This window comes from Kiritimatiellia bacterium, assembly GCA_025054615.1.
In the GTDB taxonomy this organism is placed as follows: domain Bacteria; phylum Verrucomicrobiota; class Kiritimatiellia; order CAIVKH01; family CAIVKH01; genus JANWZO01.
Genome location: JANWZO010000018.1, coordinates 1 through 44195, shown reverse-complemented (window position 1 = coordinate 44195; position 44195 = coordinate 1). Strand labels below are relative to the sequence as shown.

Genomic DNA, 44195 nt, shown 5'->3' with positions numbered 1-44195 from the left:
CCCAGCATCTTAATCGATGCGCAAAATGACTTAAACTTGTGCCAAATATAATGCTAACAGCACTTATGACACAACCACACCCATAAGTTGATAAGTACCCCTCGACCCAAATTTTGACAACAAAAAATTCACGAGTGTCCAAGACCCTCTCGAAGATGCCCCTTCCTTCCGAATCGCGAGACCGAGATGTCTCCTGCCAGCGGTAAACGCCGCCTAGCAATCGTTTGAGCTGCGGTTGCAAAAAAACTTCTACCGCGGACACACACCCGTAGAATTCAACGCCCTAACCGCATTACATACGTCGGCAGGTTCTTTCGAGAGTACGTTCCAAGCATGGCCGGTGAACTGCTCCAATCATCTGCCCGACAACAGATCGGCAATCTTAAGGCGGACCCGAGATTACAGAAAAAATTCCCGTTTGACCTCTTATATTACGAAAAGCTATGACAACACCGCTCTCCTCAAACGCCAAAGCCCGTTGTCGGTTGGACGAATACGACGGTCCGCTCCATCCCAATCTCCTCACCCGTCGGTCCGACCCCAAAATAGCGACAGTACTGATGGTCGTCTGACGGTGAAGAGATCGATCAAACATTACATATTCCCTTGAAACGTATGCTTACATGAAATAGGGTCGCGAGCTTTGGATTGTTAGCACGGACCATGAAACGCACATATCAACCCTCCAAGATCAAGCGGAAACGCACGCACGGATTCCGCAAACGGATGAAAACCCGGGACGGTCGCCAGGTTCTTCAGCGGCGCCGACGAAAGGGGCGGAAAGAGCTCACACGCGTCTGATCGTCATGAAACGAACGGACCAGGGATTGGCGCGGCATCAGCGCCTTACCCGGTCTGCGGATTTTCGCGCCGCATTCGATGCAAGGCAGAAGACGGTTGGACGTCTGATGGTGATGTATTTACTGCCGCGTCCGGATGGCTCGCTCAGACTCGGAGTTGTGAGCAGTCGCAAGCTTGGGAATGCTGTTGAGCGTTCCCGGGCACGACGGCTTCTCCGCGAGGTATTTCGGCGACATCGTTCCGAATTTTCAGGCACATATGATGTGGTCTTGATCGCCCGGCGCGAATTGCTGGACGCAAAGTGGCAGGACATTGAAAAGGACCTCTTTGACATCGCGCACCGCGCGGGCATTTATCGGGCTCCCGAAAAACGACAGAGCTCCGAGGCCGAAACGGAAGGAGCCGGCTGATGCGTCATCCCTCTGGCCATAGCCCCCATTCCACGTGGCGCCTACTTCGGACCCACCGCGGATTTTGCTCGCGGACAACCGTCCTCGCGGTCGGACTGATCCGTCTCTATCAATGGACGCTGAGTCCTCTGCTCGGCGGAGCTTGTCGATTCCATCCAAGCTGCTCGAATTACGCCATCGACGCCATCCATTTGCACGGAGTCTTGCGAGGCTCCTGGCTGACGATCAAACGTTTAGCCCGTTGCCATCCGTTTCATCCCGGCGGGATCGATCCTGTTCCTTCCCCACCCCAGCCCTAGTAGGAATTGCCATGTCGATGGATAAGCGTGACTTCGCCTGGTTTATAGTCCTTTTGGCGCTGCTATTCGCCTGGCCAGTTATCGACCGGATGATCGCGCGCACATTTTTTTCGGATCATCCCGCCAAGGAAAAGACCACGAAGCCCGCCGTCTCCGCAGACGAAGTGAAGCATGCGGAAGCAGCCGATGAAACGCCGGCATGGGAGTCTCGGCCGGACACGGAATCGCGAGGAAATCTCGAGGCGTCCGACGATACGGGAGCGGACCATGAACCGCCGCCCACAGTCACGCTCACAAACGCTAAAGCGGAATTTGTGTTATCGAGTCGAGGGGCCTCGCTGCTCAAGGTAACCCTTCACGAGTATCGCGCATCCATTGAGAAGGACAGCGGTCCGATGGTCCTCGATTTTTCAACGCGGCCCTCTCTCTCATATGACAAGCTTCCCTCCCTTGGAACAACTGCCCTTTTCACGGCAGCCGTCTCGAGTGATGGACGGTCAGTGACCTTCACCCGTGATACTAGCAACGGTCTCCGGCTGGAACGGACCATCGAAGTTACGGATCGATATGTACTGCGAGTGATTGACCGCTTCTTGAATGTTTCGAAAAGCCCGCTGAAGATTCCCAATTCCATCCTGCGGACCGGCCCGATGTCCCGTGAGGCTGGCCGCACGGACAGCCCTGGCGTGATCTCATTGGGGGTCGACACCCTTTCACCCGGCGGTGAGAGCGTCAAACACTGGGGCGGGGAGATCGGGGATTTATTCGAGGCGTCGATGGAACGCCGCGAGTTGTCGGGCCTACCCATGGTGATCGACGAGCCGCCGCGGGACCATCCAGTTGATTGGGTCGCCGCAAAGAACAAATATTTCGTTCAAATTCTGACTCCGCCGGAGGGTACGGGCGAGCGAGCTTGGCTCTATGCGCGGCGGGCGCCGGCGCAACGAGAAAAGGAGGATCCCTCGTTCCTTTCACGGAAAATGACCTCCATCCTCGAAGTTGGCGCCGGAGTCGAATTCGCTAGCGTGGAATTGCCCCCGGGTCAGGTCCACGAACGCGTCTCAACGCTGTATGTGGGCCCCATGAAATATAGCGAGCTCCACGCCATGCGCCTTCACCAGGTTGACGTCATGGAATTCGGCATGTGGGCACCCATTGGCAAGCTTTTGCTTCGAGTCCTCAATTTTTTGCATGACCACATCCCGCCCCACAATTATGGAGTCGCGATTATCCTGCTGACGCTGATTGTCCGGGTGGTCTTCTGGCCGATCACCCATAAGAGCACAGAGAGCATGAAGCGCATGGCGGCCGTCGCTCCGCTCGTGAATGAAATTCGGGAGAAGTACAAGGACAATCCCCAAAAAATGCAGCAGGAGATCATGGCGCTCTACAAGGAGCACAAGATCAACCCGCTTGGCGGTTGTCTGCCCATGCTCATCCAAATCCCGGTGTTCATCGCGCTATTTGTCGTTTTGCGCAGCGCGATTGAACTTCGTTTTGCGAGTTTCCTCTGGATTCGCGACCTCAGCGAGCCAGAGAACCTGCTCCCCGGCATTCTTCCCTTCGGCCTTCCGCTGAATATTCTGCCGCTGCTGATGGCCGCTACGATGTATCTACAGATGAAGCTCTCCCCTAGCGCCGGTGATCCGGTTCAGCAGAAAATCATGTCCATCATGATGCCGGCCATGATGCTCATATTCCTCTATAATTTTGCCTCGGGCCTGGCCCTTTACTGGACGACCCAGAATGTGCTCATGATTATCCAGCAGCTCATGATGAAAAGGAGCATCACCCCTCTGGCACCTGCCTCCAAAGGGAGAAAATGACGCTGCGAAACCTGGTCATGGCAATGTCGTGGGTCGGGGACCTGCCCTCAATCTCAACGTCCTCCGGTTCGCGAATGAATAATCCCAGCTAGGCAATTTCAGTCAGTTCCATGAAGTCGATCGAGGTCACGATGGATGACGGGCGGAAAATGGTGTGCCCGATCGATTCTCCCGTCTCCACATTGCTGACGAACCGCACCGATGAGCATGGCCGCCACTACCTGGGCGCCATTGTGAACAATCAGCTTGTAACCCTTGTGTTCAAACTGGAGGTGGACAGCCACGTACGTTTCGTCACGTTTGCGGATCCGCAGGGCTGGCGAATCTACCGAGCGACTGCCTCTTTTCTGCTGGCTAAAGCTGTCAGGGAACTTTTTCCTGAGGCTCGGTTCTCGATCGAACATTCCCTGGGCACGGGCTTCTATTGTTCGTTCGGACTCGACAGTCGGGAGGGAATCTCCGACGAAGACCTGCGTCTTCTCGACCGGCGCATGCGTCAGTTGGTCGCGCGGGATCTGCCGATTGAACGCAGGAAAGTCAATTATGCCGAGGCCGTACAAATTTTTGAGAAACAATCTCAACCGGACAAACTGAACCTACTCCGCTTTCGAAACCCGCCGAAAGTCGTGATCTACCAATGCGGCGACTTTGCCGACTTGTCCCATGGACCGCTGGCTGCAAGCACGGGAGCAATCACGCATTTTGAGCTGATCCGACACCAGCCCGGTTTTGTGATCCAGTTTCCCGACCGAAGCGTACCTCCGAGGGTTCCGCCACTCCGTCCCGAGCCCCAGCTTTTCCAGATCTTTCAGGAGCACAAGCGGTGGGGCCGCATCCTTAACGTCAGCAATGTGGGACGGCTCAACGAAATTATCGCAAACAAGGAAATCGCCGATTTCATTCGAATCGCCGAGGCGCTCCACGAGAAAAAAATTGCCCAGATTGCGGATCACGTGGCCCACCACCGCGACAGGATCCGTTGGCTGCTCATCGCAGGCCCGTCCTCATCCGGCAAGACAACTTTTGCCAAACGTCTAGCTGTGCAATTGCGGGTCAACGGGCTACAACCCGTGACCATTTCCGTCGACAATTATTTCGTCAATCGGGAGCGCACGCCGCGAGATGAAAAGGGTGAATACGATTACGAGCATATCGAGGCCATCGACCTCGCGCTTTTCAATGATCATCTTCGTCGGCTCGATCAGGGGGAGCGTGTGGAGTTGCCGACGTTTAATTTTGTGAAGGGCTGTCGGGAGTTCCGCGGCGACACCTTGCAGCTTGAGCCAAATCAGATGGTACTTCTCGAAGGGATTCACTGCCTGAATCCCCGGCTGACAGCCGAATTACCAGCACACCGGAAATTCAAGATCTACATCAGTGCCCTGACACAACTGAATCTGGACTGCAGCAATCGCATTTCAACTACGGACAACCGGCTCATTCGCCGGATGGTTCGCGATTACCAGTTTCGAGGCCACTCCGCAATGGTGACGATGAAAATGTGGCCCAGTGTAAGGCGGGGCGAAAAGACATGGATTTTCCCGTTCCAGGGCGAGGCGGACATTGCCTTCAACTCCGCTTTGGACTATGAGCTGGCCGTGCTCAAGCCGTTTGTTGAACCCCTGCTGGCGGAAATCAAACCCGATTGTCCCCACTATATTGAAGTGCGCCGGTTGCAGGAGTTTCTGTCCAGTTTCCTGCCCGTTCCTGCGGATGCGGTACCCCCCACCTCCATTTTGCGGGAATTCATCGGGAAAAGCGGTTTTGAATACTGACCGCCAAAATTCCTTGCACTCGAGTCTGATTGATGTATAAGTCTTTTGATATTCGTTTTTATTTGGACTGCGGGGTGGAGCAGCCAGGTAGCTCGTCAGGCTCATAACCTGAAGGTCTCGGGTTCAAATCCCGACCCCGCTACCAAATCCGACACGGGTTGCATCCGTCTCCTACGTCGCGATCGTCTGATGGATTCTCAATCCTGATTCGAACTACCCAGATAGCCTCTCTGAGGCTCTGTCGCTTTGTCTTCTTGACGCCTGATTCCACATCTGTTGGCTCACTTGGGAAACAAAACGGGAGGGGGTTTCATTCCACGCCCGATGGCAGCTAACCGAGTGGCAAAACAAAAAGGGATGACGTATTACATCATCCCTTTTTGGCGCTCGCGATTGGCGTGGCTTTACTTGCTGCCGAGAATCGCGTCCTTAGCCGCCTTCGCGACTCGGAATTTGACGACCTTCTTCGCAGGAATTTTGATCGCCTCACCGGTCGCCGGATTACGGCCCATGCGCGCCTTGCGATGGACCAGGACCAACTTGCCAATCCCCGGGATGACGAAGCTGTTTTTCGCCTCCTTGTAGGCCAAGTGCGCGAGCGCCTCGAAAAAGGCGAGGGCTTGCTTCTTGGTGATCCCGACGGTCTCGGCCAGTTTGGCCGCGGTCTGCGACTTGGTCAGTGCCATATGATTTGAGCCTCCTGATTCGGTCGGAATGCGGTTTTGCGTTCCGATCAGGGCATCATCTTGCGGTCGCGGAGCGGCAAAACAAGAGTTTTTTTGAAGATTTTCGAAGGTTTTGCCCGGAACATCGCGCCAAGATTGACTTTTTCGCCCCCGTATTGGATGAGTTCGTCACTCATGAAAACAGCGCGCCATAGTGGCGATCCGACCAATCGCCGCAAAGTCGAACATATTTCAATCATCAAAGAGGACGCGGCGACCGATCGCCAGAAACATTATTTCGATGAGATTCGACTTCGACACCGCGCTTTACCGGAAATCAATCTGGACGAGGTCGACACCTCCATCGTCTTTCTCGGAAAACGCCTTTCGCTTCCTTTGATCATTTCCTGCATGACGGGCGGCGACCATACCGTCCTCCGAAAGATCAACCGAAATCTTGCTGTTGCGGCCGAGCGGCGTGGAGTCGCGATGGGCGTCGGCTCTCAGCGTGTGATGTTTCTGCAGCCCGGCGCGCGGGCAAGTTTCGAACTCCGGCGCTACGCGCCAACTGCCCTCCTGTTTGCGAACCTGGGAGCGGTGCAGCTCAACAAGGGATTCACAATTCAACAGTGCCGCGAGGCCATGGAGGTTCTCGAGGCAGACGGCCTTTATCTGCACCTCAACCCTCTTCAGGAAGCGGTTCAGCCAGAGGGCGACACGCAATTTCGTGGTCTGGCTGAAAAAATCGGCGAGGTAGCGGAGGCCCTTCCTAAGCCGGTAATTGTTAAGGAAGTGGGCGCTGGCATTTCCCGAGAAGATGCGCATCTTCTCGTTGCCGAGGGGATTCGGTTCATCGATGTGGCGGGGGCCGGCGGAACATCCTGGAGCCGAATCGAACATCACCGCGTTCGCGACGCCGGGCACGCACACGGTCTCTTGTTTCAGGACTGGGGCCTACCGACGCCACGCGCCCTGTGGGACCTCCGAGACCTCCGCCCCGAGGTGACGCTAATCGCTTCCGGCGGCCTGCGGTCGGGCCTTGACATGGCCAAGGCGATGGTTCTGGGTGCATCTCTTTGCGGGTTGGCGGCACCGTTTTTGCAACCGGCTTTGAAATCGGCGGAAGCGGTCGAAGAAGAAATCGAACGGCTGCGAAGAGAGTTCCGGATAGCATTGTTTTTGCTCGGCGTCCGATCTCCGGCTGAATTAATCGGCCATCTGGAATATATATTTGAAGCGCCACCCTCGTGGGGGATCCCATGAACCATGGAGTCTTATTGATCATCATCGCCGTGACGGCCATTTGGGTCGTGTCCAAATCACTGACGCGCGCGTCATCCGACAAAATCCATGAATTCATGAGGCGCGGCGCTCTGGTCATTGACGTGCGTACCGCCGCCGAATATGAAGCCGGACACCTGAACAGCGCCATCAACATCCCGCTGGACCAGTTAAAGAGCAGGATTAGGGAAATAGAGCCCGATCCAAACCGGCCCATTTTGCTTCACTGCGAAAGCGGCGCGAGGAGCGAGGCCGCGGTGCAGATTCTGCGCAAAATGGGTTATCAGCACGTGCTCAACGTGGGTTCATTCGCCCGAGCCCGCTCCATGCTTGAACCCAGCCGATAAATCTCGCCATTCACCTCGCTTTTCGCGAAATTGGGCAAAGGCACATGAACGTTGGCATCGATTCCATTCGATTCTACACGTCGCACTACTTTGTCGATCTCCGCACGCTGGCCGCGGTCCGTGGCGTGGACCCAGACAAGTATCTAATGGGCATCGGGCAAGAAAAGATGGCGATCCCTCCCCCTGACGAGGACATTGTCACCATGGCTGCTTCGGCTGCCCTGCCCATTATCGAACGCGACGGCATGGAGAACATCGAGCTTCTCCTGTTTTCGACCGAATCGGGAATCGACCAATCCAAAGCGGCCGGCATTTTTGTCCACGGCTTGCTTGGGCTGCCCGCCCGTTGCCGCACCCTCGAATTGAAACAAGCCTGTTACAGCGGCACGGCTGCCCTGCAGCTCGCCTGTGCCTATATCTCGCGAAGGCCGGATGCCCGAGCCCTGATTCTCGCCGCCGATGTGGCAAGATATGAACTCGGAAGTCCCGGCGAGCCGACGCAGGGATGCGGCGCCGTCGCCATGACTGTTTCTGCCAATCCTCGACTGCTCGTCGTAGAGCCGGAATTCGGGGCCTACACGGAGAACGTCATGGACTTCTGGCGTCCCAACTATCGCGACCAGGCGATCGTCGATGGAAAATATTCGACCCGTGTTTACCTGCAGGCGCTTCAAATGTGCTGGGCGCAATATGCGGAGCAGTCCCGCCGCGCCTTTGGGGACATTCATCGGTTTTGCTACCACCTCCCGTTCACCCGGATGGCCGAAAAAGCTCATGAACGGTTGGCGAAGGACAATGGCGTCCCCATGACGGACGAGTTATTGCAAACCCAAATCGGTCCGTCGCTGATCTACAACCGGATCACGGGAAATAGTTATGCCGCATCCCTATATGTCGGACTCGCCAGCCTTTTTGACAACGAACCCTCCGACCTCGCCGGCAAACGCATCGGTTTGTTCAGTTATGGGTCCGGTTGTGTAGGAGAGTATTTCAGCGGAATCGTCCAGCCCGGGTATCGGGAAAGCCTTTTCACTGCCGATCACCGTGAGATGCTGGAAAACCGTACGGAATTGTCGTATCGTCAATACGAAGATATTTACAATCTGCCCTTCCCCACGGATGGCGGTGTCCACACGTTTTCGCGTTATCGCACCGGCCCGTTCCGATTGGCGGGGGTTCAGGAACACAAACGGATTTACGAGAAAGTGACATGATCGCCATTGCCCCTGGCAAATTGATCCTAAGCGGCGAACATGCCGTCGTTTACGGCCGCCCCGCTCTCGCGATGGCCATCGACCGCTGCGCCCAGTCCGTCATCGCCCCATTGGCCGGCGATCGGATCTCCTTCAATCTGCTGGATCTAAAGCAAAGCGATTCTTTTACCGTCCGCGCACTCAACGAGCTGAAAAATCGCGTTCTCCGAAACTATCAGCTTTTCCTCAATGGCGAACTGAGCATACGGGAAGTCCTTCACAAGCCGATCGAGCTGTTTGAATTCGCGTTCATCACGGTCCTCGACGGCCTTCACCTGAAATTTGGCGGCGGCTTGGAAATTCGAACGCGCTCCAATATCCCGATCGGCTGCGGCATGGGTTCCTCTGCCGCGACCATCTTGAGCATGCTGAGGGCCATCGGCCACTATTTCCGTGTGGAGTTTCGGCCCGACTGGTTTTTCAAATACAGCATGGAGGCCGAAAAACTTCAGCACGGCTATCCCAGCGGCGTCGATTCCTACATCTCGCTCCACGGGGGCTGCGCCCTCTTCCAGGACGGAAAAGCCGAGCCCGTGCCGCTGCCGCGCCTCCAAATTTACCTTGTCAATACCGGTACGCCGGCTTCCACAACCGGCGAATGCGTGGTGGCGGTGAGAAAACAGTTTGCGAAAGATCCTATCTGGAACGACTTCGAAGCCGTCACACGAGAGGTCGAAAAGGCCATTCGGGCCAACGACCGAGACGCCTTTCGCCAAATGATCGCCGAAAACCACCGCCTGTTGTGCCGAATCGGTGTCGTACCTGAAAAAGTGCGCCAATTCATCGCCGAAATTGAGGCACGCGATGGTGCCGCGAAGATTTGCGGAGCCGGCGCTGTGACAGGCAATAATGCGGGGATGGTTCTTGTCGTCAGCGAAACACCACCGGTGGACCTCTGTAAACGATACGGCTACGAACTGCTGACGGTCCGAGGTGATCCGCTGGGCGCCCGGATTGTTTAGCGGATCGCTCGTGATCGTTGCGGCCAGCGCACCCGGCAGCCTGATGCTCCTTGGTGAGCATGCCGTCCTGCATGGCCGAATTTCGGCCGTCATGGCCATCCAGCGAAGGATTCGCGTTCGCCTTGCGCTCCGACCCGACCGTGACGTCCGCATAGACTCCTCCCTCGGATTCCACCAAACCACGCTGGACGATGTGGCCCCCCACCCTTCTTTCCGATTTCTTCTGGCGGCGGTCTGCTGTTTCAAAGCCTGGCTGCCGCGAGGCGTGGACATAAAGGTGGAATCGGACTTCTCGCATACGGTCGGATTCGCCTCATCGGCGGCTACCACCGTTGCCGCTGTCGCCGCTTTGCGAAGCCTCTCAGGTTTGTCTGCAAAACCGAACGAGATTCTCGCCGATGCCGTCGAAATCATTCGTGCCGTGCAGGGCCGCGCGTCCGGGGCAGACGCAGCCGCCGCGGTGTTTGGCGGCGTGGTTGCCTATCGCGCCGAACCGTTAGAGGTTCGAAAGCTGCACGCGACATTGCGCGGCCTCGCGGTCTACTGCGGATACAAGACGCCGACGCCGCAGGTCATCCAGTTCGTGGAAAACCATTGGAAAGACAGACGGAGGGAGCTCGATCTCCTCTACGATCGGATCGGGGCTAACGCCGACGAGGGAATCGCGGCTCTGGAGCGCGGGGATCTGGCCGCCTTTGGCCGTGCGCTGGACCAAGGCCAGCTTTTGATGGATCAACTCGGCGTCAACACGCCAGAACTCCAGGCGATTGTCGAGAGGCTTCGGTCGGACCCCGGAATCCTTGGAGCCAAAATTTCAGGATCGGGCCTGGGCGATTGCGCCATCGGCATCGGTGCCCCGACGCTGCCGTGGCGAGATTACGCAGTTTTTCCCGTGGAAACGGATCGTTCCGGCGTTCGCATCGAATAACGCGTCCGACAGACTCGGTCGAACGGATCCCGCCGACCGAATATCGTTCGTACGCCTACGGATTTCGCAGGAGTTCTTCCGCAATCTGGATGGCGTTCTGGGCCGCGCCCTTCCAAATGTTGTCGCCCGAGCACCACATCACAAGCCCGTTGTCGCAGCTCTGGTCCCGCCGGATCCGGCCGACAAGAACCTCATACCGGCCGCTGGCATGGATCGGCATCGGGTACAACGCGTTCCCCGGATCATCCACAACCTTGACGCCGGGGGCTGTTTGGAGGATTTCCCGGGCCAGCTCCGGCGTCATCGGCTTTTCGAATTCGACGTTGATCGCCATGCTGTGTCCGTTGAACACCGGCACACGCACACAGGTGTTCCCCACGCGAATGGAGGGATCTTCGAGAATCTTGTGCGTTTCGCGCCGCATTTTGATCTCTTCCGTGCTCTCGCCGGTGTCGTCCTTGAAGGAGCCGACTGAGGGGATCACGTTGAAGGCAATCTGGTGCGGATACACCTCACGCGGAAGAGGATCCCCGGCAGCCCATGCTCGGACCTGAGCTTCAAGCTCTCGGATGGCAGGGGCGCCCGTGCCCGATACGGCCTGATAGGTGCTGGCTACGATCCGTTTGATCCTGGCCGCGCGGTGCAGCGGCGCCAGCGGCATCAGTGCGATGATGGTGCTGCAATTCGGGTTGGCGATGAAACCCTGGTGGGATTTCAGCGCATGCGGGTTGATTTCGGGCACCACGAGCGGCACGCGCGGATCCATCCGAAAATCATCGCCGTTGTCGATCACGATGCAACCGCGTTTCACCGCCTCCCAACCGAACGTTTGCGATGCGCCTTTCGCGCCCTCCGTCCCCGCAAAAAAGGCAAAATCCATCCCGGCAAATGCGTCAGGCGTGGCGGTGCGGACCTGAACTGACTCCCCATCGATGGTCTCGACGCGGTCGCTTCTCGCCAAAATGGTCAGAGATTTCATGGGGAAATTGCGCTTTTTCAGCAGCCGCACCATTTCGGTGCCGACCGCGCCAATGCCCACTACGCAGACATGATAGGATTTCATCGTTGATTCCTCACTGGTGGCCGACCGGGCCGCCCTCCGGACATACCGCCCCGGCTATCTCCTCACACCAGGCTTGCAACCAGGTCTCCAACCTCAGTCGTGCTCAAGCCCATTTTCCCGGCGGCCAGCCCCTTGATTTTGCCGCTCGTCAGCGCCTGTTCAATAGCGCGTTCCACCGCCGCAGCGGCCTCCCGTTCACCCAGTTGGTCCAGCATCATCGCCGCAGCCGCGATCGCGGCGAGCGGATTGATCACATTCTGGCCCGTGTACTTGGGCGCACTGCCGCCCATCGGCTCAAACATGGACACACCTTGCGGGTTGATGTTCCCGCCCGCCGCGATGCCGAGTCCGCCCTGAATGATCGCCGCTAAATCCGTGATAATGTCTCCAAACAAATTCTCCGTCACCACCACGTCATACCATTCGGGCTGCTTCACGAACCACATCGTGGCAGCGTCCACATGGTTGTAATCCTGCCGGATGTCCGGAAATTCGGAATCGCCCATTTCCTTGTGCACGCGCACCCACAGGTCACCCGCGTGGGTGAGGACATTGCATTTGTGGACGAGCGTCAGCATCTTCTTTTTGTTACGGCGCCGAGCGTATTCATAAGCAAACCGCATGCACCGCTCGACGACGGGCCGGCTATAAATCATCACTTGCGTCGCGATTTCGAACGGCGTGCCCTTCTGAACGGTGCCGCCTACTCCTGTGTAGATCCCGCCCGTGTTTTCCCGAACCACCACGAAATCGACGTCTTTAGGCCCCTTGTCTTTGATCGGGCAATCTTCCGCTCGGTAAAGCTTGACCGGTCGGAGGTTGATGTACTGGTCCAGGGCGAACCGGGTCTTCAGGAGGATGCCAACCTCGAGTATTCCCGGCTTCACATCCGGGTGGCCGATCGCGCCAAGAAATAGTGCGTGCTGTCTGCGGAATTCGTCCAGCGCGGAATCCGGCAGGGTCTCCCCGGTTCGTAGGTATCGCTCACCGCCGAAATCGTAATGTGTATAAGACAGCTTGAATCCGAACTTGCTCCGCGCAGCGTCTAGGACCTTCAACGCCTCACGGGTAACCTCTGGACCTGTCCCATCGCCGGGGATGACGCCGATGTTATAGTGCCTTGCCATTCGCGGCCTCCGAAAATTTCCATGCTATGTAAAAATTCTTTTTTCGGTTTCCATGCCATGTAAATTCCGCGCGATGGGCGCGTCCGTGCGGCATGCGACCCGGAGCGCGCCGGGCCAAAGGTGGCGTCCCCAACCGGATTCGAACCGGTGTTACCAGGATGAAAACCTGGTGTCCTAGGCCTCTAGACGATGGGGACCCGAAAGATTCCTATACTTACCACAACTCCGGGTGGGCGCAACCTCCTTCTGAATTCATTCGGGACCCGCTGCGGCACCGTTTGCGGTTTGTAGTCCGGTTGAACAGTTCAGAGCCGACCGCAAAAGGCCCGACACAACGGGATCCGGGGCTTCGAATGCCTGGAAGCAGGAGAGGCGGGTTTCAAAAATGTCTGAAAAATGCCGCGCCATCTGGTCGCGGACATCGGAAACTCTTGGACAGCGCGGCCCAAGAAGCTCCGCAAGCGAGGTCACTTTTTCACCGACCAGGCCGCAGCCCACAATGTAGGAAAATCCCGTCAGGTCCAGATTCACATTGAAGCTCATTCCGTGCATAACCACCCAGCGTTTCAGGTGAAAACCGATCGCTGCCAGTTTTCCCGCATCGGTCCATGCACCATTCTTCCCTTCTCTGCGGTAGGCCGAAATCCCGTATGATGCGGCCGTTCGAATGGCGAGCTCTTCCAGATTCCAAAGAAACGTATGGGACGCCCCGGTTCTCGGAGCGAGGCGGAGGATCGGGTAAATGACGAGCTGCCCCGGCGCGTGATAGGTCACGTCCCCCCCGCGGGAGGCGCATTCAACGTCGATCCCAATCGCTCGAAGGTGCTCGGCGGGGCGCAACAGAAACCGGGTGCGGCCCCGGCGGCCCAGTGTGACCACGGGGGTGTGCTCGAGGAAAAGGATCGTGTCGGGGATCTCGCCCCGATGCCGAGCGTCGACCAGCGCCTCTTGGAGCCGTGCGGCGGCCGTGAACCGCAGGGGGCGCTCGAAATAAAGTCCAATCGCCTCGCCGGCCATGACGGGACCTTCCGATCCGCGTGGGTCGGCTCAGGTTTCCTCGTCGGGATTCAAGGCCTCGTATTGGTCGGCGTCCAACAGGGTTTCCAGCTCAGAGACGTCATCCGGAATCATTTTGAAGATCCATCCCTCCCCATATGGATCCGTGTTGATGAGCTCAGGGCGGTCGAGGAGCGCTTTGTTGACGGCATGGATGGTTCCACTGATAGGGGCATACACGTCGGATGCGGCCTTTACGGATTCGAGGGTCGCAACCTGCTCGCCGGCGCTGAACGAATCGCCTTCCGTAGGCAGTTCGACGTAGGTCAAATCGGAGAGCTGGTCCTGGGCAAAGTCGGTGATGCCAACGGTTGCCACCTTGCCGTTCCAGCGGACCCATTCATGCGTTTTCGTGTAGCGAAGTTCGCGAGGTGTATCCATTGAAGCTGCCTCAATCTCCAACTGTCCGCGCGGACGTTGAAACGCGCGGTTGTCGTTCTTTTTTCGGATTCACAATGGAAGGTCAAGCCCAGATTCTGCGCGGCTCGCGGCGCGGCCTTCGGCGCTCAGCGAAACTGAGAGGCCGTCCGCGCAAACTCATACCGCGAGGTTCCGCCGTGCGTCGAGGCGTCCCAATTGACGGACCATGTCATCACGCCGGCGAGCGCAGGATGTCCACGGCGGCTTCGCATGGCATACGCGGAACGGTAGGTCCGTTCTCCGGTCATCAGGCGACGGAGAGCGCGGCGAACATCGGCCGGCGCAAGATAACCGTTTCCGGCGAGCGGCGTAGCCGGAAGCCCAATGACGACCTTCTCCGCGCCGAGCCCATGAAAATAGAGATTTGGGTCCCGGTTCACCGGGAAGCCCAGGATTAACATCTCCGCAAGAGCCACCACGAAATCAGGGGTTCCGGCCTTCACGATCACGTCGTGTTGTTCGCCGCGCCCGCTGAAGGCAAGCTTCGTGCCCGCGTTGTAAAACTGCATCTGCACCCAGTCGATTTGCTCTCGGAGCGCATGAAGGATGGGAAGGTAGCCTCCAGATTTTTCCCCGTATGTTTTGTACCCAGCGACGACATATTGGGCCTCAGGGGTCACCGTCACGATTTTTTCGCGCCCGATTTGGCGATCGAGATCGCGGATCGCTTCTATGAGCATGCGGACACGCCGAGTTGTCGGATGCCGAAAATCCGTATCCCCTGGATCGAGGTGGAGCGACTCGCCCTCGAGATTGATGTCAACCCCATCGAACCCATACTCTCGCACCAGGTTCGCGAGGCTCCGGGCGAATGCCTTGGCGTCTTCCGGAGTCGACAAGACCACGGGATGGTTGCCACCGCCAACTGACAGGATCACCTTAACGCCTCGCGACTGTTTGAGGCGAACATCCGCCTTGAACACCTCCACGGGCTGTTTGGTGGGCTTGAAGGCCATTTCGGGGGACCCCGGAGAGGACGGCACCGCGAAGGCGATAAAGATGTGGGTGTACAAAGGCGAAACATCTCGTAACGGGATGTATTCGGTCGACTTCCCGACCCAGTTGTGCCAATAACCGGCCACGATGAATTGGCCACGGGACGCGTGTTGAGGCGCCTTGGCGGTGCCCCGCGCATCGGGCGAAGCGGCCAAGATGAGAGCGGCCCAAGCGAGGAAAATCGAGCGCCATCCGCGCATGGCAACGCCTATCCTTTGGCCAAAGGCCGCATCTGCGGAAACAGGATGACATCGCGAATAGCCTCGGCGCCGCAAAGCAACATCACCAGGCGGTCGATGCCGATGCCCATCCCGCCCGCGGGCGGCATGCCATACTCTAGGGCCGTCAGGAAGTCTTCGTCGATCTTGGACGGGTCGCCGTTCGCCTGTTCCTCGAACCGGCGCCGCTGCTCGAGCGGGTCGTTCAACTCGGAATAGCCCGGCGCGATTTCCCGACCGCCAATGACCAATTCGAACACATCCACGCAGGACGGATCCTTGGGGCACAATTTCGCGAGGGGAACAAGAGGGGCGGGTAGCTCGATGACAAACGTGGGATTGACGAGGGTCTTTTCAATCACCTTTTCGAATATTTCATGCGTGATTTCGAAAGCCCCCCACGCGGGGTCGACATGGACCCCCGCGGTGATCGCGCGGGCCCGCATCTGGTCGACGGACAGCGAATACCAATCCGACCCCATCCGTTCGGTGATCAAATCCCGGTACGTCACCACCCGCCACGGCGGCGTGAGGTCAACGGGTTGATCCTTTGTTCCAACACTAAGGGTTCCCAGCACGCTCTGCGCAGCGTGGCAAATCAGGTCCTGTACAAGCTGCTGCATGGTCGTGCGGTCGCCATAGGCCTCGTAAATTTCGAGCATTGTGAACTCGGGATTGTGGAACCGGCTCAATCCCTCGTTTCGGAAGTTTCGGTTCAGCTCGAAGATCTTGTCGAATCCGCCGACCAACAAACGCTTGAGGTACAACTCGGGCGCGATGCGCAGATACATGTCGCAATCCAGCGCATCATAGTGGGTTTTGAATGGCGTCGCCGCGGCACCGCCCGCCATCGGCTGCATCATGGGGGTTTCCACCTCCTGGAAACCGCGGCCATGGAGAAAATCGCGTATGGCCCTGACGATTGCGATTCGTTTGTTGAACAGATCTCGGACCTCGGGGTTCGCGATCAGATCCAGGTAGCGTTTCCGGTACCGGATCTCCACGTCGTGCAGGCCGTGCCACTTCTCCGGAGGCGCTCGTAGCGCTTTCGCCAGCAGCGTCCACGATCTGACCTTGAGGCTCGGCTCCCCCGTGCGGGTCGTGAACAACTCGCCCTCCGCACCGATAAAATCGCCGAAATCCACCCAGCCGAAGGCATCGAACGCGGCATCGCCCAACTCGTCGCGCTTCAGGTAGATCTGGAGCCGGCCCGTACCGTCGCGGAGATCAGCGAAAACCGCCTTCCCCATTTCGCGCCGCGCCAGCATGCGCCCGGCGATCCGCACCCTTCGACCCTCTTGGAAGGACGCGCGGATGTCCGCGAGGTTGCCGTCCCGCGCGAATGCCCCTCCAAAGGGGGCATGTCCAGCCGCTGCTAGCCGCTTCAAATGTTCCAGACGTTGCGCCCGATATTCCGCCTCAGTATGGCCCAGTTCCATTCTTTTTCACCCTAGGAAAACGCCCGCTTGTACAACACCATAGCGGTCGCCGCAAATCTGAATCGAGCGATTGATGCTCGAACCTGCATTTGGTATCAAATCATCGTATCCACCAGATGAGCATCGATTTTCATCTCAATCGGCCCATTCATCTCGCGCGGCGCGATGTCCACTTCGAACGCGCGGCCGAATTGATTTATATGCCGATCCACGAATTGGATACCGCGGGCCGGATCCAGCATGTCGAAAATATCCACTCCCTTCTCAAATCCGCACAATATCATGCTTCGCTGGCGGCCAAATCGATCGCAACGACGAGGGCGGAACAGGACTTTCTGCGATTTTTGAACCTGATCGCCGGCAACGTGCAGTCGGCGCATTCGATGATGCAGCACCAACGGATGCTGGAGGGCGAGGAGGGCTTCCTGTGTCAGTTCTTGTCTGCATCGCCGGAGGAGTGCGCACTGCCCGCTCATCACTACCGGCGCCGCGCGGACGACATTCTTCAGGGCGTCTGGCATTTGATGCGGCTGGTGCATCGACCGTACCGTGAATTGCAAAAGGCCAACACCGCAGCGCTTTCGCCGGAGGAAATGGAACGATATCGGCGCGCGTATGAAAGTTTTCGCGCGGAGGTCAACGAACGATACCCCGCCACTCCCAGCGTGGAGACCGTAGCGGCCGCAGCCGGATCGTCCAAAAGAGCCTGAGGACAACCTGCGTTCTTGCGCCTCCCCCTCTCGCGTTGTTGAGACCATCAGGCCGCGGACGAACGGCCCAGCTCGATCTCCTCGCCCGCCCGAGCAAGGTCGGCACACGAATCGGCCGACGCCACGCGACCGGCCAGCTCGTCGAGCGCTGAGTCATCTTTCCGGGGATCATGATGGATGAGCTTCACGGCACGGGCCCCGGACATCCGGGCAACGGCCAGCGCATCCAGCCATGACGAATGGCCCCAACCCCGGTACCGGTCGATCTCCTCCGGTTCATATTGGGCATCCATCATCAGGAGCTCCACGGGCTCCGGCTTGCTGCACAATCCGACCAGGAGCGACTGCTCTTCCTCCGTCGCAGCAGCCCATTCGATATCCGTTGCAATAACCACCGAAGCGCCGCATGGCGGCTCGTCAATTCGGTACGCCGTGCATCCGCCGGGATGCGAGACCGGGCACCATCGGATCTCAAACGTTCCCCACTGGAGCGGCTCGCTCGAGGCGCGGCCTTCGAGCGTGTGGAATCGCACGCGCGAGCGCACATCCGAAATTTGGAGTGGCCAAAAGGGCTTGTCCATGATCCGCGACATCGTCTCCTCGACCTGATAAGCGTCGAGCGCGGGCGCCGCGATTTCGATTGTCCACGTGGAATCATACAAAAGTCCGAGCGACGGCAGACCCATGATGTGGTCGAGATGATAATGCGTCATCAACAGCAACACGCGCCGCGGCCCGCCGGCTGAAGCCAAACGCCGCCCCAGAACCCGAATGCCGGTGCCCGCATCGATAAAAATGTGATCTCCGCGAACGCCCTCGATCAGGATTGACGTCGTCTCCCCGCCATATTTCATGAACGCGGGCTGAGCAACGGGATATGACCCACGCACTCCGCCAACAATCAGGCGCATACGAAACCTAGCGAGTTTGATTTCAACCCGAAAAATTTACATCACATGGAAATTTTTTTCGAAAAATTTCCATCGCATGGAAATTCACAAGTGCGGTCGGATGTCGCGCGGGCTTGACGTGGAAAAACAGATTCATGGGCAGCGGATCGAAATTCATTTCTCGGTCAGATTCCATATGCCGTCCCAGTCGGCTCCGCGCAGCTCGCGCAGCTTCATTGAGTAGGCGCGCGCGACGGGGTCTTGAGGGATGGCCTCCATGAGGGTCAGCGCGTCCTGCCAGCGTTTCTCGACGACCGCCCGCAGTCCCGCCTCATAATCGGGAAGCCATGGCGGCAATCCGTTGCGGTCAAGCGCCATGGGCTCAAACACGCGCACCGGCCTCGCCCGGCCGACCACTCGAATGAGGCCCACCTCACGGCCAAACACCGAGTTATTTGCGGCGGTCCATGTGGATTCGGCCGCCAAGATGAACGTGCCGAAGGCCTTGTTTGCCCCTTCAAGGCGCGACGCGAGGTTCGCAGCGTCGCCCAGCATCGTGTAGTTGAATCGGTCTTGGGATCCCATGTTGCCGACCACCACTTCGCCAGTGTTCAGCCCGATGCGCATGCGAACGGGCATTCCCGCTGCCATCGCGGAAAAGAGGGCCTGTTTTTCGCGAAGCAGGGCCTGGCAACGGATCGCGGCGCGCAGGGCGCGCGCAGCGTGATCGGGCTGCGACAGCGGCGCATTCCAGAAGGCGACGATGGCGTCGCCGATGTATTTGTCGATGTATCCCCCCTCTTCCATGAGCACCCGTCCCATGTCGGTCAGGTAGGCATTCAGGAGATCGATGAGCTGCGGCGGCTCGAGTTTTTCGGAAAAGCTAGAAAATTTCTCCAGGTCCGAGAAAAACATCGTCAATTCGCGGCGTTCCCCGCCGAGCCGCAGCTTCGAGGGGTCAGCAATAATCTGGTCGATCACAGCTTCGCCAAGGTACTGCTTGAATGCAGATTTAATGAACCGTTTCTGGCGCCCCTCGGTGGCGTAGTTGAGAATCACGCCACCGACGAGGGCCGTCGCCGCCGCGGCTGTCGGAACCGCGACCGGCAGCCACCACCCCTCGGCATACGCGAGCGCGCCCAACACGGAGGGAATCGGCAAAAAGGCCGCAAAAATCACGGCGCTCTTCAGCCAGCCGCTCGCGGCAGCGATGGAGGCACCGGCGGCCGAGGCGAGAAACATCGAAAAGAAGACCACGGCGATAACCGGCACATCGCGCATCAGGTCGGCCTCAAGCAGGTTGTCCAGAAGCGTCGCGTGAATTTCCACTCCCGGATAGTCACCGCCCACCGGCGTCGGCTTGAGGTCTTTGAGCCCTGGCGCGCTCGCGCCGACGAACACGTAGGAATCGCGAAAAACCTCCGGATCAATCGTCGGCGACTCCCCCGCTTGCAAGCGCAGTTCGGACTGGATCACGGCCGCTGCGGAGTATGCCCGGTGGGTTCCGCTTGGCCCTCGGTATCGCAGGATGACCCGTCCCTTCCGATCGATCGGCATCCTTGTTTTTCCGGCATAAAGCGCCCGATCTTCGATTGCGAGCGGCTGAACATCGGCGCCGGCACGGCCAATCAGATAGGCGGCTAACCCCAGTGTCGGAACTATCCGCCCATCGAACAGTCGAAACGGAGCGATTCGACGAAACACGCCGTCCGAATCTGGATCAAGACGGACGGCCCCGAGAGCGGCAGCGTTGGTCCGGACGGGGCCGACAGGAAATGCCGCGCCCGGGTCTTGCAGCGCCGATCGGCGATCGGGCGTCAGCCAGGCGTCCAGACCCGCGATTTTCCACGGGGGTTCAGGCGTGTCTTCCGGCCAAACGCGCGTTTGCACGGCCTGCTCGCCCGAAAAGACGGCGACAATCGAACCGGGCACCGTTGCAAGGGTCTGACCGAACAGCTCATCGTCTTCCACGCCGTACATGGAAGGTTCGGTGTACAACATATCGAGGACCACGACGCGCGCGCCGGCGCGGCGGCAGAATTCTAGGATCGGAATGTACGCCTGGCGCATCCACGGCCACGAAAGCTGGTTTTCGGACGAAGCCCAGTCGAGGCTGGCCTGATCGATGAGGATCAGCTTAATTTGTTCGCTCGCCGGCGAGGGACGTGCCAATGCGCGGACGCGAATTCCCCACGATGAATGTTCCCAGTCATCAAGGAGACCTTGCCTGCCGGCAATCGAGAATGCGAGGCCCGCGAGCAAACCGATTGCAGCGCCAATCGAGATGCGAGCTTGCTTAGAGGCAGGCTGAAAATTCACGACTGGGGAGGGCCTTGGCGAACAAAAGGAACGAAGCGCGGCGGGCCCGGCGACTCTAGATCCCGCGCATGGCCTCTTCGAAGCGCTTCGTACGGGCGGCTTCCGCTGGCAGTCGGCGCGGAACGATCCGCTTTGAAACCTCCTGCGCGCGCTCAGAGGCTGGAGGATGCGTGCTGCCAAAGCCCGGGCCTCCGCGGACCACCTGCTGATCCATCCTCTGCAGCACTCGCGTCAACGCCGAGGGATCGTATCCGAGCCGATCGAGTATCGTCGCGGCAACGCGATCTGCCTCGTATTCCTGTTCGCGCGAATAGCCCTTGAGAACCAGTGTGTTGACCACGTCGGCGACACTCCCGCCGAAGATTTCGGTAAGCTTGTTGAGCTGATCCAGAGTTTGTACCGCCTCGTCGCTGCCGAATCGTCGAATCCCGACTTCGGCAAGCAAACTCAACGCTTCCAATTTTCGGGCGCCGCTGATGGCATTAACGCCATGCCGCAACTGGACATGGGCGACCTCATGCGCCAACACGGCCGCTAGCTCGTCTTCACTGCGGCACAAACGAAGCATGCCTCGCGTGACGAAAATGAAGCCTCCCGGCGCGGCAAACGCATTGATTTCATCAGAATCGAGGATGAGGAACGAATAGCCGCGGAAGGTCGTGGGCATATCCGAGGCAGCCGCACAAGCCTGTCCAACCAACCGCACATAACGCGAGGCGGCCTCGTTTTCATATGCTGGGTAGCGCTGCAGGATTGTGGCGCCAACCGCCCGTCCCAGATAGTACTCATTCTCCGGCGTGAAATCCTGAAACGTCCTCGACAGTGTTTCCCCCTGTTCGGGCGTGATGACGCCGGTGGCTACTCCCACTTCCGCGACGGTCGCGCAACCTGAGGAAAGGACGAGCCCGAGCATCAGGAGGGCCGGAATCATAAACCGAAGCGAACGGATTTGATTCACAGCAAACCTCCCTTCTTCAGAAAGGCCTCCACTTCGGAATCCGGCAAACGCGATGCCTCCATCCGATCAATGATTTCGTAGGCGGCTGAGAGATCCGGATTCTGGTTGCGATACTGCGACTCAACCTGTGGCGAGAACCCCTTTGCAGCAGCCGCCTGTTCGCGGGCTGTGGCTCCGGTTCGCGCGTCGGTCGTTCCGGCGGTAAGCGTGACGCGTTCGCGTTGGAATAGGGACTGATTCGCCCACCCCGAAATGCCTCCGGCGGAACGGACCTGCAGCCATCCGGGCTGACGCGCCAACACGATCACGGCTTCTCCATATGACAGCTTGCCGACGATGGGAGCAAAGGGGGCCGGATTCGCGCGCAGCGGCGCGGATTGCACGCCGATGTACAGGGTCTCCTGGGCCAGGGCGGTCGCGGCCCCAAGCGCAGATAAAAGAGCCATGACGATCGTTTTTTTCATCTGGCCTGTCCTCCTGATTGCAATAAATATTTGCCGATTAGACGACGTGCTGTCCAATCCTATTCAGTCGATGAAGGTTCGGCCGCCGGGTTGGCGCGAATTTCATTGAAGAGCGCAGCCAACGCTTTCGACCATCCCGCCTCGGGCGCTCGATCGGCCGCGGCCAGCGCACGCTCGATCGCCTCCAGGGCACGGGCGGTATCGCCCTGCCCATAGAAACTCCGAGCCGCGCGATAAAATCGATCGCCAGCCCGTTCGAACAATTTTGCTTCCGCATACGCAGAACCCGCCCGCAGTAAGGAATCCGCCATGTCCCTGTAGCGCCCGGCTTCTTGAAAAGCGGCCGCTTCCGTATCGAATTTTTCAGCGGCCAAGCCGGGGTTGCCTCCGAGGACGGCTAGACGCGCCTCCAGGCCAGCGATGCCCGCACGAAGCACAGGATCATCGGATGCGACGGAACGTGCGCGCCGCAGTGCCTTCTCCGCCTCGTCGCCCTGACCCGCATCCAACATGATATGTCCGAAGAGGAGCCAACCTTGCGCCTGGACATCACGAGGCGTATCGAGCTCGACGACGCGCTGTAGGACCGAAAGAGCTTCGTTCGTCCCACCGGCGGAGCGGAGCGCCCTGGCCTTTAGAAGCAGAATGGGGCCCGTGTCCTCGCGGATGGCGGCGAAGGCGGTTTCCGCTTCCTCCAAATAAGGCAGCGCCTCCGCCGGTTTGCCGGACATAAAGAGCGCCGCGGCCAAATTATACGCCTGTTTTCCGATTTCGGTGGCGTCGTCCAGCGCACGCGCGCGCTGAAGAGCGAGCCGATAGAATCGGGCGGCGCGGTCGAAGCTGTTCAGTGCATAGGCGGACCCGCCCGAGGTCGCCAATTGAACCAACAAGGGATCCGCAGGCGCAGGTCGCTTCGGTGGCGAGCCGCATCCCGCCGCAGCGAAAGCCAGCAAGGCCATCAGAGCGCAAATGAATCCGGACCGCATCAGGGCCCTCCCGCCCGATCTGGAGGGATCATGTCCGGAACGACCGTTGGAGGCACATACTTGCGGATCAACCAGTGCCGCTGAATGCCCTCAATGAGTCTTTCAGACTCCCGTAGAGTCTCCTGCGCCTGAACCACCGTGCCGGGGAGCGCGTCAACCTCCTGTTTTACGGTCGCCGCCATTGGCGGCAGGCGCGCAGTGGTTTCCTTGATGTCTTCGAGGATGGATCGAATGTCGGCGAGCATTGCCTCGATTTCCTGAGCGGTTTTTGGATCGCGCAATAGCTGGCCGGCCGTTCCCTCGCCCTCGGCCAGGCCGCGGGTGATGCGTTCAATGTTGGCCAGCGCTTGCATCAGCGGCTTCTCCGCGTCGCGCAGGTCCGCGGCGAGGCGTCTGTATTCCTCCAGCAGAGGCAGCACGGCATTCTGGACTTCCTTGAGAATCTCACGGGCAAGCTCCGTGATCTCCGTGTCGCGAATCGCCTGAAGAACCGCCTCTTCCCCCAAGGGAGCCCCGCGTCCCTGCGTGATTTCGACAAAAGCATCGCCGGCGATGCCGAATTTCTTCTTCACAATCGCTTTGGAGTCGGTGCGGATAAACCGGATGAATTCGCTTTTGATCTCTAACGTCGTGTACATTGATCCGTCATCCTGCACGCGGATTTTCCCGACCCGGCCGGCGGAGGCGCCTAAAATTTGCACATCCGCCCCTTGTTGAAGGCCCAACGAACCCTCCTCTGGGAACTCCAAACGAATTTCATAAATAGGCTCAAACCAGTCTTGGGCGCGGCCGGCAAGGATGATGCCCACCACCAGCGCGAGCGCGATGGCGATGACAAACCCGCCAACGATTTCGTTTACATATCGAAATTTGAACGGCTTACTCATCAAACGGGCGCTATGACTAATTTCTCCTGTTGAATCGCATATTTTCGGTCAGCCCGCAACGCGCAAGCATCCAGACGTTCATGTGAATCCGTGATCCACAGCACGGCAAGGCCGTGCTGTTCGCAGCGCCGCCGCACGGCGTCCACAAAGGGCGCCGCCTCCTCTGCGGGAAGATCTCGCACGGGCCGCTCCAACAGAAGTAGCCTCGGACTTCCCAAAAGGGCACGTATCCACTGCGCTTTGAGGAGAGTTTCGCGGTTCATCCGCGCCGGCCTTCCCTGCGGGATCATACCGACCTTCAATTCGGCGGCCAGCGCCTCGGCTTTCTCCATCAGGGCGCTGAACGTCTCGCGAGAATGGTAGCGGCCTGCCAGTGTGATGTTCTCGTCAAGGTCGAGGTTGCTGAGCCAGCCCGCCCTCTCGAACACACGCCCAATGCGACCGCGCGCCGTGGCGGCCAGGTCCGGAGATCGCTCGCGCCAGTCCTTCTCCTCGAAGAGGACCCGCCCTTCTGCCGGCTCGATCAGCCCTTCTGCCGCGTCCGCGAGCGGTGTGAGCGCGACGCCCACGGGCAGTTCCACGAGAGCGATCTCTCCCTCCCGAATTTCGATCGACACCCCGCTGAGCCCGCAATCGTAAGGTGGCTCTTTCGGAAAGGTCACCTCTTGGATCTCGAGAATCGCGCTCATAGGTAGGTCGCGAGCGATACGACCGCCGACGTGAGGAACAAGGTCGCTGTGGAACGGACCACCGCGCGCGTGGCCGCTTGCGGAACCTCCGTAAATGCCTGCCCAACGCTTAATCCCTCCGAGCAGCAGATTGCGCCGGTCAAGAGGCCAGGAACCACTGATTTTAGAATCAGGTTCACCACATCCGCAGGAGTGATGGCGCTGAATACACTCCGAATGAACAGGTTGGGATAGCCGGTGTTCGCGCCGAGTAGAAGTCCCGCGAGAAACCCGCTGGCGAACGAGACCGCGATGAAAATGATAGTCAGACAAAAAATGGAAATGGCCGCCCCCAGCACGCGCGGCATGACAAGGTAGATGAACGGGTCCAGCCCCTGTGCGTCCAGCAGTTGCACCTCGCCATTCACCTTCATATTCGCCAACTCGGTCGTCATAGCGGTTCCACTTCGCCCGATGACCACAAAATTGGTGAGGAGCGGTCCCGCCTCCCGGATAAGGACCATCACCAAGATGGGACCGAGCAGGCCCGACTGCCCGAGTTTTGACAGCGCAAGCTGCGCTTGCAGAACCACGGCCAACCCGACCAAAATCGCGATCATCGACACAAAGCGTATCGCTTCAAACCCTGTAAAAAGAATCTGCCTCGCCAGCACATCGCGGACCGGCTGTGGCCAATATCGGGGCCTTAAAGCCGCGGCGATCGCGGCGACCGCAATAGAGACCACGTGGGCCCACCGGTTGAAGCGGCCTACGATGGACTCGCCGAATGTACGAAGCCACATGGCCTGCACTATGGTGCGGGTCAGGCTGTCGCGCAACGATTATCCGGCGCGGCGTCGGGCGAAATGAGTCAGGACCGTAACAGCCAGAACGAAGGGTCCAGGACTCGGCCCTTCCGAACTGGAACTATGGCGAATCCGTCCGGACCCTCGCAGCCGAGGCTTGGAAAAGCGGACTAGAAGGTGTACTGCGCGGCGAGCACTAGTTGGCGCCCCGGTTCGTTCAAGCCTGATCCATGGATGCGGTAGTCCTCGTCCGAAACGTTTTCGAGCGCGAGCGTCACGGACAATCCACTTGCGAACGAATAGCCGCCTCGCAAGTGGCCGACCACGTAGCCGGGCGTCCCATCCGGCGGAATGCGCTGCGTGTCGCGTTTATCGCCCGATGACAATCGATCGGCTTTCTCCGCCGCTTCAACTTCCGCTTCCGCCCAGAATGACTGACCGACCGGCTGCCAACGAAGGGCGAGGCGCCCTGTCAGAGGCATGACGCGGCTCAGCGGTTCGCGCACAATCACAGGTTCTGATGTCGGATACCCATCCGCCTCCCCTTCCATCCATGTCGCCATGCCGCGAATTCGCCAGTCTTCGCCCAGGAGCGTCTCGCCGAGCAGTTCGATGCCGTGGACGTACCCCTCGCTCGAATTTTTCTTTGTAACCTCCATCAAGCCGTCCACGATCTCGCCGGTCGGCGTGCGCACAATCAGGTCTTCGATCCATGTGTGGAAATAAGCGATTCCTGCTTTCCACCGGTCAGTCGCCCGCCTCCACCCTGCGTCAGCGGTGATAAAGCGCTCCGGCTTCAAGTCGTCCACGGGTGTTTCGATTTCCTTGCTTCGAGCGGAATCGAGCCGCGTCAGGTCGGAGAGATTGGGTGCGCGGAATCCCTGGGAGATGCCGGCATAAACATTGTGGGAGCGATCCTCACTGAATGGGATCAGCGCCCGCAAGGAGCCGACGACCGCATCCCAGTTGCCGGAAATTCCATCGGGCCGCTTGTCTACCTTCTCCGCATCGAGATGCGCATGGGTGTAGCGCACCCCGGGAGTGATTTCGATTCCTGCGGTACCGTTCAGCGTGTTTTGGACGAAAGCTCCCAGCAGGTCATAGGTCGCGTTATCCGCAACAGGGCCCTGTTTCCCCCTCACCGGCGCGGCGCCCGGATCGATGCGGATCGAATAGGAATTCACAAGATCGCGATAAACATCGGCTCCATACACCCAACGGCCGATGGCGCTTTCGCTCTCAAGCGTCAGGGCTGCACCCCAGGTTTCCACGTCGAAGCCCTGAAATTCTCTCCGCCCATTCCCTCTCAGACGATCGAGGTCTTCACCCTGTTTGTGGCGCGAAAGGGTCAATGTGTAGGCGTCAACCGCGCCGTCTCTTTCCGAGTGAGCCAGGCGCAAATAGGTCAGCGTGCGATCCTGATCAAAGACATGCCGGAGATCATCGCCTTTGACCGTGCCCTCCCACTCGATTCCATAGATGGTGCGATGGGTTCGCCAGGCATCGTCCTGAGTCAGATGTTGATGGCCGAGCGTCAGCGAGGCGCCGTTTTGCCAGAAGTAGCTGGCTCGAGCATCCCATGCCATTTCGTTGTACCCGGTTTCCGGCTGTTTGCCGACTTCTCGCCCCCCGCGGAGATCATCAAACGTTTTCCATGAGTATCCAGCACGAAGACCGAACGACTCTGTAAGGCGCGCGCCTGTCTGGAAACGGGCCTGGTGGGACTGATCTGCTGTGGCGCCGCGATATTTTACGGTGTGTTCCCAATCGGCCCTCCCATCCCAATCCGGAACATCCGGGGGAATTGCGTTCATGGCTCCGCCGATCGCATCACTTCCGTACAGCACGGAGGCGGGGCCCAGAACGACCTCATAGCGATCCACGGAAAAAGGGTCGATGGTCGCCCAATATTGGTTGGGCCCTTCACGAAATACGCTGTTGTTGAGGCGAATGCCGTCGATTAATCCGAGGGTCCGGAAGCCGGTGAAGCCCCTCAGATACGGCGAACCTTGGCCGTATGCCGTCTTTTGGACCATGACCGATGGGACGCGACGGAGCGCCTCCGGCGTTGTACGAGGCGCAAGGTCGGACAGATCGTCGGAGGTTATTGTGTATACGCTAGCGGGAGCCTCCGCGGCCGGAACCGGAGTTCGGAGTGGCGTCACAACAATCTCCGGAAGCTCCACAGTTTCGGCGCTCGCGCCGAGCGGCAGGGAAACGATCGCAGCCAGAATCATTCTACGTTGGATCAGTTGTTTCATTTGCTACTCCGATCTGCTTTCTCTAGTGGTTTATTCAACTCTCACATCGATTCGAATTTTGGTGCCCGCCGCCTGAACGGGCGGTGAAGCGGCCGCAAGTACGACCCGTTCGACAGCCTCGCGCACCCAACGGACACGCGGATCTTCAGATTCGGTAGGCGGCGCCAAGGGGATAAGTTTGTCCTCCAGCGCTAGGATTCGGACCGTGATGCTCGTGGATCCATCGATTGGGCGCAACCTCAGCAGCTCGCGCTCCAGTCTCGCCCGAATCTTCATCCAAAACGTCTGCGCGACGGAATCGATATGCCTCTCCGTTTCCGAGGGCAAGGAATCAACTAGCGGCTGCGAATCCGCAAAGGGATCCGACTGCAGAGGATTCAGATCGTACGCCAGCTCGGATGGAGCCGGCTCCATGATGAACTCTTCAAAAGGTTCCATCGCCATGTCAGGAGGTTCCCAGGGCTGCATCTGAAATTCTGCGATCTCCTGCAGTTCCAAGGCTTCAACGTCTCGCAAGAAAACTTCGACTTCTCGTTGTGGGTAATCCGCCGTCGGCGCGGTCCTTGGCGCATGCAATACAAGGACCAGGATCAATGAGTGAAGGCCGGTGGAGATGGCCACCGATCGCACAGTTGGCAGAATGGACTGGTCCAGGCGAGTCATCTACAGCCTTAAACGGCGCATCGCAATGCGGAGTTCATCCTCAAGCAATTTTTCCGATTGATGACGAGAACACATCGCAGGTATCCCTTGGACCATGTCTGATGAGCGCGCGAGCCCGGATTCCCAGGAGGATTGGGCGCTACTCTTTGAATCGGCTCGCGGAAATGACGACGCCTTCGCTCGGCTCGTGGAGCGTCACCAGCAAAAGTTGCTGAACTTTTTCCTCCGCTCCGGCGCTAAACATCATGCGGAGGATCTCGTGCAAGAGACGTTTTTGAGACTGTACCGCCATCGCAAACGGGCAAAGCCTCTCGCCCGTTTCACTACCTATCTTCACACGCTCGGCCACCACGTCTGGTTGGATCACGTTCGCCGGCAGTCTCGCTTCGCGCGCCTATTGATGCGCGCCGCACCTGAATTCAATGAAATCGACTGTGCCTCGGCGAATCGGCCTCCGGTTTCCATGGATGCCGATTCGCTTCTTGGACTGCTTTCACCCGACCATCGGGAAGCCGTCGTGCTCGTCGTTTATCAGGGCATGGCGTATCACGAGGCGGCTGAAATCCTGGGTGTGCCAGTGGGGACCGTTAAGTCGCGCGTATCCATCGCTCTAAGCCGAATCCGAGCGGCACTGCGCGCGACACATCGGGGGGAGAAGCTCCATGGCTCGTGACGCCTCATCGAAGTCTGAAGCCCGAAACGCTTCGGATACAGTCTCCGAACTGGAGTGCGAGTTCGGCGATGTTCTGGCGTCGCTTCGCCGCCACCCTGCCGCGCCCACGCCCGATCTCGCGCCGCGAATTCTTGCCCGAATTCGCGCCCGACGGATATTCCAGCGGTCAATCGCCGTTTGCCTTCCTCTGGCCGTGCTTTCCGCACTGCTGGTGATTTGGGATATTCGGTACTCTCAAACCGTTGAGATCGCGTCGGCTTCCGACGCCTTCGCGCCGGTCAAGAGTCAGCGTGATTCCGACCGTTCGCCGACGACGTCCAACACGGCCGTACCACTAGATGCTCAGTTGGACAGGGCCCGATCCTGGCTGCTGCGACATCAGGACCCGAACGGGGGCTGGTCATTGGGTCGCACCGGCGCGTCGGCCAACTATGCCGTGGGAACCAGCGCACTGGCGCTAATGGCCCTGATGACAGGGCACCAGACCGACGAAATCCGGGGCGCAATCTTGAAAGGTCTAGCTTTTCTCGCTTCCTCTCAGTCGCCAGATGGGTTGTTCGGGCCTCAGATTACCGGATCGATCTATAATCACGCCCTTGCCTGTCTTGCCCTGCTTAGGGCCCGAGGCGAACTCGCAGTTGGCAGCGACGTCGATCGAGCATTGCGCCGCGGCGTGGATCTGCTTGTGCGTAACCAGCACGCCGACGGTGGCTGGTCTTATTTACGTTCGGGAGCGTCGCCGAACAGCAGCGTAACCGTTTGGGCTCTTCAGGTTCTCATGGAAGCGGAAGCCGCCCATCTCGGCGACTTTCGCAGATCTATCGAACAAGGGTTTGCGTGGCTTGAATCCACCATCGGTCCTGACGGCCGTGTGGGATACCGCCGCGATGGGGATCATCCGAATGGGCCTGAAACGCTGACCGCAGCCGCAGCCCTTTGCTTCTTCGAGCGGGATCCCCATGTTGATGAACGTCTCGCCCGCATGCTGGACCACGTCCGTCGCGACGCCCTTGATTCGGCGAAGCCGATGGACCTGTATCGGGCCTTCTTCCAGACCGCCCTCCTCCGCGCGGAATCACCGAATGACTCTGAACTCCTCAACCTAACTTCGCGGATCCGGGCCGCTCAGGTGGCGGAAGGTCAAGAGGCCGGAAGCTGGCCCCCGTTGGACCGCTGGTCTGTGGCCGGCGGTCGAGTCTACAGCACCGCCATGGCCATTTTGGCCTTGTACGGTCGTTAGCTGTACGCCTGCGCGATCATCGATACGCTGCCGGATCGTACCCCAGAATGGGCGCCAGCCATCGCTCGACATCTGCAATCGTCCGCCCGCTGCGGCGGGCATAATCTTCTACCTGGTCGCGGCCGATTCGCCCAATCCCGAAATAGGTCGATGACGGATGAGAAAAGTAATATCCGCTGACCGATGCACCGGGAACCATGGCATACGACTCGGTCAGCCGGATCCCCGCCTTCTGCGGCGCCTGCAGCAGGTCGAACAAAGGTCCCTTTTCCGTGTGGTCTGGGCAGGCCGGGTAACCGGGTGCGGGCCGAATCCCGCGGTATTTCTCGCGGATCAGATCCTCGTTGGAAAGGTTCTCCTCGGGCGCATAGCCCCAGAATTCTCGGCGAACTCGTTCATGCAGATGCTCAGCAAACGCCTCCGCAAGCCGGTCGGCGAGCGCCTTCAACAGAATCGCCGAATAATCATCATGAGCGCTTTCAAAACGCCTCAGAGGCTCCTCGATTCCATGACCCGCAGTGACCGCGAAAAGACCGAGATAATCCGCAATCCCTGTTTCTTTCGGCGCGATGAAATCCGCGAGGCAGAGATTCGGACGGTCGGTGGATTTTTTCATCTGCTGGCGGAGGAAGCGAAATGTGTGGATGACCTGGGAGCGCGTTTCATCCGCGTAAATCTCCACATCATCACCCACACGCGCCGCAGGCCAGAATCCACAAACCGCGTCCGCCCGCAGCCATCGTTCATCGATGATCCGCTCCAGCATTTTCTGCGCGTCGGAAAAGAGCTTTTGGGCTTCCGGCCCGATTTTGGGGTCATCCAGGATGTCCGGATACAGCCCGTTGAGCTGCCAGGTCGCAAAAAAGGGGGTCCAGTCGATCCGGTCCACAAGACGTTCCAGCGGATAATCGGGGAGCTCGCGGACGCCTAGAAACGACGGACGCGGCGGGAGGTATTCCGTCCAGTCGATTCGAAATGCGTTTTCTCGGGCCGCTGAGAGGGACAGAAGCGTGTCCGATCCCGACCGCAATAGTTGTTGTTCCCGGATCTGCTCATATTCGCGCCTCACTTCGGACACGTAGCTTGACCGCCGTTCTCGGCTCAGCAGCGCACTCACGACATTGACGACCCGCGATGCATCCGGCACGTAGACAACGGGATGGTCATAGCGCGGCGCGATTTTGACGGCCGTATGAACCTTCGAGGTAGTCGCGCCGCCGATCAACAGCGGCACATCAAAAGCCTCCCTCTGCATTTCTTCGGCCACATGCACCATTTCGTCCAGCGAAGGGGTGATCAGCCCGCTCAACCCGATAATGTCGCACCGCTGTTCCCGCGCGACCGATAGAATGCGCTCGCAGGGCTGCATCACGCCCAGATCGATGACCTCGTAGTTGTTGCACTGCAAAACGACGCCCACGATGTTTTTTCCGATGTCATGTACGTCTCCTTTGACGGTCGCGAGAAGTATTCGGCCCTTGGGGGCGCCGCTGCCGGCCCGTTTCATTTCCTCGAAATACGGTTCAAGATAGGCGACAGCCTTCTTCATCACACGCGCGCTTTTGACCACCTGGGGCAGAAACATTCGGCCCGTGCCAAACAGATCCCCCACCACAGTCATTCCGGCCATCAAGGGCCCCTCAATGACCGCAAGCGGCGATTTATATTTTTGTCGGGCCTCCTCGGTATCCTGTTCGATAAAATCCGTGATGCCCTTGACCAGCGCATATTCAAGCCGCTTCTCGACCGGCCATGACCTCCACTCCTGACGAGCTGCCTCGGTCTCCCTCCCCCCACCCGAAACGCTCATGCGTCCCGCATAGTCGAGCAGCCGCTCCGTCGCGTCCGGCCGCCGATTCAGAATCAGGTCCTCGACCAGTTCGCGCAGCTCAGGATCCAATTCGTCATAAACGGCAAGTTGCCCCGCATTGACAATGCCCATGTCGAGCCCAGCGCGTATCGCGTGGTAGAGAAAGACCGAGTGCATCGCCTCACGGATCTTGTCCTTGCCGCGGAACGAAAACGAAAGGTTGCTGATGCCACCACTGCAGCGGGCGTATGGACATTGCGCCTTGATTTGCCGAACCGCCTCTATGAAGTCGACCGCGTAGGTGGCATGCTCCGGAAGGCCGGTGCCGACGGGAAACACGTTCGGATCAAAAATAATGTCTTCCGGCGGGAATCCGGCCTTTTCGGTCAACAATCTGTACGCGCGGACACAGATCTCAACCCGCCGCGGAAGAGTGTCCGCCTGGCCCTTCTCGTCGAAGGCCATGACGATGACGGCCGCACCGTATTTCCGGATTTTTCGGGCCTGCTCGAGAAAAACCGCTTCGCCCTCCTTGAGCGAAATGGAATTCACCACGCATTTGCCCTGTACGCATTTCAAACCGGCCTCGATCACCGCGAATTTCGAGGAATCGATCATGACAGGCACACGCGCTATGGCCGGCTCTGCCATCGCCAGGTTTAGAAAGCGCTGCATGGCGGAAACGGCGTCGAGCATGCCCTCATCCATGTTGACGTCGATAAGCTGGGCGCCGTTCTCGACCTGCTGCAGCGCGATCGCGAGGGCCTCGTCGTATTTCTCCTCCTTGATCAGTCGGAGAAACTGGCGCGACCCGGTCACATTGGTCCGTTCGCCGACGTTGATGAACGGAATTTCTGGGCGTGCGACAAACGGCTCCAGACCGCTCAGGCGCAACGTCCGCTCGACGATCGGCGGCTTGCGAGGGGGAAGGCCGCGCACGGCTTCTGCAAAGGCGCGAATGTGGTCCGGCGTGGTCCCGCAACAGCCGCCGACGATGTTGACCAGTCCGTTTTCGGCGAAATCGCGAATGTGCTTGGCCATCATCTCCGGCGTCTCGTCATAACCGCCAAACGCATTCGGCAGCCCGGCATTCGGATACGCGCTCACATAGCATGGGGCGATCCTCGCCAGTTCCGCGAGATATGGCCGCATCTCCTTCGCGCCGAGAGCGCAATTCAATCCGATGCTCAACGGCTCCGCGTGCATGACCGAATACCAGAACGCCTCCGCTGTCTGGCCCGTGAGCGTCCGGCCGCTCGCATCGGTGATCGTGCCGGATATCATGATCGGAAGCCGGATTCCCGTCTCTTCGAAATGCCGCAAAATCGCGTATATCGCCGCCTTGGCATTGAGCGTGTCAAAAATGGTTTCCACCAGAAGAATATCCGCGCCGCCGTCCACCAACCCTCGGACGGATTCCGAATAAGCAGCCACCAACTGGTCAAAGGTGATGTTCCGGTATCCGGGATTGTTGACGTCCGGGGAAATGGATGCGGTTCGGTTTGTAGGACCAATGGCGCCGGCGACATAACGCGCGTGGCCGGAATCACTCAGCTCGAACTCGTCTGCGATCCGACGCGCCAGCCGGGCCGCTTCAAAATTAAGCTCATACGCGAGGTGCTCCAGTTTGTAGTCGGCCTGCGAAATTGCCTGCGCGTTGAAGGTATTGGTCTCGATGATGTCGGCTCCCGCTTCGAGATAGCGACGATGGATTTCGCCGATCACGGAAGGCTGGGTTAGGACCAGGAGGTCGTTATTCCCCTTGAGGTCATGAGGGTGATCTTTGAATCGATCGCCTCGATACTCTTCCTCCCGAAGCTTGAACTGCTGAATCATGGTGCCCATCGCGCCGTCGATGAGCAAAATCCGCTCGTTCAACAGCTTCGGAAGTTCCGCAATCCGCTGAGATCGGCGATCCATATTTATTACTTTATCCGGATAAATGAATAGATCAAGCAATCCTTGCAGGAGGTCGATGGGCCCTTCTTTCGGATTCGCCGTTGCATCCGCCCACACGCCTGCCATAAATCGCGGTATGGATCGACCTATCATCGGGATTCTCGGCGGCGGGCAACTGGCAAAAATGATGGCCCAGGCTGCCTATCGGCTGGGTTGCATCGTCCGCGTGCTGGAGCGCAAACCGACACATCCCCCTCTTCTTGGCTGGGAGTCCGAATCCGGAGACTGGAATGACCCGGACACGTTGATCCGCTTTGCCGCACGCGTCGACGTGATCACCGTGGAAAATGAATTTATAAATGCCGATGCACTCGCAGAACTGGAAGCCGAGGGTCATCGCCTCTATCCTCCGTCGGACTGCCTCGCGCGCGTCCAGGACAAACTGACTCAAAAACAGACTCTTCAACAAGTGGGACTCCCGATTCCGACCTTCTTACCGGTCCAATCGCCCGAGGACGTGCTGGACGCAGCCTCCCACCTTGGCTGGCCAATAGTCCTGAAGCGGCGCACTCTCGGTTACGATGGCAAGGGGAATGCCACCCTGAACACCCCGGCGGATCTCCCCATGGCATGGGCCCGATTGGGCGGCGACTCCAGCCCCCTCTTTGTGGAACAATTTTGCCAATTCCAAAAAGAAATCGCCGTGATGGTCACGCGCTCCCCCGATGGAACGCTCGCGACCTATCCAGTCGTTGATACCGTACAGCGGGACCATATCTGCCACACGGTGACCGCCCCGGCGGACCTATCTCCGTCGAAGGCGGCAGAGGCGGCGCGGCTCGCTACTGCCGCCGTGGAAGCTATTGGCGGTATCGGAAGCGTCGGAGTCGAAATGTTTTACATGCCCGATGGCCGTATTCTCATCAATGAACTCGCGCCGCGGGTTCACAACTCGGGCCACTATACGATCGAGGCCTGCTACTGTTCGCAGTTCGAGAATCATATCCGCGCCATTTTGGGCTGGCCGCTCGGCTCCACAAGCATGAGTGTGCCCGCTGCGGCGATGGTTAATTTGCTCGGCGCAGGCGATGGTCCCGGCTGGCCTTCTGGCCTGGTGGAGGCCTTAGCCGTGCCGGGAGTCTATGTCCACATCTATGGCAAAGACCGCAGCGCAAAAGGCCGGAAAATGGGACATGTGACTGCGCTCGGCGCTGATCCTCACGCGGCGCTGGCCACGGCCCTTCGTGCGGCCTCTCAGATTCGGTTCGGATGACGGGTGCGGAGCAGCGTCGCGGAGGAACTCGAATGGATCACATTAAACCGGTTGTCGGAATCATCATGGGTAGCGATTCGGACCTGCCCACCATGCAAAAGGCTGCAGAGGTCCTAGACGAATTCGGCGTTCCCTACGAAATGAAGATCGTCTCAGCGCACCGAACTCCGGATGACATGTCGAGATATGCCAAATCGGCGGCTCGACGCGGCCTGAAGGTCATCATCGCCGGAGCCGGCGGGGCGGCGCATCTGCCCGGGATGACAGCCAGCCACACCACCCTTCCGGTGATCGGCGTGCCGATTGAATCGAAAGCCCTCAAGGGACTCGATTCGCTACTATCAATCGCGCAGATGCCCGCCGGTGTGCCCGTCGCAACAGTGGCCATCGGGAACGGTCGGAATGCGGGTCTCCTAGCGGTGTCGATCCTCGCCGCGTTTGATGAGCCCCTTTCGAAGAAGCTTGCGGCTTTCAAGCGCAGGATGGCAGCCGAGTCTCGCGCGAAGAACCTGCGGCTCAGCGCTTCATCAGCCAGTTCCGAACGTAGTCCCTGACACCCTCTTCGAGGGATGTTATGGGCGCGGAATAACCGGCGCGGCGCAATTTCGAAATGTCCGCCTCAGTCCGATATTGATATTTACCGCGCAGCGATTCCGGCATGTCAATAAATTCAATCGCCGGTTCCCGGTCCATCGCGGCAAAGACGGCCCTCGCGAGGTCGAGCCACGTGCGCGCCACGCCGGTGCCGACGTTGAAAAGGCCGTTGACCCCGGGGTTTTCTGCAAACCACAGGCTGACAGCCACGGCATCGCGCACATAAATAAAATCGCGAACCTGCTCCCCATCCCTGTAGGCCGGATGGTAGGACCTAAAGAGGCGAACAACGCCGTCGTGCATGATCTGGCTGTAGGCTTTGCTGACGACGGATCTCATATCCCCTTTGTGCTCCTCGCGCGGACCATAGACGTTGAAAAACTTCAGCCCTACGATCCGGCGGAGCGCGCCACTCCGCAAGGCCCACAGATCAAACAGATGCTTGGAGTAGCCATACATGTTCAATGGACGAAGCGTTGGCGTCACCGCGTCGTCATCGGAGTAGCCGAGGGATCCGTCTCCGTAGGTTGCGCCGCTGGAGGCATAGATGAAACGGGCGCCGGTCTTCAGGCACCAGTCGCACAGTTCGCGGGTGAACCGGTAGTTGTTGTCGATGAGGTATGAGGCGTCCTTTTCCGTGGTCGAGCTGCAGGCGCCCATGTGAAAGACCGTCCGCACCGGCGGCAGGGCGCCGGCCAGAAGCGCGCGGCGGAACTCGGGCGCCTCGAGATAATCCTCGAAGAAAAGGCCGACGAGATTCTTCCATTTCTCATCGCGCCCCAGAAGATCAACCACAAGGATCTTGTCCTCCCCGCGCGCGTTCAGCGCGGCCACTATATTGCTGCCGATGAAGCCGGCGCCGCCGGTGACAATAACGCTTGCGCTCATATCCGATAGGCCCCGAGTATGCGTTTGATGACGTTGGACGTCGAGCGGCCCTTCAGCATGCGAGCGAGCACGACCCGGCCGCCCGCCTGCTCGACGATCTCGCGCCCGCTGACGTAGTGCGCCCAGTCCGCGCCCTTCACCAGTACGTCGGGAACCAGCTCGCCGATCAGGCGCTTCGGCTCATCTTCGCCAAAAATCACCACATAGTCGACACACTGTAGAGCGGCCAGCACGCGGGCGCGATCGCGCTGAGGGTTGATTGGCCGGAGCTCGCCCTTGTATCGCCTGACCGAGGCATCCGAATTCAATCCCACACACAGTGCATCGCCCTGGGACCGCGCGAATTCGAGGTAGGTGACGTGGCCGGCATGAAGGATGTCAAAGGTGCCGTTCGTGAAGACGAGGGTTTTGCCCTCCGCGCGGAGCCGGGCGCGCTCCCGCCTCATTTGGGCGCGCGTGAGGATTTTGCGACGGGTATCGATTGATTCGGCCACGCGTTCTCCCTGTTACATATGCGAGATGACAGCGTCACCGAACTCCGAGCACTTGATTTCCACGGCCCCCTCCATCAGCCGCGCAAAATCATATGTGACGCGCCGAGCGCCGATCGCCCCGTCCATCCCCTTGAGGATCCGGTCGGCGGCCTCCTTCCACCCCATGTAGCGCAACATCATCTCGCCGGAAAGGATCACGGAGCCCGGATTGACCCGGTCCTGGTTGGCATACTTTGGCGCCGTGCCATGCGTGGCCTCGAAGATCGCATGACCGCTTTCGTAATTGATGTTCCCGCCTGGCGCGATGCCGATGCCGCCCACCTGCGCGGCAAGCGCGTCGGAAAGGTAGTCGCCGTTGAGGTTCATGGTCGCAATCACATCGAAATCCGTCGCTCGCGTGAGCGTCTGCTGGAAACAGATGTCCGCGATAACATCCTTGACTACGATGCCGTTGGGCAACTTGCACCAAGGCCCGCCGTCAATCTCGACCGCGCCGAATTCGCGTTTCGCGAGCTCATATCCCCATTTCATGAACGCACCCTCGGTGTGCTTCATGATGTTACCCTTGTGCACGAGAGTCACGCTCTTGCGGCCATTCTCGATCGCGTAGCGTATTGCGGCGCGGATCAGTCGTTCCGAGCCTTCCCGCGAAACGGGCTTGATGCTGAATCCGGAAGACTCAGGGAAACGAATTTTCTCATACTCCTTCGGAAAGGACTGCCTCAAAAGCTCCCTGAATTTCCGGTTTTCCTCCGATCCCGCCTCGAACTCGATGCCCGTGTAGATGTCCTCAGTGTTTTCCCGAAAGATCACCATGTCGACATCCTGCGGCCGCTTGACCGGCGAAGGGACCCCGTTGAACCAGCGCACCGGCCGCAAGCAGACGTAGAGGTCCAAGAGTTTTCGCAAGGCGACATTGAGCGAACGGATCCCCCCGCCCACAGGCGTCGTCAACGGTCCTTTGATGCCGACAAGAAATTCCTTGAACGCGTCGACGGTCTCGTCGAGCAGCCACGTGTTGAAGCGCTGGAAGCACTTTTCACCGGCGAAAACCTCCATCCAGACGATTTTCCGAGATCCCCCATACGCCTTTTCGACAGCGGCATCGAGGACCCGGACCGCCGCGCGCCAGATATCGGGGCCGGTGCCATCTCCCTCGATGTAGGGAATGATCGGGCGGTCGGGAACGATCAACTTTCCATTCGGACCCATCGTGATTTTGCTGCCACCCGCCGGAATTTGAATGTGCGTGTATGCCATCAGGACCTCCAAAGATGACGAACGCCCCCCTTTTTTGCGAAATTTCCATCGTCTGTAAAAACTTTTCCGAAAAGTTCCATGCTCTGGAAAAATTCTTTTTTAGTTTTCCATGCTCTGTAAAAACACCAGCATGGATCTCTGGATTCCGCCAGAGCACGAGCGGCTCATCCTCCCTTTGCTGCGGCAGAATCTTGCGCGTCTGACTCTTCAAGAGCTTTCCAAAATTTTCCCGTTTGACCCGGCAACGGCGGCCCTCCGAGCAGCGCGGCATGGAGCCGCACTCGACGCCGCACGGCGATTCTCGAAAGCCCTCTCTAGCTGCGGGATTCGGCATTTTTTCCTGAAGGGACCGATTCTTCAGGAGCTCCTGTACAAAGATCGCGCCACTCGGCCGTATTCAGACCTCGATGTTTGGGTCGAGCGGACTCGTTTGCCGGATGCTCTGAATGTTGCCCGGGAATGCGGATGGGAGCCGCCCCCGCGAATGCCAATCCATCACTTTCATGCCGTATGTCGGCCAGTCGGTGCGCCTCTGCCCCTCGAACTGCACGTGCGGTGGGTGGATCAGGCGAATTTTTACCGGCTTCCGGACGATGCAGGAATTGAGCGACTTGTGGATGGTGAAGCAGGGCTTCCCCGCTTGTCGGCAACCGACCTGCTGCTTTATCTCTGCGTGCACGCGCAGAAGCATGGATTTCTGAATGAAACCGCCCTCGAAATGCGGTTGCCGGACGAATGGTTCCTATCGCCGGAAAGCGGGAACCGGCTCGTCTGGTGGCTGGATATTGCCCTGCTGCTAGAACAGGACGAAGAGGCGATTGATTGGATTCGTTGTCGGGAGCAGATCGCTGCTTGGAATCTTGCAAGGCCCGTCATAGTCGCCCTGCGACTGGTCGAACGTTTCTTGCCGGAGAGCCGGGCTGGCGCTGCATCAGATGCCCTCCGGCTGGAACTTGTCCCGTCCGGCGGGTCTAACCGTTGGCTTCGAAAAATGGCGATCCGAACACCTCGTTGGCTGCAACCCACATCCTCGGTATGGCGTCCGGCACGTTTGGTGGATTTGCCCGCTCTTTTCTTTCCATCAAAGGACGAGCTGGCGCGTTTCCTTGGAAAGGACGAGGTCTCCATGGCGGACCGGCTTGCACATCCCTGGAGGATGGCACGGCGCATTACGGGGCTTTGAGCGAAAGCAAGCGCGGTCGCCGCGACGCCCACGATCCTCGCGCGTTAATAGACCAATTCGACGCGAACGACCGCCGATGTTTCCGCCGGGCCTGCCGGATGCACGGCCGAATTGGAAGCCGCCACGATTTCAGGCGCCACCGCCAACCAGCTTGACGGCGGCGAGGTGGCGCGAGTGATTCGATACAAGCCCTCCGGCTGAGTGGTCCAGCTAATATGGAGCCAGTTGGTAACCACCTGAATCTGCGTGATGCGCAATTGAGAGGTCGAATCGCCGGGATGCGTGCCAGCGAGCCACTCGGCCGAATCCGGCATACCATCCCCATCCGCATCGCCGGACGCGGATGCATTCGTAAGGGATGCGAAATGGGCAAGCTCCCAGCCGTCGGGAAGGCCGTCGGCATCCGCATCAGTAAAAGAACGCGAGTACGCGATGGAGTAGCTTCCGGTGGTGAACTCCGCAAGGCTGCCGATGCGGAGATAGCATCGACGCGCCACGGTTGTGCTGATGACGGTGACTGTAACCGGAAGCCCGGCGGCGGTGTTGGTATAACTGAGAATGGCGACCCCTGACGGCGCCAGGAGGTCGACCTCGACATCCCAGATGCTGCCTGTCGACACGGTGATTGAATTTGTCGTGTACGGGAGGGCGGTCCAGCGAAACACATCTCGGTCGTGGCGCGGATTAATCGCCCGGACCACCGTGCCGGTATGGAGCGCTTCCGCCGCACCGGCCGTGTCTCCAACATCATCCGCAATTGCCAATCGCGCCAAGGCCGAAAAGACAGCAAACGCACCGCAGAGTACCCGCCGGCCAGAGCCGTTCTGTCCCCGAGCGCTGATCACGGTTTCACCACCTGGGCGGGATCGCCCAAGATATGGTAAAAAAGGTGTTCTTCCGAATCCGGCGAGAAAAGGGTGAGTTCAAGCATCCCGCGGTCGACCATGTCGCCCAGCCTCTTGCGGGGCGCTGCGTTTGTAAGATGTTTGAAGAAGCCATCAGCAAGCCGCTTGGCGGCCTCCTGGACGCTGAGAGCAGAGGGGCCGAAAAAGGCGGAGGCGCCGCGTTGTGGACGTCGCAAAAAGATCTCAGCCATGGAATCCAGGCGCGGGTTGGCGAAGTCGCCGTTGTCGCAGGTGAACACGCTAACGACTGGCCACACCGAGTTGTTGAGTTGCTGAACGTGCGTGGTGCTGAACGCGCCGGCGTTCCAGAGCGTCGGAGAGCCGTGGCCGAAATAGCTGACCGAGAAAACGGGACCTGTCCCGGGAACCGCGTTGATAGTGTTGGTGATCATCGCTCGTGTGACCGCCGAGTTGCTTCCCTCATACGCGCGCCAAACGGTTGGAACGCCCGCATGGAGGAGATTGGTGACGACGAAAGTGTCGCTTGCGGTTTGGAAATCTTCCGGAAAGGGCTTGTTGAGGTCAGCAACGGCGAGCGCCTGGAATCGCCAGGAACTACCTGTCGGAGAATTCTCGAAACCGATGATACGGGCCACGGCGGCAGTTACGTTCGCATGATTGGTCGCCGGAAGGCGCCCGATTTGAATATCGCGTAGCAGGTCCGCTCCATTCACGCAGGCGAACGCACCGTCCTGGGCGCAGCGGTCAAACGGGGCGGGCAACATCCAGACCGGCACCAGATCGATGGGGTTCGGAAGGCCAAGGTAATTCTTAGGGTCAAAAGACCCATCGCCAACCAGGAGCGCGTATTTCGGGGGAGCGGCCCAATGATGAAAGGCATACCCCAGAAATTGTTTGATCGCACGGGCGTCTTTGATGCCGTAGCTGAACTCGTTGTACACGCCATCTATCGGCACAAGCAAGGTCCGCAGCCCGTCGCGGGACCGATGCCTCGCAAGGGCGTAAGCTCCGGTGGCGAGCGAGGGGTGCGCGATGATCAGGTAGTTGGCGGTTCGATGGGTGTCGCCAAGATTTTGAAAATACACCGGTTGGGAGATGGCCACATCCTCTATAGCATGAGGAGCGGCCACCCAGTAGCGGTTGCTGCCGGACGCGGCGTCCGACCACACAACAGACCCCGTAACGCCCACTCCCGTCAGCAGGTAATTGGTAAGGATGACGGGTTCCGCGGGATTAGAGACATCCAGCAGCCAAGGCATATGATTGGTGTTCCAACCGATGATTCGATACGTATTGGAACCGGCGACACCAAAAAGGCCCAGAGCGCCGTCGAAGGGTCGATTGCTCGCCTCATATGTGAACGAAAACCAGTCAAGCCAGGCTTGGTGTGGGCCGGCATAAATCTGCTCGAAACGAAGCGTATTGACGCCGTCATTCAGTACATGTGCGGGAACGTATAGATTGGTGAGATATAGATTGGCCCCCGAATGCCGGGCTGTATGGACCCAAACGTCATTGATCGAAATCCGGGTGTCATTAGAGGTGGCCGTGCGGCCCCAGAACGCAAAAGTAACGAGCGCGGTTGACGCGAGGATCCGGGCGGGTGTTGACGCAGTGACGGTCGTGTAGGGCGTATTGGTAAGCAGATAGGCCATCCAATGGTCGAAGGAGGGATCTTGGGGACGATAGGACGGGACAAACAACCGGTTCTCGTCTGTAATCACGGTGCGCCAATGCGAGGTTCGTTCGGGCCAGCCATGTTGGGGGGCGACATTTCGGCTCAACATCCGCAGACCCGAACCGCCGACCGCCAGCCAATAAACATTGGTCGAAGTCCATTCGTTGATGTGGGGGCGCCCGAAAAAGACAGCATGATCATTCGTGGTCCATGGACCCGAACTTGATACAGCCAGAGCAATTTCCTGGGTGCGGCAGAACAGGCGCAGCTGTGAACCAATCGGGTTCGTGATTCCGGCGGCAGCGAGCGCGGAGTAGGAAATACGAAACAAACCTTCCCGCGAAACTTCAATTCGCCGGTCTGCCGACCAATCGGCTCCCGCCCGCCGGACCGCGAATTCCTGGGGCGATCCATTTGTCATGGGAGGCAAAAGGTTATCGCCCCGCGCGACCGACATCATTCCAAGGAACAGGAGCGTGGCGAATCCTGCAAGGAGACGACGAGCCCATGGGTCATGGCAAAGGTTCGAGAACCCACTCAACTGTATTCTTCGTGCAACAGCCATTCTCAATTCGGCGATTCCCACAACACTTCGTATTCGAGAAGACGATTCACGATTATGATACCCCTGACGGGATTGTACTGATGGGGATAAAATTCAATTCGAGCCCACCACTGGGTCCCTTGGGCCAGCAGACGAATAGACAGCGGCGAGACGGGCCAGAAGGAATCTGTACGATAAACGGATCCGACGAGCGAAATTTCGTTTTCAGCTAGCGCCGATGGTTCTTCTTCCGCGCTGCGAGGAATCCGAGGCGGGACGGGTTGCACTGGAGGAGCATTGGTTTCGCTAATTAGTCCTCTAATCAATTGCAATTTGGGTCGGCACAAGCCCGGAAGAGGAATCAGCCGGGCAAAAAACGGTAATCGGGGCCGACCAGGTTCGGCCGGATAGAATATCTGATCGGAGAGCCCATCAGGACTGTCCGCGGAGAGGCCCGATCGGTGCGTGGGCGCTTGAGCGATAATTTTCGTTATGTCGCCACATTTCGCGGGCCCCTCCGCAATGAGAATTTGACAAAACCCCAAAGCTGCCGACGAAACCCAGAATCCGATACACGCGAGAAATGCGCTACGGCGCACGGATCTCTGAAATTTCGCGTATTGCATCAACTTGAATCGCCAGGCAATCGGCTGAATGCTCCACGAAGTACGACAGGTAAATGCCCAATTGCCCGGGGATTTCAAGAGATGCGTAGTCGAACAGGACCAGTGGCGCCCAAGGATCTGAAATATCCAGCACAATGGTCCCGGACTTGTTGAAGCCCATCAGCAAATATCGCTGCCAATCGGCGGTCACCTCAAAAGGAAGAGTGCCGTCAGTTCTAACCACACCAGTCCAAAGGGCGCCGTCCGGTTGAGGCGCCGCGTAGGCCCATCCCATCCGTTTCGGATTTTCTTTCAACACGATTTCAGCGGTCGTTCGCTCCTCCGATGTTTCAGGAAGGAAGAACAGGATGGAATCCCCGGGTTGCAGTGTTTCTTCTGATGGGATAAGCAGTAGCGCGGCTTCATTCGTTCCCACTTTAATGGCAAGGCGGTTTGCATCAATTTGTCCAAGCCCGGACTTCGCCAGCGAATTCGCACTAATCCTGTAAAGGCCGGCTGACACGGCATCGACTTCGAATCGAGCGAGTACAGTCTCCGAATCTTCCTCTTCTTTCACCTCTTCCACAGCAAACGGACCGTGGTATTCGCTTCGGAAGCTCCAACTGACATCCTCAAGCCAGTAGAACAACTCCCCATCGCCTGCGCTGGAATCAAGCCATTCGTAGGAGGCTCCATCTCCGGTACCTTGT

The 44195-nt window shown here is 58.8% G+C and carries 40 protein-coding genes, 2 tRNA genes and 1 pseudogene; 17 read left to right on the top strand and 26 right to left on the bottom strand.

The features are described 5' to 3' along the window. Positions 1–663: 663 nt before the first annotated feature. The 6 genes from rpmH to NZ740_08735 all read left to right on the top strand — a co-directional run bounded on the left by rpmH (position 664) and on the right by NZ740_08735 (position 5256). Positions 664–801 (top strand): 50S ribosomal protein L34, encoded by a 138-nt coding sequence (gene rpmH / locus NZ740_08760; protein ID MCS6772097.1) that lies wholly within the window; start codon positions 664–666, stop codon positions 799–801. Positions 802–806: 5 nt separating this feature from the next. Then, a complete protein-coding gene (rnpA, locus tag NZ740_08755; protein ID MCS6772096.1) occupies positions 807–1211 on the top strand; it encodes a ribonuclease P protein component in 405 nt (134 codons plus the stop codon). A 95-nt stretch (positions 1212–1306) separates the two neighbouring features. Then, positions 1307–1510, top strand: coding sequence for a membrane protein insertion efficiency factor YidD (gene yidD / locus NZ740_08750; protein ID MCS6772095.1), 204 nt, complete (start codon positions 1307–1309; stop codon positions 1508–1510). Positions 1511–1521: 11 nt separating this feature from the next. Beyond that, positions 1522–3336: a membrane protein insertase YidC gene (gene yidC / locus NZ740_08745; GenBank protein ID MCS6772094.1), complete on the top strand. Its 1815-nt coding sequence runs from the start codon at positions 1522–1524 to the stop codon at positions 3334–3336. A 110-nt stretch (positions 3337–3446) separates the two neighbouring features. Further along, complete coding sequence (locus NZ740_08740) at positions 3447–5111, top strand: nucleoside kinase (GenBank protein MCS6772093.1); 1665 nt, start codon at positions 3447–3449, stop codon at positions 5109–5111. A 68-nt stretch (positions 5112–5179) separates the two neighbouring features. Further along, a tRNA-Met gene (locus tag NZ740_08735) sits at positions 5180–5256 on the top strand. 259 nt (positions 5257–5515) lie between these two features. Here NZ740_08735 and NZ740_08730 read toward each other — a convergent pair. Next, entirely contained in the window at positions 5516–5797 is a 282-nt protein-coding gene (locus NZ740_08730) for an HU family DNA-binding protein (protein ID MCS6772092.1), read from the bottom strand. Positions 5798–5844: 47 nt separating this feature from the next. After that, a complete protein-coding gene (locus NZ740_08725) occupies positions 5845–5973 on the bottom strand; it encodes a hypothetical protein (GenBank protein ID MCS6772091.1) in 129 nt (42 codons plus the stop codon). Between NZ740_08725 and fni the strand changes: the two genes are divergently transcribed. The 5 genes from fni to NZ740_08700 are packed head-to-tail and all read left to right on the top strand — an operon-like array spanning position 5972 to position 10547. Then, on the top strand, positions 5972–7039 hold the full coding sequence (gene fni, locus NZ740_08720; protein ID MCS6772090.1) for a type 2 isopentenyl-diphosphate Delta-isomerase: 1068 nt from the start codon (positions 5972–5974) through the stop codon (positions 7037–7039). The genes NZ740_08725 and fni overlap by 2 nt on opposite strands. Beyond that, positions 7036–7404 carry a rhodanese-like domain-containing protein gene (locus NZ740_08715; protein MCS6772089.1) on the top strand — a complete coding sequence of 123 codons (369 nt, stop codon included), beginning with the start codon at positions 7036–7038 and terminating at the stop codon, positions 7402–7404. The genes fni and NZ740_08715 overlap by 4 nt, the downstream gene beginning before the upstream one ends. 44 nt (positions 7405–7448) lie before the next feature. Beyond that, a complete protein-coding gene (locus NZ740_08710) occupies positions 7449–8618 on the top strand; it encodes a hydroxymethylglutaryl-CoA synthase (protein ID MCS6772088.1) in 1170 nt (389 codons plus the stop codon). Further along, positions 8615–9619 (top strand): mevalonate kinase, encoded by a 1005-nt coding sequence (locus NZ740_08705; GenBank protein ID MCS6772087.1) that lies wholly within the window; start codon positions 8615–8617, stop codon positions 9617–9619. The genes NZ740_08710 and NZ740_08705 overlap by 4 nt, the downstream gene beginning before the upstream one ends. Further along, positions 9591–10547, top strand: coding sequence for a GHMP kinase (locus NZ740_08700; GenBank protein ID MCS6772086.1), 957 nt, complete (start codon positions 9591–9593; stop codon positions 10545–10547). Before NZ740_08705 ends, NZ740_08700 begins: the two co-directional genes overlap by 29 nt. A 55-nt stretch (positions 10548–10602) precedes the next feature. Here NZ740_08700 and NZ740_08695 read toward each other — a convergent pair whose 3' ends face one another. The 7 genes from NZ740_08695 to lysS form a co-directional block, all read right to left on the bottom strand. Next, entirely contained in the window at positions 10603–11610 is a 1008-nt protein-coding gene (locus tag NZ740_08695) for an aspartate-semialdehyde dehydrogenase (GenBank protein ID MCS6772085.1), read from the bottom strand. Between the two features lie 62 nt (positions 11611–11672). Next, complete coding sequence (locus tag NZ740_08690; GenBank protein MCS6772084.1) at positions 11673–12737, bottom strand: 3-isopropylmalate dehydrogenase; 1065 nt, start codon at positions 12735–12737, stop codon at positions 11673–11675. Positions 12738–12858: 121 nt separating this feature from the next. After that, positions 12859–12934, bottom strand: a tRNA-Glu gene (locus NZ740_08685). A gap of 55 nt (positions 12935–12989) precedes the next feature. After that, positions 12990–13754 carry a lipoyl(octanoyl) transferase LipB gene (lipB, locus tag NZ740_08680; GenBank protein MCS6772083.1) on the bottom strand — a complete coding sequence of 255 codons (765 nt, stop codon included), beginning with the start codon at positions 13752–13754 and terminating at the stop codon, positions 12990–12992. Between the two features lie 30 nt (positions 13755–13784). Continuing rightward, on the bottom strand, positions 13785–14174 hold the full coding sequence (gene gcvH / locus NZ740_08675; protein ID MCS6772082.1) for a glycine cleavage system protein GcvH: 390 nt from the start codon (positions 14172–14174) through the stop codon (positions 13785–13787). Between the two features lie 125 nt (positions 14175–14299). After that, entirely contained in the window at positions 14300–15409 is a 1110-nt protein-coding gene (locus tag NZ740_08670; GenBank protein ID MCS6772081.1) for a chitinase, read from the bottom strand. A gap of 8 nt (positions 15410–15417) precedes the next feature. Then, positions 15418–16866, bottom strand: a complete 1449-nt coding sequence (gene lysS, locus NZ740_08665) for a lysine--tRNA ligase (GenBank protein MCS6772080.1) — start codon at positions 16864–16866, stop codon at positions 15418–15420. Between the two features lie 116 nt (positions 16867–16982). Between lysS and NZ740_08660 the strand changes: the two genes are divergently transcribed. Beyond that, positions 16983–17576, top strand: a complete 594-nt coding sequence (locus tag NZ740_08660; protein ID MCS6772079.1) for a hypothetical protein — start codon at positions 16983–16985, stop codon at positions 17574–17576. A gap of 47 nt (positions 17577–17623) precedes the next feature. Here NZ740_08660 and NZ740_08655 read toward each other — a convergent pair whose 3' ends face one another. From NZ740_08655 to NZ740_08610, 10 genes are all read right to left on the bottom strand, one after another. After that, a complete protein-coding gene (locus NZ740_08655; protein ID MCS6772078.1) occupies positions 17624–18487 on the bottom strand; it encodes an MBL fold metallo-hydrolase in 864 nt (287 codons plus the stop codon). Positions 18488–18640: 153 nt separating this feature from the next. Further along, positions 18641–20785 (bottom strand): adenylate/guanylate cyclase domain-containing protein, encoded by a 2145-nt coding sequence (locus tag NZ740_08650; protein ID MCS6772077.1) that lies wholly within the window; start codon positions 20783–20785, stop codon positions 18641–18643. A gap of 55 nt (positions 20786–20840) precedes the next feature. Further along, a complete protein-coding gene (locus NZ740_08645) occupies positions 20841–21743 on the bottom strand; it encodes a M48 family metalloprotease (GenBank protein ID MCS6772076.1) in 903 nt (300 codons plus the stop codon). Further along, entirely contained in the window at positions 21740–22207 is a 468-nt protein-coding gene (locus NZ740_08640; GenBank protein ID MCS6772075.1) for an SH3 domain-containing protein, read from the bottom strand. Before NZ740_08640 ends, NZ740_08645 begins: the two co-directional genes overlap by 4 nt. Before the next feature lie 59 nt (positions 22208–22266). Then, a complete protein-coding gene (locus NZ740_08635) occupies positions 22267–23193 on the bottom strand; it encodes a tetratricopeptide repeat protein (protein MCS6772074.1) in 927 nt (308 codons plus the stop codon). Then, on the bottom strand, positions 23193–24080 hold the full coding sequence (locus tag NZ740_08630; GenBank protein ID MCS6772073.1) for an MlaD family protein: 888 nt from the start codon (positions 24078–24080) through the stop codon (positions 23193–23195). The genes NZ740_08635 and NZ740_08630 overlap by 1 nt, the downstream gene beginning before the upstream one ends. Then, positions 24080–24769: a hypothetical protein gene (locus tag NZ740_08625; GenBank protein MCS6772072.1), complete on the bottom strand. Its 690-nt coding sequence runs from the start codon at positions 24767–24769 to the stop codon at positions 24080–24082. Before NZ740_08625 ends, NZ740_08630 begins: the two co-directional genes overlap by 1 nt. Next, complete coding sequence (locus NZ740_08620) at positions 24766–25551, bottom strand: ABC transporter permease (GenBank protein ID MCS6772071.1); 786 nt, start codon at positions 25549–25551, stop codon at positions 24766–24768. Before NZ740_08620 ends, NZ740_08625 begins: the two co-directional genes overlap by 4 nt. 173 nt (positions 25552–25724) lie before the next feature. After that, entirely contained in the window at positions 25725–27815 is a 2091-nt protein-coding gene (locus NZ740_08615) for a TonB-dependent receptor (GenBank protein MCS6772070.1), read from the bottom strand. A 30-nt stretch (positions 27816–27845) separates the two neighbouring features. Continuing rightward, positions 27846–28478, bottom strand: a complete 633-nt coding sequence (locus NZ740_08610; GenBank protein MCS6772069.1) for a hypothetical protein — start codon at positions 28476–28478, stop codon at positions 27846–27848. Positions 28479–28572: 94 nt separating this feature from the next. Between NZ740_08610 and NZ740_08605 the strand changes: the two genes are divergently transcribed. Together NZ740_08605 and NZ740_08600 are read left to right on the top strand one after the other, a co-directional pair. Next, positions 28573–29151, top strand: coding sequence for an RNA polymerase sigma factor (locus NZ740_08605; GenBank protein MCS6772068.1), 579 nt, complete (start codon positions 28573–28575; stop codon positions 29149–29151). Continuing rightward, a complete protein-coding gene (locus NZ740_08600; GenBank protein ID MCS6772067.1) occupies positions 29141–30391 on the top strand; it encodes a hypothetical protein in 1251 nt (416 codons plus the stop codon). Before NZ740_08605 ends, NZ740_08600 begins: the two co-directional genes overlap by 11 nt. Before the next feature lie 16 nt (positions 30392–30407). Here the strand turns inward: NZ740_08600 and metH are convergent, their stop codons facing one another. Beyond that, on the bottom strand, positions 30408–34121 hold the full coding sequence (gene metH / locus NZ740_08595) for a methionine synthase (protein MCS6772066.1): 3714 nt from the start codon (positions 34119–34121) through the stop codon (positions 30408–30410). A gap of 115 nt (positions 34122–34236) precedes the next feature. Here metH and NZ740_08590 point away from each other — a divergent pair, with 115 nt between their 5' ends. Together NZ740_08590 and purE are read left to right on the top strand one after the other, a co-directional pair. After that, the gene (locus NZ740_08590; GenBank protein MCS6772065.1) at positions 34237–35373 is read left to right on the top strand and encodes a 5-(carboxyamino)imidazole ribonucleotide synthase; all 1137 of its coding nucleotides are present in this window, start codon (positions 34237–34239) and stop codon (positions 35371–35373) included. 32 nt (positions 35374–35405) lie between these two features. Further along, the gene (gene purE / locus NZ740_08585; GenBank protein ID MCS6772064.1) at positions 35406–35927 is read left to right on the top strand and encodes a 5-(carboxyamino)imidazole ribonucleotide mutase; all 522 of its coding nucleotides are present in this window, start codon (positions 35406–35408) and stop codon (positions 35925–35927) included. Here the strand turns inward: purE and rfaD are convergent. From rfaD to icd, 3 genes and pseudogenes are all read right to left on the bottom strand, one after another. Next, positions 35890–36855 carry an ADP-glyceromanno-heptose 6-epimerase gene (gene rfaD, locus NZ740_08580; GenBank protein MCS6772063.1) on the bottom strand — a complete coding sequence of 322 codons (966 nt, stop codon included), beginning with the start codon at positions 36853–36855 and terminating at the stop codon, positions 35890–35892. The two genes, purE and rfaD, sit on opposite strands and share 38 nt — an antisense overlap. Continuing rightward, a pseudogene (gene rfaE2 / locus NZ740_08575) lies at positions 36852–37292 on the bottom strand (D-glycero-beta-D-manno-heptose 1-phosphate adenylyltransferase). Before rfaE2 ends, rfaD begins: the two are co-directional and overlap by 4 nt. Positions 37293–37361: 69 nt before the next feature. Further along, complete coding sequence (gene icd / locus NZ740_08570; GenBank protein ID MCS6772062.1) at positions 37362–38609, bottom strand: NADP-dependent isocitrate dehydrogenase; 1248 nt, start codon at positions 38607–38609, stop codon at positions 37362–37364. Positions 38610–38739: 130 nt separating this feature from the next. Between icd and NZ740_08565 the strand changes: the two genes are divergently transcribed. Beyond that, a complete protein-coding gene (locus NZ740_08565) occupies positions 38740–39792 on the top strand; it encodes a nucleotidyltransferase family protein (GenBank protein ID MCS6772061.1) in 1053 nt (350 codons plus the stop codon). A gap of 44 nt (positions 39793–39836) precedes the next feature. Here the strand turns inward: NZ740_08565 and NZ740_08560 are convergent, their stop codons facing one another. The 3 genes from NZ740_08560 to NZ740_08550 form a co-directional block, all read right to left on the bottom strand. Further along, positions 39837–40637, bottom strand: a complete 801-nt coding sequence (locus tag NZ740_08560; GenBank protein MCS6772060.1) for a hypothetical protein — start codon at positions 40635–40637, stop codon at positions 39837–39839. Further along, positions 40634–42757, bottom strand: coding sequence for a C25 family cysteine peptidase (locus tag NZ740_08555; protein MCS6772059.1), 2124 nt, complete (start codon positions 42755–42757; stop codon positions 40634–40636). Before NZ740_08555 ends, NZ740_08560 begins: the two co-directional genes overlap by 4 nt. Before the next feature lie 711 nt (positions 42758–43468). Then, the coding region (locus tag NZ740_08550; protein MCS6772058.1) for a hypothetical protein at positions 43469–44195 on the bottom strand (727 nt) is incomplete at its 5' end.

Coding starts and splice junctions, on each gene's coding strand:
- rpmH (MCS6772097.1), top strand. CDS start 664: ATGAAACGCACATATCAACCCTCCAAGATCAAGCGGAAACGCACGCAC.
- rnpA (MCS6772096.1), top strand. CDS start 807: ATGAAACGAACGGACCAGGGATTGGCGCGGCATCAGCGCCTTACCCGG.
- yidC (MCS6772094.1), top strand. CDS start 1,522: ATGTCGATGGATAAGCGTGACTTCGCCTGGTTTATAGTCCTTTTGGCG.
- NZ740_08740 (MCS6772093.1), top strand. CDS start 3,447: ATGAAGTCGATCGAGGTCACGATGGATGACGGGCGGAAAATGGTGTGC.
- NZ740_08730 (MCS6772092.1), bottom strand. CDS start 5,797: ATGGCACTGACCAAGTCGCAGACCGCGGCCAAACTGGCCGAGACCGTC.
- fni (MCS6772090.1), top strand. CDS start 5,972: ATGAAAACAGCGCGCCATAGTGGCGATCCGACCAATCGCCGCAAAGTC.
- NZ740_08725 (MCS6772091.1), bottom strand. CDS start 5,973: ATGAGTGACGAACTCATCCAATACGGGGGCGAAAAAGTCAATCTTGGC.
- NZ740_08715 (MCS6772089.1), top strand. CDS start 7,036: ATGAACCATGGAGTCTTATTGATCATCATCGCCGTGACGGCCATTTGG.
- NZ740_08710 (MCS6772088.1), top strand. CDS start 7,449: ATGAACGTTGGCATCGATTCCATTCGATTCTACACGTCGCACTACTTT.
- NZ740_08705 (MCS6772087.1), top strand. CDS start 8,615: ATGATCGCCATTGCCCCTGGCAAATTGATCCTAAGCGGCGAACATGCC.
- NZ740_08695 (MCS6772085.1), bottom strand. CDS start 11,610: ATGAAATCCTATCATGTCTGCGTAGTGGGCATTGGCGCGGTCGGCACC.
- NZ740_08690 (MCS6772084.1), bottom strand. CDS start 12,737: ATGGCAAGGCACTATAACATCGGCGTCATCCCCGGCGATGGGACAGGT.
- lipB (MCS6772083.1), bottom strand. CDS start 13,754: ATGGCCGGCGAGGCGATTGGACTTTATTTCGAGCGCCCCCTGCGGTTC.
- gcvH (MCS6772082.1), bottom strand. CDS start 14,174: ATGGATACACCTCGCGAACTTCGCTACACGAAAACGCATGAATGGGTC.
- NZ740_08670 (MCS6772081.1), bottom strand. CDS start 15,409: ATGCGCGGATGGCGCTCGATTTTCCTCGCTTGGGCCGCTCTCATCTTG.
- lysS (MCS6772080.1), bottom strand. CDS start 16,866: ATGGAACTGGGCCATACTGAGGCGGAATATCGGGCGCAACGTCTGGAA.
- NZ740_08660 (MCS6772079.1), top strand. CDS start 16,983: ATGAGCATCGATTTTCATCTCAATCGGCCCATTCATCTCGCGCGGCGC.
- NZ740_08655 (MCS6772078.1), bottom strand. CDS start 18,487: ATGCGCCTGATTGTTGGCGGAGTGCGTGGGTCATATCCCGTTGCTCAG.
- NZ740_08640 (MCS6772075.1), bottom strand. CDS start 22,207: ATGAAAAAAACGATCGTCATGGCTCTTTTATCTGCGCTTGGGGCCGCG.
- NZ740_08635 (MCS6772074.1), bottom strand. CDS start 23,193: ATGCGGTCCGGATTCATTTGCGCTCTGATGGCCTTGCTGGCTTTCGCT.
- NZ740_08630 (MCS6772073.1), bottom strand. CDS start 24,080: ATGAGTAAGCCGTTCAAATTTCGATATGTAAACGAAATCGTTGGCGGG.
- NZ740_08625 (MCS6772072.1), bottom strand. CDS start 24,769: ATGAGCGCGATTCTCGAGATCCAAGAGGTGACCTTTCCGAAAGAGCCA.
- NZ740_08620 (MCS6772071.1), bottom strand. CDS start 25,551: ATGTGGCTTCGTACATTCGGCGAGTCCATCGTAGGCCGCTTCAACCGG.
- NZ740_08615 (MCS6772070.1), bottom strand. CDS start 27,815: ATGAAACAACTGATCCAACGTAGAATGATTCTGGCTGCGATCGTTTCC.
- NZ740_08610 (MCS6772069.1), bottom strand. CDS start 28,478: ATGACTCGCCTGGACCAGTCCATTCTGCCAACTGTGCGATCGGTGGCC.
- NZ740_08605 (MCS6772068.1), top strand. CDS start 28,573: ATGTCTGATGAGCGCGCGAGCCCGGATTCCCAGGAGGATTGGGCGCTA.
- NZ740_08600 (MCS6772067.1), top strand. CDS start 29,141: ATGGCTCGTGACGCCTCATCGAAGTCTGAAGCCCGAAACGCTTCGGAT.
- metH (MCS6772066.1), bottom strand. CDS start 34,121: ATGGATCGCCGATCTCAGCGGATTGCGGAACTTCCGAAGCTGTTGAAC.
- NZ740_08590 (MCS6772065.1), top strand. CDS start 34,237: ATGGATCGACCTATCATCGGGATTCTCGGCGGCGGGCAACTGGCAAAA.
- purE (MCS6772064.1), top strand. CDS start 35,406: ATGGATCACATTAAACCGGTTGTCGGAATCATCATGGGTAGCGATTCG.
- rfaD (MCS6772063.1), bottom strand. CDS start 36,855: ATGAGCGCAAGCGTTATTGTCACCGGCGGCGCCGGCTTCATCGGCAGC.
- icd (MCS6772062.1), bottom strand. CDS start 38,609: ATGGCATACACGCACATTCAAATTCCGGCGGGTGGCAGCAAAATCACG.
- NZ740_08565 (MCS6772061.1), top strand. CDS start 38,740: ATGGATCTCTGGATTCCGCCAGAGCACGAGCGGCTCATCCTCCCTTTG.
- NZ740_08555 (MCS6772059.1), bottom strand. CDS start 42,757: ATGACAAATGGATCGCCCCAGGAATTCGCGGTCCGGCGGGCGGGAGCC.